57 protein-coding genes (2 of these 57 only partly in view) are annotated in these 57,671 nt (G+C 35.1%); 29 read left to right on the top strand and 28 right to left on the bottom strand.

Annotation, left to right across the window (positions count from 1 at the left end; all coding sequences use genetic code 11):
• Together EW15_RS04185 and EW15_RS04180 are read left to right on the top strand one after the other, a co-directional pair.
• A protein-coding gene (locus EW15_RS04185; RefSeq protein ID WP_038652308.1) for a chlorophyll a/b binding light-harvesting protein crosses the window boundary here: on the top strand, window positions 1-681 show its 3' portion. The gene continues 378 nt to the left of window position 1, outside the view; 681 of the gene's 1,059 nt are visible here — the last part of the coding sequence; its start codon lies beyond the left edge, outside the window; it ends in the stop codon at window positions 679-681.
• Between the two features lie 266 nt (window positions 682-947).
• Window positions 948-1,544: a Crp/Fnr family transcriptional regulator gene (locus EW15_RS04180; protein WP_038652305.1), complete on the top strand. Its 597-nt coding sequence runs from the start codon at window positions 948-950 to the stop codon at window positions 1,542-1,544.
• Window positions 1,545-1,887: 343 nt separating this feature from the next.
• On the opposite strand, the gene EW15_RS04175 is transcribed toward EW15_RS04180, so the two are convergent.
• Both EW15_RS04175 and EW15_RS04170 read right to left on the bottom strand, forming a co-directional pair.
• Window positions 1,888-2,439, bottom strand: coding sequence for a ferritin (locus tag EW15_RS04175; protein WP_038652302.1), 552 nt, complete (start codon window positions 2,437-2,439; stop codon window positions 1,888-1,890).
• A gap of 175 nt (window positions 2,440-2,614) precedes the next feature.
• Window positions 2,615-3,673: an ABC transporter ATP-binding protein gene (locus tag EW15_RS04170; RefSeq protein ID WP_038652299.1), complete on the bottom strand. Its 1,059-nt coding sequence runs from the start codon at window positions 3,671-3,673 to the stop codon at window positions 2,615-2,617.
• A gap of 196 nt (window positions 3,674-3,869) precedes the next feature.
• On the opposite strand from EW15_RS04170, the gene nth reads away from it, so the two are divergent.
• The 3 genes from nth to EW15_RS04155 all read left to right on the top strand — a co-directional run bounded on the left by nth (window position 3,870) and on the right by EW15_RS04155 (window position 5,492).
• On the top strand, window positions 3,870-4,523 hold the full coding sequence (gene nth, locus EW15_RS04165; RefSeq protein ID WP_038652296.1) for an endonuclease III: 654 nt from the start codon (window positions 3,870-3,872) through the stop codon (window positions 4,521-4,523).
• Window positions 4,524-4,600: 77 nt separating this feature from the next.
• Window positions 4,601-5,269 (top strand): SDR family oxidoreductase, encoded by a 669-nt coding sequence (locus EW15_RS04160; RefSeq protein ID WP_038652293.1) that lies wholly within the window; start codon window positions 4,601-4,603, stop codon window positions 5,267-5,269.
• A gap of 19 nt (window positions 5,270-5,288) precedes the next feature.
• Window positions 5,289-5,492 carry a hypothetical protein gene (locus EW15_RS04155; protein WP_038652290.1) on the top strand — a complete coding sequence of 68 codons (204 nt, stop codon included), beginning with the start codon at window positions 5,289-5,291 and terminating at the stop codon, window positions 5,490-5,492.
• Window positions 5,493-5,503: 11 nt separating this feature from the next.
• On the opposite strand, the gene EW15_RS04150 is transcribed toward EW15_RS04155, so the two are convergent.
• A complete protein-coding gene (locus EW15_RS04150) occupies window positions 5,504-6,391 on the bottom strand; it encodes a GNAT family N-acetyltransferase (protein ID WP_038652287.1) in 888 nt (295 codons plus the stop codon).
• Window positions 6,392-7,369: 978 nt separating this feature from the next.
• Here EW15_RS04150 and pgsA point away from each other — a divergent pair.
• Window positions 7,370-7,942: a CDP-diacylglycerol--glycerol-3-phosphate 3-phosphatidyltransferase gene (gene pgsA, locus EW15_RS04145; protein ID WP_038652284.1), complete on the top strand. Its 573-nt coding sequence runs from the start codon at window positions 7,370-7,372 to the stop codon at window positions 7,940-7,942.
• Here the strand turns inward: pgsA and EW15_RS04140 are convergent.
• The gene (locus EW15_RS04140; RefSeq protein WP_038652281.1) at window positions 7,914-8,837 is read right to left on the bottom strand and encodes an NAD-dependent epimerase/dehydratase family protein; all 924 of its coding nucleotides are present in this window, start codon (window positions 8,835-8,837) and stop codon (window positions 7,914-7,916) included. The two genes, pgsA and EW15_RS04140, sit on opposite strands and share 29 nt — an antisense overlap.
• A gap of 87 nt (window positions 8,838-8,924) precedes the next feature.
• On the opposite strand from EW15_RS04140, the gene hisA reads away from it, so the two are divergent.
• From hisA to EW15_RS04060, 17 genes are all read left to right on the top strand, one after another.
• Window positions 8,925-9,695, top strand: coding sequence for a 1-(5-phosphoribosyl)-5-[(5-phosphoribosylamino)methylideneamino]imidazole-4-carboxamide isomerase (hisA, locus tag EW15_RS04135; RefSeq protein WP_038652278.1), 771 nt, complete (start codon window positions 8,925-8,927; stop codon window positions 9,693-9,695).
• Window positions 9,696-9,822: 127 nt separating this feature from the next.
• Window positions 9,823-11,418: a DUF3685 domain-containing protein gene (locus EW15_RS04130; protein ID WP_038655163.1), complete on the top strand. Its 1,596-nt coding sequence runs from the start codon at window positions 9,823-9,825 to the stop codon at window positions 11,416-11,418.
• Window positions 11,419-11,488: 70 nt separating this feature from the next.
• Window positions 11,489-12,043 (top strand): thylakoid membrane photosystem I accumulation factor, encoded by a 555-nt coding sequence (locus EW15_RS04125; RefSeq protein ID WP_038652275.1) that lies wholly within the window; start codon window positions 11,489-11,491, stop codon window positions 12,041-12,043.
• A 240-nt stretch (window positions 12,044-12,283) separates the two neighbouring features.
• Window positions 12,284-13,252 carry a hypothetical protein gene (locus EW15_RS04120; RefSeq protein WP_225866606.1) on the top strand — a complete coding sequence of 323 codons (969 nt, stop codon included), beginning with the start codon at window positions 12,284-12,286 and terminating at the stop codon, window positions 13,250-13,252.
• A 38-nt stretch (window positions 13,253-13,290) separates the two neighbouring features.
• Window positions 13,291-14,328 (top strand): hypothetical protein, encoded by a 1,038-nt coding sequence (locus EW15_RS04115; RefSeq protein ID WP_225866605.1) that lies wholly within the window; start codon window positions 13,291-13,293, stop codon window positions 14,326-14,328.
• A complete protein-coding gene (ruvX, locus tag EW15_RS04110; protein ID WP_038652269.1) occupies window positions 14,325-14,759 on the top strand; it encodes a Holliday junction resolvase RuvX in 435 nt (144 codons plus the stop codon). Before EW15_RS04115 ends, ruvX begins: the two co-directional genes overlap by 4 nt.
• A 64-nt stretch (window positions 14,760-14,823) precedes the next feature.
• On the top strand, window positions 14,824-15,360 hold the full coding sequence (locus tag EW15_RS04105) for a DUF3727 domain-containing protein (RefSeq protein WP_038652266.1): 537 nt from the start codon (window positions 14,824-14,826) through the stop codon (window positions 15,358-15,360).
• Entirely contained in the window at window positions 15,348-15,869 is a 522-nt protein-coding gene (locus tag EW15_RS10470) for a YqeG family HAD IIIA-type phosphatase (protein WP_081930458.1), read from the top strand. The genes EW15_RS04105 and EW15_RS10470 overlap by 13 nt, the downstream gene beginning before the upstream one ends.
• Window positions 15,866-16,948, top strand: a complete 1,083-nt coding sequence (gene proB, locus EW15_RS04095) for a glutamate 5-kinase (protein ID WP_038652263.1) — start codon at window positions 15,866-15,868, stop codon at window positions 16,946-16,948. The genes EW15_RS10470 and proB overlap by 4 nt, the downstream gene beginning before the upstream one ends.
• Before the next feature lie 45 nt (window positions 16,949-16,993).
• Complete coding sequence (gene lpxD / locus EW15_RS04090) at window positions 16,994-18,046, top strand: UDP-3-O-(3-hydroxymyristoyl)glucosamine N-acyltransferase (protein WP_038652260.1); 1,053 nt, start codon at window positions 16,994-16,996, stop codon at window positions 18,044-18,046.
• Window positions 18,047-18,072: 26 nt separating this feature from the next.
• Window positions 18,073-19,152, top strand: coding sequence for a 3-isopropylmalate dehydrogenase (gene leuB, locus EW15_RS04085; RefSeq protein ID WP_038652257.1), 1,080 nt, complete (start codon window positions 18,073-18,075; stop codon window positions 19,150-19,152).
• Window positions 19,153-19,239: 87 nt separating this feature from the next.
• Entirely contained in the window at window positions 19,240-20,142 is a 903-nt protein-coding gene (locus EW15_RS04080; RefSeq protein ID WP_038652254.1) for a phosphoribulokinase, read from the top strand.
• A 61-nt stretch (window positions 20,143-20,203) separates the two neighbouring features.
• Entirely contained in the window at window positions 20,204-20,668 is a 465-nt protein-coding gene (locus EW15_RS10465) for a prepilin peptidase (protein ID WP_225866604.1), read from the top strand.
• 71 nt (window positions 20,669-20,739) lie between these two features.
• Window positions 20,740-21,624: an acetyl-CoA carboxylase, carboxyltransferase subunit beta gene (gene accD / locus EW15_RS04075; protein WP_038652251.1), complete on the top strand. Its 885-nt coding sequence runs from the start codon at window positions 20,740-20,742 to the stop codon at window positions 21,622-21,624.
• Entirely contained in the window at window positions 21,617-22,021 is a 405-nt protein-coding gene (locus tag EW15_RS04070; RefSeq protein ID WP_038652248.1) for a hypothetical protein, read from the top strand. The genes accD and EW15_RS04070 overlap by 8 nt, the downstream gene beginning before the upstream one ends.
• Before the next feature lie 21 nt (window positions 22,022-22,042).
• The gene (locus EW15_RS04065) at window positions 22,043-23,143 is read left to right on the top strand and encodes a Gfo/Idh/MocA family protein (RefSeq protein WP_038652245.1); all 1,101 of its coding nucleotides are present in this window, start codon (window positions 22,043-22,045) and stop codon (window positions 23,141-23,143) included.
• Between the two features lie 140 nt (window positions 23,144-23,283).
• The gene (locus tag EW15_RS04060; protein ID WP_011823524.1) at window positions 23,284-24,351 is read left to right on the top strand and encodes a class I fructose-bisphosphate aldolase; all 1,068 of its coding nucleotides are present in this window, start codon (window positions 23,284-23,286) and stop codon (window positions 24,349-24,351) included.
• A gap of 72 nt (window positions 24,352-24,423) precedes the next feature.
• Here the strand turns inward: EW15_RS04060 and purQ are convergent, their stop codons facing one another.
• From purQ to EW15_RS04040, 4 genes are all read right to left on the bottom strand, one after another.
• On the bottom strand, window positions 24,424-25,077 hold the full coding sequence (gene purQ, locus EW15_RS04055) for a phosphoribosylformylglycinamidine synthase subunit PurQ (protein ID WP_038652242.1): 654 nt from the start codon (window positions 25,075-25,077) through the stop codon (window positions 24,424-24,426).
• A gap of 4 nt (window positions 25,078-25,081) precedes the next feature.
• Window positions 25,082-25,354, bottom strand: coding sequence for a phosphoribosylformylglycinamidine synthase subunit PurS (gene purS, locus EW15_RS04050; RefSeq protein ID WP_011823522.1), 273 nt, complete (start codon window positions 25,352-25,354; stop codon window positions 25,082-25,084).
• A gap of 408 nt (window positions 25,355-25,762) precedes the next feature.
• On the bottom strand, window positions 25,763-26,806 hold the full coding sequence (gene cobW / locus EW15_RS04045; protein WP_038652239.1) for a cobalamin biosynthesis protein CobW: 1,044 nt from the start codon (window positions 26,804-26,806) through the stop codon (window positions 25,763-25,765).
• Between the two features lie 20 nt (window positions 26,807-26,826).
• Window positions 26,827-27,339: a pentapeptide repeat-containing protein gene (locus tag EW15_RS04040; protein ID WP_011293717.1), complete on the bottom strand. Its 513-nt coding sequence runs from the start codon at window positions 27,337-27,339 to the stop codon at window positions 26,827-26,829.
• A gap of 71 nt (window positions 27,340-27,410) precedes the next feature.
• On the opposite strand from EW15_RS04040, the gene EW15_RS04035 reads away from it, so the two are divergent.
• From EW15_RS04035 to ilvD, 3 genes are read left to right on the top strand one after another with little or no spacing between them, the layout of a single operon-like run.
• Window positions 27,411-28,028, top strand: coding sequence for a uracil phosphoribosyltransferase (locus EW15_RS04035; protein WP_038652236.1), 618 nt, complete (start codon window positions 27,411-27,413; stop codon window positions 28,026-28,028).
• A gap of 24 nt (window positions 28,029-28,052) precedes the next feature.
• Window positions 28,053-28,352 carry a membrane protein gene (locus tag EW15_RS04030; protein ID WP_038652233.1) on the top strand — a complete coding sequence of 100 codons (300 nt, stop codon included), beginning with the start codon at window positions 28,053-28,055 and terminating at the stop codon, window positions 28,350-28,352.
• Between the two features lie 33 nt (window positions 28,353-28,385).
• Window positions 28,386-30,056 carry a dihydroxy-acid dehydratase gene (gene ilvD, locus EW15_RS04025; RefSeq protein ID WP_038652231.1) on the top strand — a complete coding sequence of 557 codons (1,671 nt, stop codon included), beginning with the start codon at window positions 28,386-28,388 and terminating at the stop codon, window positions 30,054-30,056.
• A 1-nt stretch (window position 30,057) separates the two neighbouring features.
• Here the strand turns inward: ilvD and EW15_RS04020 are convergent, their stop codons facing one another.
• From EW15_RS04020 to glpX, 7 genes are all read right to left on the bottom strand, one after another.
• A complete protein-coding gene (locus EW15_RS04020; RefSeq protein WP_038652228.1) occupies window positions 30,058-30,453 on the bottom strand; it encodes a hypothetical protein in 396 nt (131 codons plus the stop codon).
• Window positions 30,440-31,015, bottom strand: coding sequence for a CIA30 family protein (locus EW15_RS04015; RefSeq protein WP_081930457.1), 576 nt, complete (start codon window positions 31,013-31,015; stop codon window positions 30,440-30,442). Before EW15_RS04015 ends, EW15_RS04020 begins: the two co-directional genes overlap by 14 nt.
• Before the next feature lie 35 nt (window positions 31,016-31,050).
• The gene (gene pgl / locus EW15_RS04010) at window positions 31,051-31,767 is read right to left on the bottom strand and encodes a 6-phosphogluconolactonase (protein ID WP_038652224.1); all 717 of its coding nucleotides are present in this window, start codon (window positions 31,765-31,767) and stop codon (window positions 31,051-31,053) included.
• 5 nt (window positions 31,768-31,772) lie between these two features.
• Window positions 31,773-33,191: an NADP-dependent phosphogluconate dehydrogenase gene (gene gndA / locus EW15_RS04005; protein ID WP_038652221.1), complete on the bottom strand. Its 1,419-nt coding sequence runs from the start codon at window positions 33,189-33,191 to the stop codon at window positions 31,773-31,775.
• Between the two features lie 158 nt (window positions 33,192-33,349).
• Window positions 33,350-34,645 (bottom strand): glucose-1-phosphate adenylyltransferase, encoded by a 1,296-nt coding sequence (locus tag EW15_RS04000; protein WP_038652218.1) that lies wholly within the window; start codon window positions 34,643-34,645, stop codon window positions 33,350-33,352.
• Window positions 34,646-34,750: 105 nt separating this feature from the next.
• Window positions 34,751-36,076 (bottom strand): glutamyl-tRNA reductase, encoded by a 1,326-nt coding sequence (locus EW15_RS03995; protein WP_038652215.1) that lies wholly within the window; start codon window positions 36,074-36,076, stop codon window positions 34,751-34,753.
• Window positions 36,077-36,106: 30 nt separating this feature from the next.
• The gene (glpX, locus tag EW15_RS03990; RefSeq protein ID WP_038652212.1) at window positions 36,107-37,111 is read right to left on the bottom strand and encodes a class II fructose-bisphosphatase; all 1,005 of its coding nucleotides are present in this window, start codon (window positions 37,109-37,111) and stop codon (window positions 36,107-36,109) included.
• Between the two features lie 200 nt (window positions 37,112-37,311).
• Here glpX and rpe point away from each other — a divergent pair, with 200 nt between their 5' ends.
• Window positions 37,312-38,064 carry a ribulose-phosphate 3-epimerase gene (gene rpe / locus EW15_RS03985; protein ID WP_038652209.1) on the top strand — a complete coding sequence of 251 codons (753 nt, stop codon included), beginning with the start codon at window positions 37,312-37,314 and terminating at the stop codon, window positions 38,062-38,064.
• Window positions 38,065-38,083: 19 nt separating this feature from the next.
• Here the strand turns inward: rpe and ccsB are convergent, their stop codons facing one another.
• From ccsB to EW15_RS03950, 7 genes are all read right to left on the bottom strand, one after another.
• Window positions 38,084-39,031, bottom strand: coding sequence for a c-type cytochrome biogenesis protein CcsB (gene ccsB, locus EW15_RS03980; RefSeq protein WP_038652206.1), 948 nt, complete (start codon window positions 39,029-39,031; stop codon window positions 38,084-38,086).
• Between the two features lie 37 nt (window positions 39,032-39,068).
• A complete protein-coding gene (locus tag EW15_RS03975; protein ID WP_038652203.1) occupies window positions 39,069-40,256 on the bottom strand; it encodes an LptF/LptG family permease in 1,188 nt (395 codons plus the stop codon).
• Between the two features lie 6 nt (window positions 40,257-40,262).
• Window positions 40,263-40,988, bottom strand: a complete 726-nt coding sequence (gene lptB / locus EW15_RS03970; protein ID WP_038652200.1) for an LPS export ABC transporter ATP-binding protein — start codon at window positions 40,986-40,988, stop codon at window positions 40,263-40,265.
• A 75-nt stretch (window positions 40,989-41,063) separates the two neighbouring features.
• Window positions 41,064-42,620, bottom strand: coding sequence for a hypothetical protein (locus EW15_RS03965; protein ID WP_038652197.1), 1,557 nt, complete (start codon window positions 42,618-42,620; stop codon window positions 41,064-41,066).
• A 161-nt stretch (window positions 42,621-42,781) separates the two neighbouring features.
• On the bottom strand, window positions 42,782-43,162 hold the full coding sequence (locus tag EW15_RS03960) for a DUF309 domain-containing protein (RefSeq protein WP_038652194.1): 381 nt from the start codon (window positions 43,160-43,162) through the stop codon (window positions 42,782-42,784).
• 5 nt (window positions 43,163-43,167) lie between these two features.
• Complete coding sequence (gene typA / locus EW15_RS03955; protein WP_038652191.1) at window positions 43,168-44,964, bottom strand: translational GTPase TypA; 1,797 nt, start codon at window positions 44,962-44,964, stop codon at window positions 43,168-43,170.
• A gap of 131 nt (window positions 44,965-45,095) precedes the next feature.
• Window positions 45,096-45,806 (bottom strand): M15 family metallopeptidase, encoded by a 711-nt coding sequence (locus tag EW15_RS03950; RefSeq protein WP_038652188.1) that lies wholly within the window; start codon window positions 45,804-45,806, stop codon window positions 45,096-45,098.
• A gap of 137 nt (window positions 45,807-45,943) precedes the next feature.
• Between EW15_RS03950 and chlP the strand changes: the two genes are divergently transcribed.
• Window positions 45,944-47,275 carry a geranylgeranyl reductase gene (chlP, locus tag EW15_RS03945; RefSeq protein ID WP_011293698.1) on the top strand — a complete coding sequence of 444 codons (1,332 nt, stop codon included), beginning with the start codon at window positions 45,944-45,946 and terminating at the stop codon, window positions 47,273-47,275.
• 24 nt (window positions 47,276-47,299) lie between these two features.
• Here the strand turns inward: chlP and glyS are convergent, their stop codons facing one another.
• On the bottom strand, window positions 47,300-49,462 hold the full coding sequence (gene glyS / locus EW15_RS03940; protein ID WP_038652183.1) for a glycine--tRNA ligase subunit beta: 2,163 nt from the start codon (window positions 49,460-49,462) through the stop codon (window positions 47,300-47,302).
• Window positions 49,463-49,982: 520 nt separating this feature from the next.
• Here glyS and EW15_RS03935 point away from each other — a divergent pair.
• A complete protein-coding gene (locus EW15_RS03935; RefSeq protein ID WP_038655151.1) occupies window positions 49,983-51,788 on the top strand; it encodes an NADPH-dependent assimilatory sulfite reductase hemoprotein subunit in 1,806 nt (601 codons plus the stop codon).
• Here EW15_RS03935 and EW15_RS03930 read toward each other — a convergent pair.
• The 5 genes from EW15_RS03930 to rpsB form a co-directional block, all read right to left on the bottom strand.
• A complete protein-coding gene (locus EW15_RS03930) occupies window positions 51,725-52,483 on the bottom strand; it encodes a M15 family metallopeptidase (RefSeq protein ID WP_038652180.1) in 759 nt (252 codons plus the stop codon). The genes EW15_RS03935 and EW15_RS03930 overlap by 64 nt on opposite strands.
• Window positions 52,484-52,585: 102 nt before the next feature.
• Entirely contained in the window at window positions 52,586-55,126 is a 2,541-nt protein-coding gene (recG, locus tag EW15_RS03925; RefSeq protein ID WP_038652177.1) for an ATP-dependent DNA helicase RecG, read from the bottom strand.
• Window positions 55,099-56,298: a hypothetical protein gene (locus EW15_RS03920; protein ID WP_038652175.1), complete on the bottom strand. Its 1,200-nt coding sequence runs from the start codon at window positions 56,296-56,298 to the stop codon at window positions 55,099-55,101. The genes recG and EW15_RS03920 overlap by 28 nt, the downstream gene beginning before the upstream one ends.
• Before the next feature lie 2 nt (window positions 56,299-56,300).
• A complete protein-coding gene (tsf, locus tag EW15_RS03915; RefSeq protein WP_038652172.1) occupies window positions 56,301-56,957 on the bottom strand; it encodes a translation elongation factor Ts in 657 nt (218 codons plus the stop codon).
• Between the two features lie 57 nt (window positions 56,958-57,014).
• A protein-coding gene (gene rpsB / locus EW15_RS03910; RefSeq protein WP_038655148.1) for a 30S ribosomal protein S2 crosses the window boundary here: on the bottom strand, window positions 57,015-57,671 show its 3' portion. 36 nt of this gene lie beyond the right edge of the window; only the last 657 of its 693 coding nucleotides appear in the window; its start codon lies beyond the right edge, outside the window; it ends in the stop codon at window positions 57,015-57,017.

Raw genomic sequence — 57,671 nt, 5'->3', positions numbered from 1 at the left:
CCTAAAAAGTTTGACTTCGAGTGGGACGATCCAGACAAGCTTACATTTATCCTTGGTCACCACCTTATTTTCCTAGGTTTGGCAAACATTCAATTCGTTGAATGGGCTCAATATCATGGTATTTGGGATACTGCTTTAGGGGCTACTCGTACAGTTTCTTACAACCTAGATTTAGGAATGATTTGGAATCACCAAGCTGATTTCCTTCAAATCAACAGTTTAGAAGATGTTATGGGCGGTCACGCATTCTTAGCATTTTTCCAAATTATTGGTGGAGCATTCCATATCATCACTAAGCAATTTGGTGAGTACACAGAATTTAAAGGTAAAGGACTTCTTTCAGCAGAAGCTGTTCTTTCATACTCATTAGCTGGTGTTGGCTATTGTGCTCTTGTTGCAGCTTTCTGGAGTTCAACAAACACAACTGTTTACTCAACAGAATTCTTTGGAGATGTACTTCAACTCAAGTTTGATTTCGCTCCTTATTTCGTTGACACTGACGCATCACTTGCAACTGGAGCTCATACAGCTAGAGCCTGGTTAGCAAATGTTCACTTCTATCTTGGCTTCTTCTTCATTCAGGGTCATCTCTGGCATGCATTAAGAGCTATGGGATTTGACTTCAGACGCGTAGGTAAAGCGTTCGACAATATGGAAAACGCTAAAATCACTAACGGTTAATTATTAATTTCATTAGTGAACAAAAAGGCCCGCTTGCGGGCCTTTTTTAATGGAATATTTGGCAGGAATACATACAAACCTGCATGCACTAATGTCACAATTAACTAACTCAAATGATAAAAAATGCGTAAATAATAGCCATTTGATGTGTCTTTTTATACTTTGGATAGCAAAAAATCTCAAGAGCTTGTTGCTATTGAGAATCGGTTGCAAAAAGCTATAAATTTTGTGTAAGTTAGAAATCAATCGAGCTCCCTCAAAGTTCAATGAGCTTTAGAAGTTACCCTGAAACTCCCTCATCAGCTGTTCGAATGGCAACGGGTCAATCGGTTCTGATAGATCCCTCCTCCAGGAGAGGAGATACTTGCTTAGAAGTTTTAGATGGCATAGCGCGTGTTTTTTGCCCTTGCGAGGAAACAGAAGGAATGACATTGGCTTTCTTGCAGTCTGGAGATCAATTAAGAACTGACCGTCTATGCAGTGAAGGTGTATGCGTAGAAGCTTTAACATCACTTTGCTTTGTAAGTGATGCTGAAAAACCACTTGAAACAGGCGGATATGATGCTGTCAACGAGTGGACTCTTCAACTACTTAGGATTAGACATTTAGGTAATGCCGAACAAAGACTACAAGCTTTATTTGCTTTATTGGTTAACCGACTTGGAAGAAGATGCGGTGATTGGTGCCAATTACCATTCAGACTTACTCACGAAAGAATTGGAGAGTTAATTGGATCAACAAGGGTTACTTCTACTCGTTTAATTTCAAGACTGAGAACAGCAGATTTACTAAAAGCACCATCAGGTGTTCAAACACTAAGTCTTTCGCCAGAGTTTATTGAGTCATCCCCATTAGCAGCTTAATAAATAATGAATAAAAGTTTATTTTCCTATTCCGAGTCTATTGTTTTGTCACTCTGCAAAGAGATAGAATTTATAAAGATTAGGTCCAAAAACATCAATTTAACGCTTAAGACTTGTCAGAATAAATCTCTGTCAAAAAGATTAAAGCTAGAACTAGATAAACTAAATAAAAATAGACTAAAAATAATAAACATCACTGAAAGTATGTTTAATACAAATTCTCATGATTTGTCGTTAGAATTTCTGTTAGAAATGGCTAAAAGATCTAGTACTTATCAGCAAATATAAGTAGCGAAAATATTAAATTATTATTTATTATTTATTATTTATTATTTATTATTTATTATTTATTATTTAACTCATTATCAATAATCAACAATGCTGAAGGATCATTATCAGCAAATTTGACTTTACCGAGCAAATAAGCCATTTCATCTTCTGATTTAATTTGCTCATCGATAACCGGATCAAGAAATACCGTTGTACGAGTATCATTTGATCTCTCGGCCAATGAATAAATCTGCTGAACAGAGGATGTTACGTCAGCCTCCATTTGGAAAGACAGAGTTAGCAATTCCTGGACTGTCTTCCATTCTTGTATTGGTTTAGTTACTTCTTCAAGTTCAACAGTTTGACCACGAGCTATCAAGTATTTAGCGAAGTTAAATCCATGCTCTTGCTCAGATAAAGACTCATTCTTGAAAAATGAAGAAAAACCTCTTAATTCTCTCTCTAGGAACCAAAGGGACATTGCTAAATATTGTGCACTTGAAACCCTTTCAAGAGAGGTATGTTGATAAAGAGCCTCAAGTAGATCAAGATCCATCGGCTGCGCAACTGCACGACCTGAAGGACCAATATTAAGATCTATCAAACTGGATGGAGCTGACTGCATAACAAAAAAAAGCTAGGTCAAAGAACGCAAAAACTAATTTTTTGTTCAATAAAACCATAACTCATTTTTTATCATTTTGATGCAAAAAATTAAAATATAAAAATTTATTTATTTGATAATGAAACTCAATTGCGTCTAATAGTTTAAATATGATTTTTCAAAGCATTAAAATTAATTAGAAATTAGATTTAATATTTTCAGGTAGAACTAAAAAGTTTTTATCGTGAATTGCAACGACTTTACATTTATCTCCAATAGATAATGATGTATCCAAGCTCATTTCGGATTTCAACTTTAAACTATCACTGATCACGGTATAAACATAATGATTAATACGATATTCTTTTGAGATAACAGTAAAGATATCATTTGAACAAGACTCAATTCGAATAGCATTTTTATCAAACATACAAACAGATTTTGATGAAATTGACATATCGGAAGGCAAACTCAATTTGCCGATACATGTAGAATAGGAATTATCAATATATTGAATAGGCAAAACATTTTTTTGCAAAACAAATTGACCTATGAAATCATTTGATGGGTTTAAAACTATCTCAAAAGGAGTTGAGTATTGTTGAATTTCACCATTTCTTAAGACAGCCACCCGATCACAAATAGCTAATGCTTCATGAGGATCGTGAGTTACTAAAATTGCAGATGCTGAGCAGGATTTTAAAACGGAAGAAAGTTCCGACCTCAATCTCGCTCTCACTTCAACATCTAAAGAGCAAAAAGGTTCGTCAAGTAAAACCAATGAAGTCCCAGGGGCCAGAGCACGAGCTAATGCAACTCTTTGGCTCTGTCCACCTGAAAGTTCGTGAGGATATCTGTTTTTAAACTCATAAATATCCAATAAATTCAATAGCCACTTTGCTCTTTTAATGGATTTCTCTTTTTTATTTATGCCAAAGCAAACATTATCCCAAACGTTCAAATGAGGAAATAAAGCATAGTCTTGAAAAACCATCCCTATTTGCCTTCGCTCTGGGGAAAGAAGATATTTATTATTTGAGATTATTTGCCCATTTTTTTTTATTGATCCACGCTTAGGCTTTTCAAAACCTGCTATCAATCTTAAAAGGGTAGTTTTTCCACAGCCAGAAGGACCAAGCAAACCTATCAATTCTCCAGCTTTTAAAGCAAAATTAATATCTTTTAGAACCCAATTATTATTTTTATTAGACTTAAATTCATGCCATAAGTTGTGGACTTCTAGTTCAGTACTCACAAAACTATTTTTTCTTATTCTATTCTCTAAAAATCAATTAAAAAACTAACTACCTATAAAATAAAAATTCTATAGACAAAAATCACAATCATGTGTATAAAATGTTACCTTTTTATTTTTATTAAAGTCTATTCTATGTCTTCAAGTTAAAAGGTTTTTATTAGGTAGCTTTAGAAGCAATGATAGTCATACTCCAATGAAAAAAGATGAAAGGGTAAAAATAATAATTAAGAGACTTGAAGAAATTTATCCTGAGACACCGATACCCTTAGATCATCAAAATGATTTCACGCTTCTTGTAGCAGTTGTATTAAGTGCGCAATCAACTGATAAGAAAGTCAATGAATTAACTAAAGAACTTTTCAAACTTGCTCCCTCAGCCGAGAAAATGTACAAAATAGGTGAGCATGAAATATATAATTATATAAAACAACTTGGACTTGCAAAAACTAAAGCAAAAAATATTTTTAACTTATCAAAGATTATTCATGAAAAATTCAACAATCGAGTTCCAAATTCTTTTCATGAACTCGAGTCACTCCCTGGAGTAGGTCATAAGACAGCCAGTGTTGTAATGTCTCAAGCATTTGGTGTACCATCATTTCCTGTCGACACGCACATACATAGATTATCTCAGAGATGGGGGTTAACTTCAGGTAAAAATGTTATCCAAACGGAAAAGGATCTAAAAAGATTATTTCCAAAAAACCTTTGGAATAAATTACATCTACAAATTATTTTTTATGGAAGAGAATATTGCTCAGCGAGAGGATGTAACGGTACAGTCTGTAACTTGTGCAAAGAGCTTTACCCTAATCGAAAGAAAGCCATTATTTGTATAAAGGCTTAATAATTATCTATTAATTTTATTTTCGCTACAAAAAGGGCTAATTCTTGCTAGAAACATATCAAAGAAATTCAATTCGAATGAAACTAGCCATAACAGGAGCTTCGGGGAAAACAGGTTTTCGAGTAGCAGAGGAAGCCATAACAGCTGGATATGAAGTGAGATTGATAGTTAGATCACAGTCTGAGATCCCTGAATCAATAAAAGGTTGTGAAAGGTACGTTTTGTCAGACACTAATGGAACCACACTTGATTATGCATTACAAGGTTGTGAGAGCCTAGTCATAGCAACAGGTGCAAGGCCATCTATCGATTTAACTGGCCCAGCAAAAGTAGATTATCTAAATATCAAAAAACAAATTGAAAGCTGTAAGAGACAGAAGTTAAATAGGGTTGTTCTTGTTAGTTCACTTTGCGCAGGAAAATTGATACACCCTCTAAATTTATTTGGTCTAATACTTATATGGAAAAGATTAGGTGAGAGATCTCTGCAAAAAAGTGGTCTAGATTGGACTATCATACGTCCAGGAGGATTGAATGAGAATGAAACTAATTTAAAAAATCAGAACATTTTATTCTCTGGTGAAAAAACTCAAGAAGAAGGCTCGATCCCCAGAAGGCTTGTTGCAAAAGCCTGTATAGAAGCTTTAAAAACAAAAAATTCTATCGAAAGAATTATCGAGATTACTAGTAGCGAAGAGAATCCCAAAACAAATATGAGTAAGGCATTAAACGCGTTTAGTATTTGACCATAAAACTTAAATTACTATGAACACCAACGCAAAAATTGACTCGTTGCAACTAATGCTTACTGATCTAAGAACAAGGAACGAATCAATAAGACATAAAGCTGCCTTCAAAGGATGCCAACCAGAATTCCAATCATTAGTTACGACACTTATTGATCAATTAGAAACTCAATTGAAAGAAGAGAAACAAATTCATAGAGGACAATTAAATTCTAATGGATAAAAAACAAAGTATTAACCCAACTCCAAGCAAGCCAAACCATATACATCATTCATGGAAACAGGAGGTTGAGAACCTCTATACATCCTGAAAGTTTCAGATTCTGATTTGAAACCTAATTTTTCAAAGACTTCAGAAGCTGACTTATTTAAGCCAGGAGAGTCGATAATTATCAACCCAGGATGGCTTTCTATTAATTTCTTCAATAAAATTTGTAAAAGCATTGGATTATCAGCCATTAAAGGACCAATTCTCCATCCATCTCCGTTTTGCAAAAGACATGGTCTTATTCGACCAAAACCATGACAACAATTTTCCTTATCAATTACTGCTATTACCTTTCCAGCTGGATGATTGAGCCAATTAGATAAAAAATGAGGTCTAGGAGTTGTTTCTCTTTGTTCGTCAAATTTTTCTACAGCATCTTGAGGTATTGATGAGCCTTCAACAAAGCTGAAATCATCTATATCCCCATTCTTAGAGTATTGCTCAAGTAATTTCCCATCGCCCAACAATTGCCATCTAGTTGTTTTCGAAGATATCGTAAAGCCCCATTTTGAGTAATCAATAATTCTCTCTGGCGCAGCCTCTAATCCAACACAGGGCAAATCACTTAAATGACTTAAAGCCTTTTTCCAAAGCTGAAGGCCAAAACCTCTACCTCTATACTCCTCAATCACTAAAAACAATCCGAGAAATCCGTAATATTGATTATATCGAACCCCAGCAATACACCCAATAGGATTGTTATCCAACCAACCAACCCAGAGTCCTTGGTTATCTGTATTTTGATAAATTCTTAAATCACCTACTCCCGGTGCAAAACCTTCTTTTCTAGATATTTCAGTAACAAAACCAATATCTTCATCACAAAGAGGTCTAATAGATAGGAGGTTATCCATAAATTATATTTTCTATTAATTACTCTAATAAAAAGGAATTATAAATCCATAAATATGAGCAAAAATAAACATCTAGCCAAAGCATATATATAATATTTATTAATAAAATAATATTCTTTGATATAATATTCGAATAGAACAATGGGATATAAAAAAAATAATCAATTAGTACAATAAAAATACCAATATCAGATAGATTAGAAAGCTTATAGTAATCAGTAGGAAATTATTAATTTAAAAGAATTTGAGGAAAAGTAGAAATAAAAATTTATTACTAGTAAAGACAAAATCTACATCATATGTAATTAAGAAATAACTATATTTTTTAGGAAAGGATAAAGAAGTATAAGATTTTTTATCTTGGGGAAAGCTATCATAACATAAATATAAAAATAAACGCTATCAGGATTATATTTCGATTTGCTGATTGATATCATATTAAGAATAGGAATACCCCAATCAAGACATCTATTGATTTGAGAGATATAGTTTCACAAAGAAAATACAAAAAAATGTCCATTTTCATTTTCACTGGATTCACATATATATGGATGGGACTTGGTTGATAATATATAAACGCATAAAGGTAATATCGATAATTTTTAAATATTTTCGAATAATCCTTTAAAGGACATTTGAATGAGACTTTTGAAAGATCACCATCAACGTTCTTCAAAAATTATACGGAATTATGATCTCTACATAACTCAATTAATCAATTATAAATATCTAATCCTTTGGGAAAAACCAAAAAATAATGTACCGTGAATTAATGTTATTAGTAATTAAAACTTTTAAATTATTCTTGATCTAATTTCCTTACAATAAATGTCATTGCACCTAATGATAAGAAAAACATAAAAATAAGAAAAGTAGTCATGATTTTAACCTGTTAATTCTCATTATAATATAATAGGTTCTTTATAGGCAATGCTTTAGAATTTTTAAACAATTTTACTATATTAGATTTAAGATAAAATGAACAAAAAGATTTTCAAAGAAAAAAGATTTATTACTTGGGCGAGGATTATAAATGGACTCACAATTTCAAGAATATTGCTTGGTTTGCCAATACTTATTTTACTAAGTACTGGTAACAATGAAGCTTTTATTTTGTTAATCCTGATAGCTGGTCTTACTGATTATCTAGACGGTTACTTTGCACGTAAATATGATCATAAATCTGCTTTTGGAGCGAAGCTTGATCCTCTGGCAGACAAGATCCTTCTTATTGGTCCAATGATTTGGTTGGCCCATGAGAATCTAGTTCCCTTATGGTCTATCTGGTTAATAATATCGAGAGAATTTTTAATAACTAGTTGGCGATCTGATAAGACATCAGGTGGTCCAGCCTCGATTCAGGGTAAATATAAAACTACATTTCAGTTTGCAAGTATCATTCTATTATTATGGCCCAAAAGTTGGGCTACGATTTATACCATTAATATTATTAATAAAATAGGCTATATCTCATTCTGGATAGCATTTTTTCTGACTTTAACTTCTGCTATGAAATATATATTCAATCAAAAAGAAACTCATCAGAACTAAAATCAACTTGTTCATGATTAGCTAATAGATAATCATTCTTATAGCTATCAATTAAACCATTTAACAAATCGAATTTGGGCTTCCAAGCTAAATCTTTTTCTATTTTTGAAGTGTCAGTAAAGAAATTAGTTAACCTTAAAGGGAAAAGTTTTCTTGCTTTAGGATCAAGTTTTGATGGATCGAAAGAACGCAAATTAAAATCAGTGACTTTATTTCCAGTAGCTAAAATTGCCGTTTCAATTAAACCTTTAAAAGTTACTGCTTTGCTTCCTGAACAGTTATAAATTTGATTAATAGCTTTATCTGTTTCAAGAGATTTGGCAATAGCCTCGGCCAAATCAGAAACGTGTCCTAATTGAGTGATCGCTTGACCATCAAGAGGAACAGGAATAGATCGACCATTAACTATGCGATCAAAAAACCATTTTTCAATAGGGTTGTAATTGCCTGGGCCATATATATATGTCGGACGAAAACTAGTAAAAGGAATACTTTCAGCCTTGAGCCAAGATTCTGTTTGTGCTTTGCCTATATGACGGCTTTCAAAATCTATTGGACTATCTTCACAAACAGGAAATAATTGAGTGTTGTCATATACGCCTGCAGAACTTATGTATATAAATCTGTAACTAGGAAGACCTGAAAATTTAAGAAGTCTTTGAGTATCCTCCAACTTTCGTCCAGAGCTATCAACAATCAGATCAAATGAATGATCAGATAGTTTTTTTAGATCCTCATCATTTGACCTGTCTCCCTTTAAGTGAGTTATATTTTGTGGTACTGGTAAATTCCCACGAGTAAAAACAAAAACCTCATGTCCTTTTTTTAGCAAGTTCGAGACAAGAGCTTTCCCTACAAACCTTGTTCCGCCGTAAAAAAGAACTTTCAAGATCATTTATTAAAAAAATTATATTAAAGCCTATAGATAATCTCCCAGAGCTACATAGATGATGTTAGATGAATAGTAATAATTTTTTTCTTGATGGAAATCATACCTGCAATAGATCTACTCAATGGTAAATGTGTTCGACTAAATCAGGGAAATTATAATGAAGTTACTAAGTTCAATAGTGATCCTGTAAAACAAGCTCAGATTTGGGAAAGCAAGGGAGCAAAACGATTACATCTTGTAGATCTTGATGGTGCTAAGACAGGTGAGCCCATAAATGATCTAAAAATTAAAGAGATAAAAAAATCTATTACAATACCGATTCAACTTGGAGGTGGAATTAGGAGCATTGATCGTGCAAAAGAATTATTCGACATTGGTATAGACAGAATTATTTTAGGAACAATTGCGATAGAGAACCCCAAATTAGTTAAAGACTTATCCAAAGAATATCCAAAAAGAGTTGCAGTAGGGATTGATGCCAAAGAGGGGATGGTAGCCACTCGAGGTTGGTTAAAACAAAGCGAAATATCTTCTCTAGACCTAGCAAGACAACTTAACGATCTTGAATTAGCAGCAATCATATCAACAGATATTGCAACTGATGGCACTCTAAAAGGACCTAATGTTCAAGCCTTGAGAGAGATAGCTGAAATAAGTATTAATCCAGTAATTGCCTCAGGGGGTATAGGTTCAATAGCTGATTTAATTTCTCTAGCAGATTTCGAGGATGAGGGTATTGAAGGAATAATCGTAGGCAGAGCCCTATATGACGGCTCAATAGATTTAAATGAAGCGATACTAACTCTAAAAAATCTTATTCTGCAAGATTCATTCAATGATAAAGATAAATTTCTTGTCTAACATTTAAAAAAATGTTCGATCCTTTGGATTTATGGGATAGGGCTGGAAGTATTTTTAAATCAAGTTATCTTAAAAAGGATAGGTTCTAGAATTAAAGTTGATCGAAGAAAGAGCAAAACAAATTTTAATGATAGCGCCTTCACTGTTAGGCGAATCATTAGCATTACAGCTGACATCTCAAGATAATAATTTAGAAATAGTTTTAGACAAAAAAGATCTAAATGGGTTGCCTAAACTTATTCTATTTTGCCTTGAAGAAGTAGAACTCTCAAACTCAATTAAACTAGAAATTCATAAGTTAAAAGAAAGATGGGATCAAACTCCAATCCTAATTGTAATACCAAAAAGCATTAAATTATCTTCTGATGATTTAATGACTTTTGGTAGTGAAGGAGTTATTCAAGATCCTACTGTTGAACTTTTAAGAGATACAATCAATATTTTGCTTAGGGGAGGCAGAGTATTTAAAGTTAATAATGAAACAAATTACAAAGCTAACTCAATTCATAATTCATATGGACTAGGACATTGGTTATTAACAAGTGGTTTATCACAAATAAATAAAGATATATACACGATAGATGAAATTATAGCTAAGAAATCAATAAATACATTCTATCTTTTCATTTTAATTGGTAGAAGAAGAGAACTATTAACAGCGAAGAGATTAATCATCTGGTTATGGGGGCCGCTAGAGGTATTAATAGAGTCTCCAATCAAAAATAATGGCAATAAAAATCTAAATAACAAATATAATACTGACATAACAATAAAGAATACCTCAACTAATGAATTATGGAATGTCATTTATAAACGGGTAAAGGAGAGACTTCAAGATGACCTGACAAATTCTACGGACGAGCTGGTAGCTCTTTATTCATTAAATAAAAGCAAACGATGTAATCTCTTAAAAACTCTTCTGAAAGAATTTTCAACTATTATTATCAAACTTGATTCTAAAAATAATCGCAAAAAAGGATTAGAAGAGATTTTACAATCAATTACTCCTGAATTACGAGCTAATACATTGCGAAATTTCATAGATTCATATGATCGTCTAAAAAAGAATGGTGTAGAAGTCTTTATTTCAGACTTTCTAGTACATAATTCAGATCTTGGAATACTTGATGATGAACTACCTTCAATAGCTTTAATAATAGATCCAATATTAAATAATAAGCCGATTCTCCTCGATGGAGACTATTTATCAATAGAAGACCCTCGATCTATTATTCAATTAGAAACATTTATTCTAAATTGGATATTCAGGACTGCTGAAATAGTTAGTGAGGAGATTATATCTTCATGTTCTGAATGGCCAGAATTACGTAAATACTTTCTAAATAAAGAATTAGTTTCAACAAGGGAACTTGAACGTAAACGAAATCATATCAATACAAATAATCAACTTCAAAATCTATTCAAAAAGCCAGTTAGATTATATGAAAGCAAAAGATTATATTATACAGTCAAAAATAATAAGATTGAGAAAATTATCACCCTTGAACCTAGAGATGATGAATTAAAGAAACTTGACTGGGCCCAAAGGCAAATAGCATTCATAATAGAATTAAGAGATGCCTTGGCTCCACAAGTACAGGCAATAATTCAGTACTTGGGCGATTTAATAGTTCTAATCCTCACAAAAGTTGTGGGAAGATCTATTGGATTAATAGGTAGAGGTATCGCTCAAGGTATGGGAAGAAAATTATCCAAAGGATAATTTATTTATTAATAAATATAGCTATATTAGCTTTAAGACTTTAGAATTTAAAAAATAGTATTTTACATTTATTTTGTTAAGAATATTCTATTCACTGCTTATACTTTTTTTTCTATTTGTCAATCCAGTATATTCTGCTAGGGATACTGATAGTTATGATGGAAATATATACCCAATCTATGCTGGCAACGGATCATTAGTTCCACCACAAAGCACATTATCAGAATCATTAAAAAACGAAAGAACAAGTGTTTTAGTTTTCTATCTAGATGATAGTTCTGCTAGTAAACAATTTGCCCCTGTAGTTTCAGGTATTAAGTTATTGTGGAGCTCATCTGTTGATGTAATTCCTCTATCAATTGATGAATTAGACAATGATGACAAAAAATTTATTACCGACCCCGCCTATTACTGGCATGGGAAGATACCTCAGACAGTGATTCTTGACGGAAAAGGTAATGTTCTACTAGACCAAGAAGGTCAAGTATCTTTCGATAGTATTAATGATGCAATAACCAAAGGGACAGGTCTAAAGAAACCTGATTTTGATCTCACAGTAAAAAGCTTTAACGAATACAATAGTGAGCCATCTAAAGATGGTTATAATAAACCTAGAGGCAGCTGAAAATGTAATAAAGGTACTAAAGATTTTTTATTAAATTATCAAATATTCTAACTAAAAATGTTATTAAACTCACTTTTTATCATAATAATCATATTTATTTTTATTGAAATTAATCATTATTTCAGACAAGATTCGCCACTAGTTCTGAAACCCAAAGAATTTAAAAAAATCATACTCGATGCTAAGCACAAATATATTACTCGGGTTGAAATTAAAAATTTACATAAAAGAATGGAAGTTATGATTCCTTCTTTTAATGTTAAACCTCAGATAATAGGTATAGATAAAAACGAAATAATAAGGATTCAAACACAAATCAAACCACTTCATCCAGATGCAGAAGAAGATGAACAAAATATTGACTATTGGACTGCATATATTTTAAAGGGGAGAAAATCAACATTTGTCGAAATTACAATTGAATATGAGATTAAAAGTACAGCGATACATAAGATTAAATGTTTGTGGCTAGATATAGAATGGGGAAATTACGGACCTTTTGGTTCTTTCAAAAGGTTCGATAGTTTTGTATTACCTAATTCTTTAGATATATCCAAAGGAAATTCTTCTAGTACTAATTTAGTAGATCCAATAAAAACTCATATTCTTGGTAGTTTAGATGATCCTATTGGAGTATTAAAATCCTACATGCCACTAGATTACATGCCTACAGATATTCTTACAATTGGAGAGTCACCTCTAGCAGTAATGCAAGGAAGATACATAGATTATAGGAACGTAAAATCAAATCTAATTTCAAAGTTAATTTGCAAAGGATTTCACCCTACTAGTAGTTTAGCTACAGCTTCAGGAATGCAAACCCTAATAAATATTTCTGGTCCAACACGTGTAATAATTTCATGGTTAATTGGAGGAATATTAAAATTATTTGGTGTTAAAGGTGTGTTTTATCGTTTAGCAGGTGAACAAGCAAGACTGATTGATGACATTACTGGTACAACGCCGCCCTATGACAAAAGTATAGTTTTAGGACCTAAAAATACTAAAAATTTTTGTATTAAAGCCGCAAAAAGACTAAATGTTAATGTGGCTGTTGTAGATGTAAATGATTTAGGAAGAGTTAAAATTCTATCAACAAGTAATGTAAATAATGCTGAAATAATTAAAAGAGCTTTAACATCAAATCCAGCAGGTAATGCTAACCAACAAACACCATTAGTATTTATCAGATCAGATGAAGCAAGATAATAGTCACATGAAAGTTAAAAATATAATAAAATAATTAAATGAAAAATAATGAATCATTATCTTCGGATTTAATAATTGAGCCACTTAAGCTCAAGCATTTATCAATGCTTAGAGCTGACAACAATTCAAAATACCTTGGAATATTTCAGATTCTATTATGCAAAAAATGGTTTTCATCATTAGAGTCAAGTTTCACTAATTTAATTCCGACTAGGAGTTCAACATGTTTAGTAGCTGTAGAAAGATATAATATAATTGCATATATTTTAGCAACTCCAATCAATCGTAGAGGTACTTGTTGGTCTATATCAGAGCCATACTTTATAGGAGAATCAATATCCTTCAGCCGTTACAACTTATTGCAGAATTTATTAAGAAAGGTTCTTTACAAAAGCAATATTAATACTCAAAGTTTTTTAATTTCTATAAATACAAATGATATTCAGAATTTATCTGTTATTAGACAATCTGGTTTTCAACCGCTTAGAATAATAAAATATTGGCATATGAAAGAAGATATTAAATATAGAAAGAAAGAGTATAATGATAATTTCATCTGGGAAAAACTAAATAAAGAAAATAGTCAACAAATATGGAGATTTGAACAAGCTAGAGAGTCAATTAACTTTAGATCAATTTTTGATAGGCAGTGGCATGATATTTACGAAAAAAGAAATACATTAACTGGTGTTATTAAATCAAAAGAAAATAATATTATCGCAGGGTTAATCCCATCTGTTTGTCCCCAAAATAATTATTCATTAGAACTAATAAGAGGATTAGCATGGGATGAAAGACTAGATCAATCTATTCCAAATAGAATTAATAACATGAAAGCTGGGAAAAGTAGTTGTTATATAGAAACAACAAGTGAAGACAATAAATTGAATGACATTTTACATAAAAGTGACTGGGAAATTTCAGAGGAGAGAGTTCTTCTAGGAAGAAGTGTTTGGAAAAGACAAAATGGATATAAATTAAAATCTATCGAAACTGAACTATTAACTAATCTTGTAGGCAATTTACAACAACAACCTGAATTACCTTCAACTATTCATATTGAAAATAACAAATGATTCAGCCAAAACCCTGTTCAGTTTTAAGTCTTGATATTGGAGATAAAAGGATTGGTATTGCAGGTTGTGATCCACTTGGAATATCAATAACTCATCTCCCCGCAATTTTTAGAGATAGCTTTGAAAAAGATCTAAAAGAATTCGAGAAAATATGTTTTGACCGAAAAGTTGAAGGGCTCATTTGTGGTAATCCTCTTGATATGAATGGAATGGAAACTAAACAATCTATTCGATGTAAAAAATATGGGATTAAATTAGCTAAATGTTTAAAACTTCCTTTGGCTTTTATCAATGAACATTGTTCAACCGTAGAGGCTAAAGAAAAGTTCTCTTTAAAAAATGACAAGACTGGAAGAATAGATAGTGCAGCTGCCGCTATACTTTTACAACAATGGCTTATTGAGGGACCTGATCTGGATGACTCAAATTAAATTTTGAATATGATGTAAAAACATAATCAAATAAAACTAGACACAGATTAATAAGAACTCAACTATGTCAACAACAAATAAAAACGACGAAGTACCGACTCTTTTAGTTAAAGATTCTCAAGGTTCAGATCTCCTGTGTTTTCTTGAACAAGTAGTACCTCTTGAAGGAAATGAATATGCCCTGTTAACTCCAGTAGATACTCCTGTATCTCTATTTCAATTGATTGACGATCAAGATCCCAAGCTAATAGAAACAATTGAAAAGAATGAGCCAATACTTGAAGTAGCTGATGTTGTTCTTCAAGAACATGATCTTAGACTTGTTCGCTCAGCCATCACACTTACAGTCTCAGGCGAATTAGATGAGCCTGAACCAGAAGAAATTGAGGAAGAAGACATTGATGACGAGTCAGAAACCTACGAGCTACTTGTCAATTTTAGAGTTGAAAGTAATGAGTATGGTCTATACATTCCTCTTGACCCTTTCTTCATAGTCGGAAAGCTAGAAGATGGAGAAGTAAAGCTTGTTGAAGGTGAAGAGTTTGACAAGATACAATCAGGAATTGAAGCTGAACTTGAGGAAAGGGGATTATCAGAATAAACATTAAAGAATTACTTATTCCAAATTGGAAGGTAAACGATAAAATTTCAAAGATCTCTATAAATGATTTATCTTCCAAAAACGTCAAAGCACTAATACTTGATGTAGATGGAACATTAATTTCTGGGAACAAACCAGTACTATCTAGTAATATAAGAAATTGGATTAATACTTCAAAAAAATACTTTTATACTTACCTGTTCAGTAACAATCCATCTAGAAATAGAATAAAATTAATTGCTGATGAATTAGATTTAGAATTTACATACTCTGGCGGCAAACCAAGTAAAAGAAAATTAAAGAAGATCCTAGATAAAATTCCTTATTTATCAAATGAGGTAGCAATGATTGGAGATAGAGTTTTTACAGATATTCTTGTAGGCAATAGATTAGGAATGTATACAATATTGGTAGATTCAGTAGATGATTATGGAAACAAAATTGAAAAGAATAAGTTTCAATCTATAGAAAGATACATAGCAAATATTATAACTGGAGACATTTTATGACAACCTGGGTAATCAAGATTGGCACAAGCCTTTTGAGAGGAAACGATAAATATACAACTTTTGATGTAATTAATGATTATTGTTCTTACATATCAAAAGCTCAAAGGAATGGCGATAAAATTATATTGGTTTCTAGTGGTGCTGTAGGACTTGGATGTCATCAAATGAGATTCAAGACAAGACCTAAAGAAATAATCTCTCTTCAAGCTTCTGCTGCAATAGGTCAACTTCATTTAATGGCTTTGTATGAAAAGGCTATGAGCAGTTTTAGATATAAAGTTGCGCAAATATTATTAACTAGGTCAGAATTAGGATCAAGAAATAGTTATAACTCTGCTTCGCAAACATTAAAAAGATTGCTCGAATGGGATGTTATACCAATCGTAAACGAAAATGATATAACCTCAGATGAAGAGCTAAAGTATGGTGATAATGATACTCTATCTGCATTAGTTGCAACAGCTATATCTGCTGATCAATTAATATTATTAACTGATATCGATCATCTCTACTCTTCTGATCCCAAAATCAATAGTAAAGCTAAGCCAATCAAAGATATTAACAATTCAAAAGAATTAAATAATTTAGAACTAGCAAATGAACAAACTTCATGGGGGACTGGAGGAATAAAAACAAAATTAACTGCTGCAAAGATCGCCACTGAAAGCGGGATAAAAGTTCAATTAGCAGATGGCAGAGATCCGAAAATATTAGGCGAATTACTTGATGGAAAAAAAATAGGAACTGTTTTTCACCCCAATCCAAACCCTATCGGGAATAGAAAAAGTTGGTTGGCACATGCAATTAAACCAGTCGGAGAAATACACTTAGATGATGGTGCTAGTGAAGCTATCAAAAACAAAGGTGCTTCACTATTATTAGTTGGGGTGAAAAAAGTTAGCGGGAATTTTATTGCGAATCAACCTGTAAAAGTTATTAACACGGAAGGAGAGGAAATTGCTAAAGGAATTTGCTCAATGAGCAGTGATGCTATAAAGATAGGAATTAATTCAAGATCCGAAACAACAGGATCTCCTCTAGTTATCCACCGAGATGTTCTGGTTCTAACAAGTGAATAACTCAGATAACAATAGTAATTTTCACTTCCCCAATTAAATCAAATCATGCAATTCATTGAAATTGTCGAAAAACTGAAGAAAGGTCAATCTGGTGTCGTTGACTTTAAAATAAAAAACAATCCAGTTATTTTAACCGCAGCTTCTTTAGAAAAAGCCAAGGTTAATGACATAAGTTTTCTAGACAATAATAGTCCATTAAATCTTAGAAATCTCATAGAGACTTCAAAAGCATCTGCTCTATTATTACCAGCAAATGATACTTATATTATTGAAATAGCAAAGAAAATTTCAGTTGATTGGATAATACTTAAAGAGCCCAAGATTGCTTTTGCTGAAACATTAGAGTTTCTTTATCCATCTGAGATAGAAAGAGAAGGTATACATAAAAGTGCGGTCATCGGTCAGAATGTAAAAATTGGTCTTGGAGTTTCAATCGGAGCTAATGCTTATATTGGAGATAATACAGAAATTGGAGCTGGGACTATCATTCATGCAGGCGTTGTTCTATATAGAAATGTAAGAATTGGTGCCAAAAATTTAATTCACGCAAATAGTGTTATTCATTCTGGATCTAAACTTGGTGACAAATGTGTAATTAATGCCAATGCTGTTATTGGTGGTGAAGGTTTTGGATTCGTGCCCACATCAAATGGATGGAAGAAAATGCCTCAAGTTGGAATAGTTATTTTAAAAAATAAAGTAGAAGTTGGTAGTGGATCAACGATTGATAGGCCTTCAGTAGGAGAGACAATAATTGGTGAAGATACAAAAATTGATAACCTAGTTCAAATTGGTCATGGAGTTACTACCGGAAAAGGATGCGCTATGGCTGCTCAAGTTGGTATTGCTGGAGGAGCACAGATTGGAAACGCAGTTATACTTGCGGGACAAGTGGGCGTGAGCAATAAAATTAAAATTGGAGATGGCGTGATAGCAAGTTCAAAAACAGGAATAATATCAAATATCGAGGCAGGAACTGTTGTTAGCGGCTTCCCAGCTATTCCAAATAAACTTTGGTTGAGATGCTCTGCTAATTTCAAAAAACTACCTGAGATAGCAAAAGCTATCCGTCATTTAGATCGCAGAAACTCCAGGTAAGTTTTTCCCTTGATGAATAAGTACAAATGAAGTCTTACAAAATAACATTATTGCCAGGAGATGGAATTGGTCCAGAGATAACAAACGTCACTCATAAAATCCTTGACCTAGTCTCAAGGAAATTTGGCTTTGAAATCAAATTTAAAGAAATGCCTTTTGGTGGATCAGCAATAGATTCAGATGGTATCCCCTTCCCAGATAGAACTCTTCAAGAATGTAAGAACTCTGATGCTGTTTTGTTAGCGGCAATAGGAGACCCAAAGTATGACGAATTACCTAGAGAGAAAAGGCCTGAAACAGGCCTACTCAATCTCAGATCTTCTTTGGATCTTTTTGCAAATATAAGGCCAGTAAAAATAATTCCATCCTTAACAAAAGCAAGTAGCTTGAAAGAAGACTTTGTTAAAGAAGTTGATTTAGTAGTAGTTAGAGAACTTACCAGCGGTATTTACTTTGGAGAACCAAAAGGAAGGATAAAAACAGATAAAGGAGAAAGAGCATTTAACACGATGACATACACCTCCGAGGAAGTTAAACGAATAGCAGAAATTGCTTTTAAATTATCCAAACAAAGAAATCAAAAAGTTTGCTCAGTTGATAAAGCTAATGTTTTAGATGTAAGTCAACTATGGAGAGAGGAAACAATATTGGTGTCTAACAAATACAAAGATATAGAACTTACGCATCAATATGTAGACAATGCAGCAATGCAACTTGTTAGAAATCCAAGCCAATTTGATGTGATTCTTACAGGTAATTTATTTGGAGATATTCTTAGCGACATTGCAGCCATGCTGACAGGATCAATTGGCATGCTTCCTTCTGCTTCGTTAACCACTGATGGGCCAGGTGTGTTTGAACCTGTTCATGGCTCAGCTCCTGACATCGCAGGAAAAGATATAGCTAATCCAATAGCAATGCTCTTATCTGCTGCAATGATGTTAAAAATTGCCCTTAATGAAAAAGAAGCAGCAACTTTTTTAGAAAATGCAATTAACGAAATTCTTAATGACGGTTATAGAACTTCTGACTTAATGAGCAATCAGACGACTAAACAGGTTGGTTGCTCTCAAATGGGTGAACTATTGGCGGAAAAATTAAAATAATTAGTTCACAAATTAAAAAACTCTGCGAATAGTTTCACTTTGAGGGTCAGTTGACCTGTAAAAATGAAAGTCAATACATAAGCGTCGATGTCAAAGCTTCACCCAGTAGTAGCTGTAACTGGTTCATCCGGAGCAGGAACAAGCACCGTTAAAAGAGCATTTGAGCATATATTTGCTCGAGAAAAGATTGTTCCTGCAGTTGTTGAAGGAGATAGTTATCACCGTTTTGAAAGAATGCCTATGAAAAAGGCAATGTCTGAAGCACTTTCAAGAGGTGAAAACTTTTCTCATTTTGGACCAGAGGCAAATTTATTCGACAAATTAGAAGACCTATTCAATCAATATGGAAAAACTGGCGGAGGTCAGAAAAGATATTATTTACATAGCCCAGAAGAAGCCGAGGAACACAACACTCGTTTAGGAACAAAATTAGATCCAGGTCAATTCACTCCCTGGGAAGATATTCCAACAGGAACCGACCTTTTGTTTTACGAGGGACTACACGGTGGAGTAGTAGGAAAAGATTATGATGTGGCCTCATTCGCTGATTTACTTGTTGGTGTAGTACCAATTACCAATCTCGAATGGATACAAAAAATCCATAGAGATAACGCAGAAAGGGGATACTCAGCCGAAACAATCGTAGATACGATTCTGAGAAGAATGCCTGATTACATTAATCACATATGCCCCCAATTCAGTCGAACAGATATCAACTTCCAGAGAGTACCTACAATTGATACGTCAAACCCATTTATTTGCAGAAATATTCCAACACCTGACGAAAGCTTTGTAATTATTCATTTCAGAAAAGGTTCAAGAGAAAAATGGGGAATTGACTTCCAGTACTTATTAGGAATGATTCACGATTCCTTCATGTCAAGTCCTACAAGTATTGTTGTTAACGGAGGGAAAATGGGATTTGCTATGGAGCTTATTCTTACACCTATTATTCATAAAATGATAGAAGAGAAAAAGGCGGCAGGATAACAAATTCAATCAATCAAAGATAATAATATCTATTATTAATAGATAAAGTAAATAATTAATAGTGATTATCATATCCTTTACTTTTATACTTTTATATATTTTGTTTTCTATATCGATAGAAGATATAAACACAATTCTAATAAGTGAAAGTAAATTAACAATCTTTGCCCTATCAGGTATTATTTACTTGGCATGTCTAGGCTTGTCAAACGACAAAATAGATATTAAAGACTTAATAACAAATAATTCTTTATCGATGATTATTATCTTCATAGTAATGTATTCAATAAGTTATATAAGCTATAAAATCTTTGGAATAAATTCATTAGGCCTGGGTGATATAAAACTCTCTTCCATTAGTACAATATGGCTCGGTATTGAATTCAGCTTTTTGTCATTGTATATTTCATTTTTACTTTCAGCTATATATAGTTTACATGGAAAATTACTAAAAGATTTATACCATTTGAAGAGTATCCCTTTGCGCCTTTTCTATCAATTGGGATATTTTCTTCATGGATTATAGATAAGATTCAAACTTTGTAATCCCTTTAAGGGGACTCAAGGTATTAAATTAATTTCAATTACAAAATAGCAGTGTCATTATTCGACTGGTTTGCTGATAGAAGGAAAGGCCAATTTGTTGGCAAAGTCACTCAGGAATCTGAAGAAAGTGATGGACTATGGGAGAAATGTCCAGAATGCGGACAAGTAGTTTATAGAAAAGATTTAATAGATAATTGCAGTGTTTGTAGTAACTGTGGGCATCACAATCGAATAGATAGTAAAGAGAGAATAAGACTAATTTCTGATCCAAATACATTCAAATCAATCAATACTCATTTAACTCCAGTTGACCCTCTTGGTTTTAAAGATCGACGAGCTTACGCAGACAGGCTAAGAGAAAGTCAAGCTAGCACTGGTCTTAAAGATGGTGTTTTAACAGGGACATGCGAAGTTAATTCTATTCCTATGGCACTAGCTGTAATGGACTTCAGATTCATGGGTGGCTCAATGGGATCTGTTGTAGGAGAGAAGATCACAAGGCTTATCGAACATTCAACCAAACAAAAGCTGCCATTGCTAATTGTTTGCGCTTCGGGTGGTGCGCGAATGCAAGAAGGGATGTTAAGTCTGATGCAAATGGCAAAAATTTCAGGGGCGCTTGAACGACATAGAGAGGCACAGTTGCTCTATATGCCTTTACTTACACATCCCACCACTGGAGGAGTTACTGCTAGTTTTGCAATGCTTGGAGATTTAATACTTGCAGAACCCAAAGCACTTATTGGATTTGCAGGGAGAAGAGTAATTGAACAAACACTAAGAGAAAAACTTCCTGATAATTTTCAAACAGCAGAATATCTTCAAGATCATGGTTTCGTAGATACCATTGTACCAAGAACAGAACTTAAAGAAACTTTGGCAAAGATACTTCGATTACATAAGACACAAGAAGTAAAATTACAAACTAATGCTTAAAATAAATCAAAAAATAAAAAATAATTTTGATTTACTCTTGAATATATTAGTATTAATATTATTAATTTTTTTCAATAGTACAAATATAGTATATGGAGCCAATACTAATTGGGTTGAAGTTAGTCGAACGCCTACGGGAGTTCAATATTTAGATAGAGATAGTATTGATATTGAAGAAAAAGGAATAATAGAACTAACCACAAAATACATAAAAATTACCCCTAGTACTTCAAAGGAAATAGATGAGAATATTTATATAATGAAAATCAATTGTATGACTAATAAATTCAAAGATATTTCAGTTAATGGTAAAAAAAATTTATCCGCAAAATGGGAAGACCCTAATGGAGATAAACTATTAGATGATGTGATTTCAGATAGCTGCGAAAATGTTTAAACTCATAAATTATTTAAAAGAATGATCAATACAGATCATCCGATTCGCATAGCAATTGCAGGACTAGGTTTCGGTGAAAGTGTTCATATTCCTGCATCATTATCTAATAAGAATATTGAGCTTGTGGGATTGTGGCATCCTCGGCCAGAAAGGCTTAAAGAAGCCTGCAATAAGCACAATCTTCGTGCCTACGAGACCTGGGAGGATTTAGTAAATGATTCCAAAGTAGATGGAATAATCATAGCTACTCCGCCAGAACCCAGATACGAGCTTGCACTAGAGGCAATTAAAGGAGGAAAACATCTTTTACTTGAAAAGCCAACTTGTTTAAATGCTTATGAGGTGATGGATCTTCAAAGAAACGCACTCAAAAGAAATTTAAAAATAGCTGTTGATTACGAATATCGGGCTGTTCCGCTATTCATGCAAGCAAAGCGAATAATTACCGAGGAAAAACTAGATGAACCATATTTTGTAAAGCTTGATTGGCTAATGAGTAGCAGGGCTAATCCAGATAGGCCATGGAATTGGTATTCAGATGAAAATTCCGGTGGAGGGGTTCTGGGAGCCTTGGGAACCCATGCTTTTGACATGATTCATTGGCTAATTGGTCCTACTCATTCTTTGAGCGCAATAAATTCAACTTCAATTAAAGAAAGAGAGTGTCCACAATTAAAAACCATTAAAAAAGTGACAAGTGAAGATGTAAGTATTTCTCAACTACAAATAAAAAGCATTAATAACAATTTAATTCCAGCCCAAGTAAATTTATCTGCCGTAACAAAACAAAGTAGGGGTTTTAGTCTGGAAATCTATGGAAGCAATGGAACACTTGTTCTTAGCAGCGAGAACCAGAACGATTATGTTCACGGATTTGGGCTTTGGCACTCAAATAAAGGAGACGTTCTTAAAAATATCCAACCTGACTCTGACCTATCTTTTTCAAAAATATGGACAGATGGTCGAATAGCTCCAGTAGCAAGAATCCAAAACTGGTGGGCTCAAAGCATTGCAGATGGAACCCCAGTAATTCCTGGCTTAGTCGAGGGATTAGCCAGCCAAATAGTTTGCGATAAGGTAAAGGAATCAAACTCAATAGGTATGAAGATAGAAATCAATTGAACAAATCCAATTCAACTCAAGTAAAAATAATTTTTAGAATTAATTATTGGATTAAAAAAAATAAAAAACTTTTTAGGTGTAATAAGCAACAAAAAGGGCCTTTGATATGGAATAATCTTAATGAAATTTTTGTTGCATAAATGGCACTCTCGTACTACGCAGAAGAACTAAAGAAGACCGCAAGTGCCATAGCCCAGCCAGGCAAAGGGATTCTTGCTGTTGATGAGTCAACGAAAACAGTAGGTAAAAGGCTTGCTTCAATAGGTGTTGAGAACACTGAGGACAACAGAAAAGCATATAGAGGTATGCTTTTCACCACAGAAGGTCTTGGAAACTTTATAAGCGGAGCGATTCTTTTTGAAGAAACTCTTTTCCAGAACCATCCAGATGGTGAGCCAATGGTTAAAAAGCTTGAGAAGCTAGGGATAATTCCAGGAATCAAAGTTGACAAAGGTCTAAGACCATTAGCCGGTGGACATGATGTAGAAACTTTTTGTTCAGGTTTAGACGGTCTTGTTGAAAGAGCTGCTGATTATTACGAGCAAGGTGCAAGATTTGCCAAGTGGAGAGCAGTACTTCAAATAACAGACGATGGTTGTCCTTCTAAACTTTCTATTAGAGAAAATGCTTGGGGTTTAGCAAGATACGCTAGATCAGTTCAAGAATCTGGCTTGGTTCCAATTATTGAACCAGAAATCTTAATGGATGGTTCACATTCAATTGAAAAGACAGCAGCAGTTCAAGAAGAAGTAATTAAAGAAGTTTACTTAGCTTGCCAGGTAAACGGAGTACTTCTAGAGGGAACTCTTCTGAAGCCATCAATGACTGTTCAAGGTGCTGACAGCTCAACAAAAGCTGATCCTCAGCAAGTAGCTGAAATGACAATCCGTACAATGGAACGCTGTGTACCTGCAAGTGTCCCTGGTATTACTTTCCTTTCAGGTGGATTGAGCGAGGAAGCTGCATCAGTTTATCTAAATCTGATGAATAAGATCGACAGAAAGGCTAAGTGGAATGTTTCATTCTCATATGGTCGTGCTTTACAACATTCATGTCTAAAAGCATGGAAAGGCTCTAACACTTCTGATGGACAAAAAGCACTCATAGCTAGAGCTCAAGCAAACTCTGAGGCATCAAAAGGATTGTATGTTGCTGGTTCTCAGCCTTCTTCTGATGAGCAATTATTTGTAGCTGGATACAAGTACTAATCTAAAAAAGCTAACAAAAAGCTGCTATCTCTCATTTTGATAGCAGCTTTTTTAATGCCTTGATTTATAAATTCAAGAAAGAAGTGTACTAAGAATTGACTTGCCATCAATATTACCTAATGCATCATCACAAGCTCTTTCAGGATGTGGCATCATCCCCAAAACATTTCCTTTTTTATTTGTAATTCCAGCAATATCATTGATGGATCCATTTGGGTTATGAGCGTATCTTAGAGCAATCGAATCATCATCTTGCAATTTTTTCAAGACGTCATTGCTACATTGATATCTCCCTTCTCCATGAGCGATAGGAAGTGAAATAGAATCATGTTTTTTATAATTTTTCATCCAAGATGATTTTGTGCTTTCAATAGATAAATTTGCACTATCACAAATAAAATGTAGATTATTATTTCTTGTCAAAGCTCCTTGCAAGAGACCAAGTTCAGTAAGTATTTGAAACCCATTACAAATACCAAGAACTTTTCCACCTTTATCAACAAAAGAGATTAAAGAATTTAAAACAGGTGCGAATCTTGCTATTGCTCCACAACGTAAATAATCTCCATAACTAAACCCCCCTGGAATAACAATTGCGTCATAACCACTTAAGTCAGTAGTTTCATGCCATAGAAAGCTTGTAGGAATTCCCAGGCATCCTTCAGTAGCCCACCTGACGTCCCTGTCGCAGTTCGATCCAGGGAAAACAATAATTCCAATTTTCATTTATTTAGTTTGTAAGAGTTTTCTGCTCGTCCTTAAATTCCAAAGACCAGTCCTCAATAACAGGGTTTGCAAGCAATCGATCACTCATTAACTCAATCTTGGATCGAGCTTCCTCCTTATTTGCCGCTTCGATCTCAAGTTCAATAGATTTACCAATTCTTAGTTGAGTAACTCCATCTATTCCCAATCTCTTAGTAGCTGACCTAGTAGCCTCTCCCGCCGGATCCAAAACAGAAGGTCTTAAATGAACAAAAACTCTTGCTTTAAATAAAGACACTTTTAAAAATCAATGGGATTTCCTACTTCCTTCACTTAGTTAACCCAAGAAAGAAGGTTACAAAGTTATTGTAGATAATATTTGATAAATTTCTAATTGATACTTTCACATTGTTCACTTATTAATCCTTTTCCTAGGCATGTCAGACAAGTGTGATAACAATTTGGGCTAGATTTCATATAACCATTACCGCCACATTTATTGCAGGTCTTCAGTTTCAAAGCATTGGCAACACTCTGAACATCATTTTTCTTGGTAGTGGAAACTGCTTGACTCACGAAAAATGTCCGGTTAGAAACTATTAGAAAATTGCTTTAAGAGAATTATCTCCTAACTCACAAAGAATCGCGGATAAAAATAAAAATACAACCTATTTTTAATATAAATATAATAATTTGAACCAATTAATTAAAAGGAAGATTCAAAAGCTTTTTCAACTCCGCCTTTCAGACTCAAAGAGACTAAATCAATTCCAGCCTTAGAAGGTTTCCAAGACTCATCATTCGCACTCTCAAACCATGAATTAAATCTGCATCCAACCATTTGGATCTGAAGAGGCAAAGCCTTACCCTCTATCCAGCATCTCCCTTTTATACGAAGAATTTGATATTCCGGAACTAGATTTACAAGTATTTCTTTCAATAGATCCTTATCAATTGGGAATTCAAATCTTAAATGCTCACTTATTACATCAACATGGTCATGGTCATGGTCATGGTCATGGTCATGGTCATATTGATCTGCTCGAGAAATATTGTTTTGTTCTTTGCAAAGGCCGAGAATTACTGAAGGTTCAATTTTTCCATTAGATATTGGCAGAATATTAGTAATGGAATTACCTTGCTTTTTCACCTCATCCCTAACCAATGAAAAACTTTTTGCAGAAAGCAAATCAGACCTACTAATTAAAACGAGATCAGCAGAAATCAATTGATCTCTAAAAAGCTCATTTATTGGAGTTAAATGATCAATACTTTTGTCAGTTGTTATTTGTTGATTAATACTTTTCAAATCACCCACTGGGCTTCCATTTGAGAGAGCATATCCATCAACTAAAGTGACGACTCCATTAATAAAAACCTTATTTCTTATTGCAGGCCAATTAAGAGCTTGAAGTAAAGGCTTTGGCAAAGCAAGACCACTGGTTTCAATAATGATTCCATCAAGCTGATTTGATCTAAGAAGCAAAGCTTCCATTGCAGGAAGGAAGTCCTCTTGAACAGTGCAACATAAGCAGCCATTATTTAACTCAACTATTCTTTCATCTACTTCATCATCAGGGCAAAGCCCACAGTTTTTAAGAAGGTCTCCATCTAAACCAACTGTTCCAAATTCATTAACAACTACAGCTAGACGTTGATTCCCTTCACGTAAAAGATGCCTTAAGAGTGTTGTTTTACCAGAACCTAAGAATCCTGTAACTACCGTAACTGGTAGACGAATAGCGCTCATTTTTATTTTTGCTTAATAACTCAGCAACCTAGACTGTAACTCGTATCCTCATCAGTCTTTGAATTTGTTCCAGAAGCCATGTTACATAGTTCTTTTTGTTGTATTCGACTTATCACCGCATCTGTAAAATCGGCTCCCTCAATAAGAGCATCTGTGAAGTTACTTTCCATCAATAATGCACCATTGAAGTCGACATCCCTTAAATCAGCTCCTTCAAAATCGCTTGCATATGCCAATGCGTCATTTAGCTGAGCACCATGCAAATCTGCTCCATTCAATTTACTGTTATTAAAAACTGCTCCTGTAAGGTTTGATTCACTAAAATTTATGCCCTTCAGATCTAATTTTACGAAATCATTTCCACTTAAATCTTGGCTAGACATATCTTGGGAAATATTAAGTTCTTCTAGATTGCGAATCTCCGCAGGCGTCCTAGCGAAAACACTTTTAGCAGGGAGTACCAAAACAACTATAAGTAATACAGCAAAAATAATTGCTTTAAAATCCGAGATGAAAGAAGTTTTTTTGTTCATAGGAGCTTAAAAGGACTTTTAACAGGTAATTTACTTATTCACGTTATGGCACATAAGGCCAAGAATGAATCATGTCAATGAGCTTAAGAGTAATAGTTCCTCCACACCCACTCATATCACATTGGTTAACTATTTTAAGGAACCCTACTACCCCAGAAATCCTTTATGCAACTGGCCTTGAGCAACTTGGCACCTGGCTCACTTATGAAGCGCTTAGAGAATGGATCCCAAGTAGAAAAGAGCAGATTACAACTTCAACTGGAACAACTGAATGCTCAGTTATTGATCCAAATATTCCTATATTGGCAATTCCTTATTTGCCTGCAGGGCTTGAGCTTTTTAGAGGTGCTAGAGATTTAATTCCTAATTCAAATTTGTGTATCGGCGGCCTACCAAAAGAAATTGAGGAAAATGCAGGAATTATTTTTTACATAGATCAAATAACAACTGCTAAAAAACTTTTAAAAGATTTAAATCATCTTAAAGATAAAAAAATTGATGCCAGAAGGATAAGAGTGATTACAGCATTAGCCGCTAATCAAGGACTTAAAGAAATCGGCGAAAACATTCAAGATTTGAATATTTATTGTGCTTGTATAGATCCTGAATTAATATCAGAAAGTGAACTATCACCTGGTATCGGTGATCCATCATTACGTATCAAAACCAGAGTCACCTCATCGAACTAGCATTTTAAAAAGTTATTCAAAGTTATGAGCCAATACCGAGATTCAAATTCAGGGAGTTTGGCATCATTAATTAGTGGTGCCGTACTTGGAGCCGCAGGTCTAGCTTGGTGGCTGCTTTCTGAAGCCGAGAAAAGACAAGAAACTAGAAAGCAAAAAGCAATGCTTTATGCACCTAGAATTCAAGATGGCTCTGAGGCAACTGAATTAGCATCGAATTCGCTAGGAAATCAAAGCAATGAGCATCTTGAGCAACGTGTTGAACAGCTTAATTCGGCCATAGCAGATGTGCGGAAACAATTAGAAGACCTAGGATCTTCTAATTAATTCTAATTTTTTAAACAATTAAATAGAAATCAAATGCTTAGATCAAATGCAATAACACAGGGTATTCAACGATCACCAAACAGAGCAATGCTTAGAGCTGTTGGGTTTGATGATAATGATTTTAATAAGCCAATCATTGGAATCGCTAATGGGCACAGCACAATAACCCCATGCAATATGGGATTAATGGATTTGGCAAATAGAGCAGAATCAGCGTTAAAAGAGGCTGGTGCAATGCCTCAAACTTTCGGGACCATAACTGTTAGTGACGGCATTTCCATGGGAACAGAAGGGATGAAATACTCATTAGTTTCAAGAGAAGTTATTGCAGATTCAATCGAGACAGCTTGCAATGCTCAAAGCATGGATGGTGTGTTAGCTATTGGTGGATGCGACAAAAATATGCCTGGAGCAATGTTGTCAATGGCAAGAATGAACATACCCTCTATTTTTGTTTATGGGGGAACAATTAAACCTGGAAAATTAGACGGTTGCGACTTGACCGTAGTGAGTTCATTCGAGGCTGTCGGTCAATTAGCAAGCGGGAAAATCGATAAAGAACGTCTTATAGCGGTAGAAAAAAATGCTATCCCTGGTCCAGGTAGTTGCGGGGGGATGTTTACTGCTAACACCATGTCTGCAGCAATCGAAGCGATGGGTTTTAGTTTGCCATTTAGTTCAACAATGGCTGCTGTAGATGATGAAAAAGCAGAAAGCGCTGCTAAAAGTGCTCAGGTCCTTGTCAATGCAGTAAAGAACAACATCAGACCTTTAGATTTACTCACAAAAGAGGCCTTTGAGAATGCAATCAGTGTAATCATGGCTGTTGGTGGCTCAACAAATTCTGTCCTTCACCTACTTGCCATAGCCAGGACTGCAGGCGTTGATTTAACAATCGATGACTTTGAACGTATAAGGCAAACTGTTCCTGTGATTTGCGACCTCAAACCAAGCGGTAAATACGTAACAGTTGACTTACATCAAGCTGGTGGGATTCCTCAAGTAATGAAATTACTCCTCGATGAAGGAATGCTTCATGGAGAATGCAAAACTATTGAAGGGAAAACAATTAAAGAAGTTTTACGAGATATCCCCTCAAAGCCCAAAGAAAATCAAGACGTTATCAGACCAATATCAAACCCTATTTATAAAAAAGGCCATCTTGCTATTCTCAAAGGAAATTTAGCTAGTGAAGGAAGTGTCGCAAAAATCAGTGGTGTGAAGACTCCTGTTTTAACTGGACCTGCAAGGGTCTTTGAGAGTGAAGAAGAATGCTTAACTGCCATTCTTGACAATAAAGTTAAAGCTGGAGATATAGTAGTCGTTAGATATGAGGGCCCTGTAGGTGGACCAGGGATGAGAGAGATGCTCTCTCCAACTTCAGCGATTGTAGGTCAAGGATTGGGTGAGAAGGTTGCACTAATTACTGACGGTCGATTTAGTGGCGGATCATATGGATTAGTGGTTGGCCACGTTGCTCCAGAAGCAGCCGTCGGGGGAACAATTGGATTGGTAGAGGAAGGAGACAGTATTACCGTTGACGCTAATAAATTGTTAATTCAATTAAATGTCGATGAGAAAGAACTAGCTAGAAGGAAAGAGAAATGGGAGAAGCCAAATCCAAGATATAAGACAGGCATTCTTGGGAAGTATTCAAGACTAGTAAGTTCATCGAGCCAAGGAGCTACAACTGATCAAATATAGCTCAGAACAATAAAGTCTTAAAAACCGTCCTTAGTCTTCTTGCAAGGGACTCAAAATGATTTCCATATGAGGGCCTTTCGCATTGCACACCAGAAGAGCTATCCATCCAAACAGCATGCTTCCCTTGCCATAAAATTGGATTATCAATTAAAGATTTCCAAGAGATAGTCATATTCACCTCATTTCCACTTTTATACACTTCAAGCTCAATATCCATAGATTCTTCTCTTTCGCCGTCTATATTTCTACATTGAATTTTAAAAATCAAGTCATCAAAATCATTATCATCAAATAATTGATTTTCTAAAAAGACAGAATGCACATAGGGCTTCATACAAAGATCTGCAGCCTTGGCGACTTCAGCTATCAAGCTATCTTTTGAGTCAGGAGTATGCACTGATTGACTTAATTAAGACTTTGATAGGGCCAGCAAAAAAACCTGAGTTCATTTTGCCGGGTTGTCCAAATTTCGAATGAAGCAATTGAAATCTGTTGATACAACTAGGGTCAAATCTAAGAGGTAGTCGAACAGGCTTTGCTCGACGGGCAGGTTCTAATTTTCTGAAAGGTATTTTGATCCTAGTAACTCCTTTTTTATTTGTAGGTATTGAGGCAACCCAGCGGATATCACCTTTTAAAAGATTTGATAATGATAAAGGTTTCTTTTCACAAGCGATCGCGAATTTTAATGTTCTCCCTTCTCCTTCAACATCAAGAATTAATCCAGAATATTTGGAGAGATTAAATGGCTTATTAAAAATCGGAGATCGGCAACTAACAAAGCCACCACCTTCTTCAACTAGGTTACCCTCAAGAAATAAACCTTTATCTGAGGAATGACAATTTGCACGACTTGAGCCGCCCATAATTGTGTCATTCAGAGATTTCCAATCTGAAAATTCAGAACCCTTTATAAGAGGAGTTATTGAAATTTCAGTCGGTGGTGGATCAGAAATCAATTAAGAAGTATTTCTCTACTAATACAATAATCTAACTAGAAAGATGGGTAAGCATCTTTATCAGTCAAGACAATAATTTCAGAATCTGGTGCAACTAATTTTGCAGGGGTTCGCTCCCATGATTCTGATGGATCAAGTAGACGTTTAAGAGCCGTTTGTTTAGCAGATCCACTGATTAGGAAGACCACATTATCTGCAGCACTTAATAATTTACTGGTAAAAGTAATTCTTTTGTGACCTTTACCTTCGCCAGCAGTTATTAAGTTATCTCTTTCAAATAATGCATCAGAGCCAGGGAAGAGGGAGGCTGTATGCCCGTCATCTCCCAATCCCAAAAGAATCAAATCAAACCTTGGTGGATCCCCTGCCAGGTTATTTTTCAAGATTGTTTCGTAATTTTCAGCGCTTTCGTCTGGGGATGATAATTCAACAGTTGAAACAGCAAAAAATGATGCATCTAGGGATGGGTAACCTTCTTTAAACAATGAATTATTTAATAGAAAGCAATTACTATCTTTTGATTTATTATCAACCCATCTTTCATCTCCAAGAAACAAATCAACGTTCATCCAATCGATATTTTTCTTACCCAACAAAGAATAAGCAGCATTGGGAGTAGAACCACCACAAAGAGCAATTTTAGCTCTTGTTTTATTTTTCAGTGTTGACTCAATGATCTGAGTTATCAAGTCAGAGGCGGCAAGAGCGAGAGCGCTTTTGTCATCTGAAACTTGAATTTCATATTTAGTCATTGATATCAGTCAATCCACTCAGTATGAAATGATCCAGCCTTGTCTACGCGCTCATATGTATGAGAGCCAAAACAGTCTCTCATTGCTTGAACAAGGTTTTGAGGAAGTCTAGATGTTCTGAAGCTATTCAGATAATCAAGAGTACTACTTAAACATGGAACTGGAATTCCAGCATTAACAGCAGCAGAAACGACTTGTGTCAGGCCCGAGAGACGATTGTTTACCTGATCTGCAAACCATTTATCGATAACTAAATTGATCAGGCTCGGATCTTTCTTAAATGCGTCTTGTATACGACTCAAAAGGGTAGACCTTATTATGCAACCACCTTTCCATATTTGAGCGATGGAGGGCATATCAAGATCGTAATCATATTCTTCTGAAGCGAGTCGTAAAATATCCATACCTTGGGCATAGCTAGCTATTGTAGCCAATACAACGGCATCCATAAGGAGAGGCATGCCATCTGAAGGCTTTCCAAAATCAACAAAAGAAGGTTTGTTCCCATTCAGTATTGTTTCTGCATAATTTCGTTGATCTTTCATTGAACTCATAACCCTTCCGTTTAAAGAGGCATAAATAGTTGGAACAGAAGCTCCAAGCTCTAATGCACTAATGACAGTCCATAAACCAGTACCTTTTTGACCCGCTTTATCCATTATCTTTTCAACCAGATCAGAACTATCATCAGGATCTTTAACGCGTAAACAAGCCTCTGTGATTTCAACGAGATAGGAGGAAAGTTCTTCGGTTTTATTCCAATAGCCCATAACAGATGCCATCTCATCACCACTCATTCCACAAACTCTCTTCATCAAGTCATAGGCCTCAGCCAAAATTTGCTCGATACCATATTCAATTCCATTATGAACGGTCTTAACAAAATGGCCTGACCCCCCTGGGCCGATGTAAGTCACACAAGGTCCATCTTCAACCTGAGCAGCCATTTTGTTTAACAAGCTCTCTATAGCGTCATAAGAAGTCTTTGTGCCACCAGGCATCATACTAGGTCCTTCCAGTGCGCCCTTCGCCCCACCTGATACTCCCATCCCGATATATCCAAAACTCTTGCTCTCAAGTTCTTTTACTCTTCTTTCTGTATCCATAAATTGGGCATTTCCTCCATCTATGAGCAAGTCACCCTCCTCGAGGAAAGGTGAAATTTGATTAATGACAGCATCAGTAGCAGCTCCAGCTTTAACCATCATTAATACTCTTCTTGGACGTTCCAGTTTTGATACAAATTCTTGAAGATCCTTCGCTCCTTGAATTGATTTATTTACACCTCTACCTAATAAAAAGTCTTCTGTTTTTTGATAAGTACGGTTATAGACCACACTAGAAAAACCATTTCGCTCTGCATTAAGTACTAGGTTCTCCCCCATTACTCCAAGACCGACTAATCCAAAATGTGCCTTGGTCATTAAGTTAAGAAATTTCTACTTGAATTAGTGTGACGACTATGGATTAATTTCGCTGCATTAAAGAGCTCAATGTCAGGAATGAAGAATTCTTTGAAAAATATTTGATAATAAAGTCTTAAAAACTACGCTTATAAAATTGCTGAGACATTAAATAAAAATTAAATAATAGTTCCATCTGGAATTGTGGCGTTTTTGACGATAACAACTATTCCATTACGAATATAAAAACCTTGATCTGCTCGATCAGCTTCTTCCACATTGTCTTTATTGACTATCTTCACATTGTCACCAATGCGAGCATTTTTATCGAGAATGGCTCTTTTAACAGTTGTGCCCTGTCCCACGCCCAAGGGAATACCACCGCCATTTCTTAACGCTATTCTCTCTTCGTAAGATTCGTAAAAATCAGATCCCATAACAAGGGTTTCTTTTAGAACAACGTCACTTTCAATACGACTCCTAACTCCCAACACACAATGATGAATACTACATGATTTAAGAATTGATCCCTCGGAAACAATTGAATCAGTTATTTGTGTATCTACAATTTTAGAAGGGGGCAAATATCTAGGCCTGGTATAAATAGGGAACTTCTCATCATAAAAACTAAACGGAGGAGTAGGCTGCTGAGTTAATGCTAAATTTGATTCAAAGAATGCACCAATAGTTCCAATATCCTCCCAATAGTCATTAAAAACATAACTTTTAAGTTTGTCACCTCTACCTAAAGCCTCAGGAATAATTTCTTTTCCAAAATCTGTATAAGAAGGAAATTTATTTAATAAGTCAAAAAGAGTGGAACGACTAAAAACATATATTCCCATAGAAGCCAAATAAGGTTTTTCTTTTGCCTCATTTGCTTCCAATCCAAACCTTGATGTATCTACAGCCATTGCTTTCAATGAATCACCAGTTGGTTTCTCACGAAATTCTTTAATATTGGCTGTTTCATCAGTACGCATTAAACCAAATGCTTCAGCTTGCGCCGAGTCAACGGGCAAAGCTGCAACCGTTAAATCAGCTCCTGTTTTTCTATGCTGCTCAACAAATAAGCTGTAATCCATTCTATAAAGCTGATCTCCAGAGAGAATCAAATATTCATCAACATCCCACTCTTGAAAAAGCCATTGATATTTTCTTACTGCATCAGCAGTACCCTCAAACCAAGAGGGGGTTTCAGGTGTTTGCTGAGCGGCTAAGACCTCAACGAAACCCTGGCCAAAAGGTCCGCTCAGATTATAAGTCTGTGCAATATGCCTGTTAAGAGAAGCGCTATTGAATTGCGTAAGAACATACATTTTACTGATGTCCGAATTTATGCAATTACTTATAGGAATGTCTATTAGTCGATATTTACCCGCTAATGGAACGGCGGGTTTTGCTCTCATTTTTGTTAATGGATATAGGCGTGATCCCTTTCCACCGCCAAGAATGATGGCAAGTACTCTCTTCATGAAGGCACTATTAATCGGCTATTCGGAGCAAACCTACTGGATAGAGTGCTCATTAATCCAGTAAAAAGTGATAAGTAGTAAGAATTTCAAAAGTAAATAACAATATCAGTTGTTTTTGGGCTTGTTTAAAGAACTAGAAACATCAAGATTAAAAAGTTTTTCAATCACATCAAGAGAATCTCTACGATCATTCCTAGATTGAGGCGCTCTTAATTTTGTTACTGGAGTATGAAGTATTTTGTTAATAATTCCCTTACTTAATGCCTCAACAACTTTTCGTTCTCTAGCAGAGAAATCAGGTCCCATTCTGCTTAATGCCTTCTGAAGTTCTTCTTTTCTGATTGACTCCAAACCAGATCTAAGGCAATTAATTGTAGGAACAGCCGCTAAGCTATCCCACCATTCAAGAAAAACACGACACTCTTCCTCTATCAATCCTTCTGCTTCTAGGGCGAGCTTTTGTCTTGCCTCTTGATTTCTTGAAACAACTTCTTGAAGATCATCGACATCATGAGATTCAATTCCGGAAACTGATTTTGCATCAGAAGAAATATTCCTCGGAACTCCAATATCAATAAGTCTAAGTAAAGGCTTCCTGTCGATCTTTATCAATTTTTCGGCATCAATAATTGGCTCATTAGCAGCTGTACTCGTAAATACAAGAGTACTCAGAGAGAGACAACTATCAAGCTCATCTATTAATTGACAGTCAATTTGAATATCGGGAAACGCTGCTGAAAGGTCCTCAGCCCTTTTTTTTGTTCTATTTAGAAGTGTAAGTGAACAACATCCTTTTGATTGGAGATGCTGAAGCAACAAACGACTCATTCGCCCAGCCCCAACAACAGCGACCTTTTCAGTTTCTAAAGTCATCAATTGATCTCTTCCGTGCGCTTGGCCAAGTTTCAATTGAGCTAGTTCTACAGCTGCAGAACTAATAGAAACTGCTCCCGTTCCAAGATTTGTCTCGCTTCTTACGCGCTTGCCTGTACTTACGGCCTGAGTTAATAATCTATTCAAGATTGGACCTAGACTCTGATGATCTTGGCCAAGACGTACCATTTTTTTTACTTGAGAAAGAATCTGTCCCTCTCCTAAGACCAAACTATCCAAACCCGCAGAAACCCTCATGACATGAGAGACTGCTTTCTCTTGGACATAATTAAATATGTGAGGTGAAAGAATCTCATCCTCAAGGCCCGAGAATTCAAGAAGAAAAGATTTAATAGCTTCTATTCCCAATTGCGGGTCTTTAACTAAGCTATAAATTTCAAGTCTGTTACATGTGCTCAATATGGAAACTTCTAATATTTGATCAATTTTCTTTAAATTATTAAACGATCTTTCAACTAGTTCTTCTGGGATACTTAGCTTTTCACGCACTTCGACAGGGGCCGTGCGATGGCTAAGACCGACGACAGCAATATGCATAAATAGCCCCTTACTTCATTTGCTTAACTATCACTTCAAAGAGATGCTTTGAGCACCATCTTTGATGTGAACTGTATTGGTAAATCTTGCTGTTTGATCAAGCGTACTAATCACAAGACTGCTAGTTCTGGTGCAATCTTTTTCAAATTTAACTCCATCGAAAAGTAATCCATCTGTGATTCCACTACCAGCAAAAGCCACATTTTCTCCTGAGGCAAGTTCGTTAGCCTCATAGATCTTGTCAATATCAGTAATGCCCATTTCATTCAATCTTTTTATATTTCCCTCCTTTGTATAGTCTGCCCACTCTGATGTTTGAGCTATTGCAGGATCATAAACAAGTTGTCCTTGGAAATGACCTCCAAGTGCCCTCATAGCCGCTGCCGAAATAACTCCTTCAGGAGCCGCCCCAATGCCCATTAAACAATGAGTACCTGTCCCCTCAAAGCCACATGCAATTGCCGCTTGGACATCTCCATCTGAAATAGGCTGAATCCTGGCACCAGTAGATCTGATTTCGGAAACTAGATTTTTGTGCCTAGCTCTATCCATAACAACAATAGTTAAATCACTAATTGCGATACCAAGACAGTCACTCAAGATTTTTATATTTTCTGTGGGAGTTTTTCTTATATCAACTTGTCCTTTAGCTGCTGGAGGAGCAGCTAATTTATTCATGTAAAAATCTGGAGCGTTAAATAATCCGCCCCTATCTGACGCCGCTAAAACAGCCATCGATCCACGCTGACTGTTAGCACATAAATTTGTCCCCTCACAAGGATCTACAGCAAAATCAACTCCAGGACCTATTCCTGATCCAACTTCTTCTCCTATATAAAGCATTGGAGCTTCATCTCTTTCTCCTTCTCCAATAACGATTCTTCCTTGCATTTGAATCGTTCCCATTCTCTTTCGCATTGCCTCTACGGCTGCGGCATCAGCCTCATCTTTTTGACCCAAACCAGTCAATTGAGCCGAAGCAATTGCAGCCTGCTCAACTACTTCAAGAATTTCTTGGACGAGAGTACGATCCACTTTTTGCAGCTAGGTAAAGAAATTTACGCCTTAAGGCAGATAATATTGTAAGTAATTGAGGGCATTGAAAAATGCTCAGAAAAAAGTACTCACAAAAAACTTATTATCTGTTGATAAGCAATAATTACTGTATCAGTGCAAGGTCACACTAGAACTTGTGACCATGAATTAATAGAATCTCTGCCATAAGACAAAAAACAATGACCCAATCCATTTCATCAGCAATTTTTTCTGAACACCGTCCTGTTCAAATAATCCCTTCAGTATTGCCAGCAGACTGGGCAAACATGGGCCAGTGCGTAAAGGATCTTGAACTAGCGGGTGTAGACAGAATTCAATTTGATGTGATGGATGGGAACTTTGTTCCGAATCTCACTTTTGGTCCAGAAATGATTTCCGCATGCCGAAAGTATTGCAAAGTTCCATTCGAGACTCAGTTAATGGTGAGTCAATACAACTGTGAAACCATGCTTGAGGGATATGTCGAAGCAAGCAAGGGAGCAAACGGAGAGCCAGGTGTTGTAATTGCTCATGCTGAAGCAAATGTTCACCTTCATCGAATTCTTGGCAAGATTCGCCAACTAGGAGGATCTCCCTCGGTTGCCCTTAATCCTCATACTCCAATGGATATGGTCAAAGATGTGCTTGATATGGTTGACCACGTACTAGTAATGACTGTCAATCCTGGCTTTGGTGGTCAAGCTTATATTCCAACAATGTTGAACAAAATCACTCAATTAAGAAAAATAATTTTAGAAAATAGATACAACGTAGACATAGAAGTTGATGGAGGAATAAAAGCAGATTGGTCATTATCTCAATGCTGCGCTGCAGGAGCAAACTGTTTCATAGCAGGAAGTGGAATGTTTGCTTATCCAACACTTAAAGAAGGTTGTGAGGCCCTAAGAAGAGTTGCAAATGACGCACAGAATGGGATAATTATTGAAAAATAATCAACTTAGTTATTAATTACTATGTATCGAAGAACCAACCATAACTGTGTAAACCAACCCCAAGAAGGTTTACTCCGATATAGCAAACAATAATAACAAAAAAGCCTGCGATAGCAAGAATTGCAGGCTTTTTACCTTGCCATCCTCTTGTTAGCCTAGTATGCAAATAAGCCGCGTAAACCAACCAACATATTAAAGCCCATGTTTCTTTAGGATCCCAACTCCACCAACTACCCCAAGCTTCATTAGCCCAAACAGCGCCACTAATAAGACCAACTGTGAGCAACAAAAATCCTGCAGTTATTGACCTATAACTTAAAGAATCAAGTTGCTCAGCATTTGTAAATTCAATTGGTTGTATTGAACTTAAGTTCTCATTTCTATTCTCAAGATAAAGCTCAGAACTTTCCCTAAACGAACCAGACCCAAAAGAGCTATTACGTATATTGAATTGCTTTTTTCCATCAACTATAAAGACACCAAAAGACAAAATTGAACCTATTAGTAATGCAGCGTAAGAGCACATAATTACACTCACATGCATGACTAGCCAACTAGAACGAAGAGCTGGTACTAAAGGAGCAGAAGATTGCAAATTCTCTGGCAAAACAAAACTCGCAAAACCTATTGAAAGCAATGACATAGGCGTCGCAACTGCAGAAACAATTGGAGACCTCCACGCTCTTTCGACAAAAAGTTGAGCTAACGTACACCCCCAAGTCAAAAAACAAAGTGACTCATAGAGATTACTAATTGGAAAATGTCCAGATTGCCACCATCTAAGCATCAATTGACTAGTTAGCAAAAGATTTGAAGTTGCAACTAAAAATCTGGCTTTCGAGGAATCACTGCTACCAGCAACTGACCAAAATGAAATCGGCAGTGCTACTAACAAGAAAAGAAATGCTGCGAACCCAAGGGAAACAACAGGGTCAAAAGAAAAATTATTTAACGAAAAATCAACCATTAATAAAAGCTACTAGAGATTATTTAGAAAGACCAGATCATTTGCTGGCCTGTTTTAACAAAAAACCTCCCCCTAACATAGACAAAAAGACAGGAGACCAAGCAGCAAAGAAAGGATTTATTATTCCTTTGACTCCAAGAGAGCTAAAACTAAAACTCAAAATGTAATAGATAAGTATCAAAATAATACTTAAGCCAAAACTTTGACTTCTCCCTACGCCTCTTTTTTGCATCACACCAAAGCTACAACCAATTAAAGCAAAAACTAAACAAGCGATTGGCAAAGTAAATTTTTCTTGAATTCTTACTTTCATCCTTCTTGCTTCTTTAATATTGCCACTACTTTGGTATAACTTCATAGCAGTATTCGCTTCTCCAAGGTTCATATCATTTGCATCTTTTGGCAGTCGTGCAATATTCGTAAGTTCAGTACCTAATGGATATAAAAAACTAAAGAATTTAGTTCTTGTATTACTTCCATCAGGACTAAGTGTCAAAACATCTCCTTCAAAAAACTCCCAATTGTTTTTGTCACTATTCCAAATACCTTTTTTCGCCTTAAGCATTTGTGTAAAACCTAATTTTGAAAAATCAATTACTGTTACATCCAACATCTGCCCATCAATAAATTTCCAGGCATAAAATAGATGAGTAACTCCGTTTTTTTTATAGCTTGAATATGGATCTAAAATTTCTCCTTTCTTTGAAAATATAATATCTTCGCCCTGTTCATTTGCAAAAGATCTACCTAGAGAATTAGATAAGATAATCTCAGCATTTTTATTTGTAATAGGAACAATATTATTATTAAAAACGAAGGTCATGTATGACATAAATATTGACAATATCAATCCTGGAAAAATAAGCCTATAAACAGATATACCAATGCTTTTCAATGCCTTGATTTCACTGTTATCATTAAGACTTCCATAGGCTAACAAAGTTGAAAGTAACATTGCCATAGGGAAAGAAATAACAATAAAACTTGGCAGCTTTAGCAATAGAATCTTAATAGCCACAGAAAAAGGAAGACCAATCTCAACTATTTTTCTAATCAGATCAAAAATAACTCCTACTGAAAGAGAAACGACGGTAAAAGCCGCTATTGAAAAAAATAAAGGCGGCAATAATTCAAAAAGTATCCATCTATCTAATAATGGAATTATTTTCCATTTACTTTCTACTAATTTTTGAAATCTAGAGAATAATAATAGGTTATTAAACATAGCTAATTAATCGAATGAATTCCCCAGATAGCTATCTTTAACAATTTGATTTTTTGTTAATTGATCAGACGTTCCATCGGCAAGTATTTCCCCTTGATTAAGAATATAAGAACGTTCGGTTATAGCCAAAGTTGCTCTAACATTATGATCAGTAATTAATATGCCTATATTCTTATTTTTTAATTTCCTAATTAAATTCTGTAGATCATTTATAGCAATAGGATCAACTCCTGCAAAAGGCTCGTCTAAGAGTAAAAATTTTGGACCTAAACGTCCCACAGCCAAAGCTCTAGCGACTTCACATCTGCGTCTTTCTCCACCGGAAAGTTGATGGCCAAAGCGATCAAGGAAAGAGACCAAATTAAATTCCTCAATCAATTCTTCACGTTTTTTCCTAAACAAAGAAATTGATAACTTAGCTTGAGAAAGAGCAATATCCAAATTCTCAATAACTGTAAGATTTCTAAAGACACTTGGTTCTTGAGGTAAATAACCTATCCCTAATTGAACTCTTTTTGTCATCGAAAATTTTTTTATGCTATTCCCCTCCAAGTAGATATTGCCTTTGTTTGGCTTAATCAAGCCCATGATCAAATTAAAAGTACTAGTTTTACCCGCACCATTTGGTCCTAAAAGACCAACCACTTCCCCAGGTTTAACATTTAAATCAACGTTTTTTACAATTGTTTTATTGGATAAGGTTAAATCCAAACTCTCAATAAGTAGAGTCATTTCAATAGAACATAAGTGGGAGAAGCTTATACATGAAAAATATCTGAAAATAGATCACACTTAAACTATAGAAGATTAATCAACAATCCTCTCAACCCAATATATGTAGAACTTCTCTGAATCATGAAAAGAATTCTCAAATTTAGAATCAGCAATAACTCTAATTTTATCAACATAAAGTGATTCACCTGGCTGCAAATTCTTAATAGATGATCGATTACTTAAAAGTAGTAATAATTTATTAACTTTAGGAAATTTATCTAAATAAACCTGGACTTCATCGAGTGTTTTAGTTCTGTCTAACGTAACCCTATTAGCCCATTGAGCATAACTACCAAATCCTTTCAATTCAGGTACGTAGAATTCCCTATTGAGGTACCCAGATACTGTCGCAACCTCAACATCTCTAGTCGCAAATATTGGCGAGTCCTGCCATCCCTTAGTCTGTATATACTGAGCAGTTTCCTTTCCACTTGAATACGGTAACCTAAAATCATTTATGACCATATGAATCCCAACAACCATATGTATGGTCAAACAAATAGTAAGTAATCTAGGGAAATAAAATAAATTACCTTTAGTGAATAAATTTTGATTATCAGAGGACCTAATTTGTTGGTCTCGATTTGATAAGGCTAACCATGATGAGGAAATAATCAATAGAAAATAATATCCATAATGTCTTGATCCATCTCCCAAAAATAAAAAATAGTTAAACAGAAATAAAAATAGAATCCCACTTAGAAAATAAATTAATGCTTGCCTATAAGATCTAATGAATGTGATTGTACTTACTATCAAAATCAAAGTAATTAACGCACATAAAATCAAGTCAAAAAACCTACTTGAATTAGGGATAACAAGCATATATCCTCCAAAAACCTGTCCTATTACTCGAAGAAAGTGACGTATATCTATAAAAGAGGAAAGCAACTTAACTGAATCTCTTACTTGGAGAAGACTAAAGGCTCCAAAACACAATAATGTTGAGGAAATAGCAATGCTAGAAGAAAAATCAAGAATCCACCTTTTATTTCTTTTATAATTTTTTCTTTGATTTGGGTTCAAAAACCAATCCAATACAAGAGTCATTCCAATAGCAAATGACAATGACCAAGACAAAGCTTGTGTATTAGCCAAAAGACCAATACATAAAGAAAATGGTATGTAAGTTTTTTCTTTTAAATGATAAATAGAACAAAAAATAAATATTATTAATTCTGCAATCACATAATGACGGCACACAAAGAAATATTCCCAAAAAGGAAAATATCCAAAAGTAAATAAAGCTTTAGTTATTAGATTAAAAGGACTAAATCTCCAAAAAATTGCAATCGCAGAGCTGCCTAAAAACCAATGCATAAGCTGCATACTTATGGGTGTTCCAGTAATATTTTTCGATAAGTAAATTAGAAATGACCATAGGACTGGATGTCCAGATGGAGCGTTATTTTTCCATAAATCTATTAAGTTATCACTTTGCCAAGCCACCAGCCATCCTTGCATTTCATCTCTCCAAAGAGCATGATTAAATGCACCAAATAAACCTATAATTATAAATAAAGTAGGTAAAAATATCTCATAAAAACGATGATTCGATAACTGTATTTGATTGATTCTTCTAAATTCCATTGTGATTTATCCAGAATGTCGATTTATATAATTTGAATTAATCTAAATTTTACTTTTATTCTGTACTTAAAATTGAAGAAAATCAAAAAAGTATAACAAGAAAAATAATATGAAATCATCTTTCTTTCAACCAAAAACCTGTGTGAGGCTTAACAAAGTTTTCAAAGGAAATTGAGAACGGGAATGGAGGAACAAGCTAGGTCCTTACCAACTTGTAGCAATTCCAATCTCTTTGAAACACATTTAGAAAGTCCTTCAATATCTAATCCTAAATTAGATAATTGAAATTTTTTCAATCTACCTAATGCCTCTCCGTAAAGAATGGTCGCCCCATTTATATTACTATTTTCTAAATGAACTTGTGCAACAGCCACTTGCAATATTCCCTGTAACAACTGCCTTTCAGCACCACCAGTCTCATGCCATATCTCTTCAAAAACATCATGGGATTTGTACCACTGACAAGAATTAAATAATTTCATTCCTATTTCAAAACGAGGATCATTTATAAATAAATCATCTTCATTATCCATAGTGTTCATTCTCTTTACAAATTTTTCTTTGCTTTAATTTTTCTAAGCCTTATAGATTCAGGAGTAACTTCCAACATCTCTCCTGGTCCAATGTATTCAAGAGCTCTTTCTAATGTCATTTCGATTGGGGATTGCAATTGATCTAGCTCCTCTGCACCAGCTGATCGCATGTTGGTAAGTTGTTTAGCCCTACAGATATTTAATTCAAGATCTTGTGGTCGTTTGTTTTCTCCAATAATCATTCCTTTATAAACCTTGGCTCCAGGAGTAATAAAAAATTGTCCACGGTCTTCTGCATTCTTTAGGGAATAGAAGGTAGCTACACCCTCTTCAAATGAAATAAGAACTCCATTTCTCCTTTGCTCAAAATCTCCTACAGATGGCCTGTATTCAAAAAATGAATGACTCATAATCCCTTCTCCTCTTGTTGCACGAATAAATTCACCCCTAAATCCAATCAAGCCTCTTGAGGGAATAACAAACTCAAGTTGAGTTCGATGATCAGTACCAGTTTCCATATTTTGCATTTCACCTTTTCTTACCCCAAGGCTCTCAATACAAGCACCAATAGAAGCTTCAGGGACGTCAAGGACAAGCGTTTCAACAGGTTCACATTTAATTTCATCTATTGTCCTGAAAATTACTTGTGGTTGAGAAACTTGAAATTCATACCCCTCTCTTCTCATTGTCTCTATAAGAATTCCTAGATGTAACTCTCCCCTTCCACTAACAGAAAAACGGTCAGGAGAATCCGTATCTTCAACTCTTAAAGCAACATTCGTTAGAAGTTCTTTATTTAAACGATCCTTCAACTGCCGACTGGTTACGAACTTGCCCTCTTTTCCTGCAAAAGGAGAATCATTAACAACAAAAGTCATCTGCAAGGTTGGCTCATCTACCTTAATTAGGGGTAAAGGTTTCGGTTCATCAGGGCAGGCTACAGTTTCACCAATAGAAACTTCATCAAAGCCAGCCAAGGCAACTATATCTCCAGCATTTGCTTCTTCAATTTCAATTCTTTTTAATCCCTTAAATCCTAATAATTTATTAATCCTTCCTTTTTTTAAACTGCCGTCTTCCTTTATCAAACATGTCCTTTGGCCGTTTTTAATTACACCATTATGTACTCTTCCAATAATAATTGTTCCTAAGAAATCTGAGTAATCTAGGGTCGTGACTTGTAATTGTAAAGGCTTACTCACATCGCCAACTGGAGGAGGAACTTGTCTAATAATTGCCTCAAATAAAGGTTTCATATTATCGTTTTCACTTTTCACTTCAGTCTTGGCAAACCCTCCTAATCCACTCCCAAATAAATAAGGAAAATCACATTGATCATCATCAGCGCCTAACTCCAAAAACAGATCTAAAACTTTGTCTACCGCGGTTTCTGGTTCTACCCTTGCACGATCAATTTTATTCACAAAAACAATAGGTCTTAAGCCTTGCTCTAAAGCTTTCTTCAGAACGAATCGAGTTTGTGGCATTGGTCCCTCGTTAGCATCAACTACTAGAAGACAGCCATCCACCATTCCCAAAACCCTTTCGACTTCTCCTCCAAAATCAGCATGACCTGGTGTATCAACAATGTTTATCCGAGTATCGTTATAAGTAACAGCTGTGTTTTTCGAAAGAATTGTTATCCCTCTTTCACGTTCCAATTCATTGGAATCCAACGCACAAGTTGGGACGTCCTCGTTATCTCGAAAAGTGCCAGATTGATTTAAAAGAGCATCAACCAAAGTTGTCTTACCGTGATCAACGTGAGCAATTATTGCGATATTCCTTATAGCTTGTATATCAAAACTCATAATTTAAGAAAATTAAAATTCTTTTGGTTAATAGAAACATAAAGAATATCTCACGATGACTTCATTTAGCTTTTTTAAATGCCAATCAAAATATCGAATATAAAATTCGAAGTAAAAAAATTAAGTCATGATTATTTGAATTTTATAATTTTATTAGCAGCGTCAAATTCCCTCAAAGCATTAACAGTCCCCTCAAATCTCCAATGCCAAGGCTCATAAGTTACTCCCTGCTTGTTGTTGGGTGGAAAAGAAAGAACGAAATGATATTTAGAGGCAAACCTCTTCATCCATTTAAAAGCTGGCGTTTGTTCAAATTCAACCTCAAAATGAGTATCTGGATAATTTCCATCACCAACATCGATTGCATACCCTGTGCTGTGTTCAGAATAACCAGGAGGAGCTGAGTCCCTTGAGCGCTCAACAGCAGTTTGATTTCTAATAGATTTATTTTCATAAAAAATATCCCTTTGCAAATTTATTGATCTATAACCACTTAATAGTTGAAGAGAAACCCCTCTTTGGGCAGCCATAAATTGCATTTCCTTAAAATTTTCATAGATATCTTTATGAACATAAATACCCGGAGAAAAAAGAATTAAATCTTTTTTAGAAGCCTCTTTATAGGGGAGATGGCCTAACAAGCTTTTATTCTGACTTGTCTCAATGGAATTAATCGAATCATCTAAGGATTTTCTTTGGCTTAAAAATGATTTATTAGCTAAAAACGTAACAGTTATACCAAGGCCAAGAAATAGAAGTCCTACAAGCAAAAAAGACTTGTTAGTAATGGTTTTTATGGATTTAATCCTTCTTGCCAGCGGGATGTCATCTTGATAATTCATACGATCTGCTTATGGTCAAAACAATTGGAATTCGCAAAAATGATGTTTCGATAGTAACGAGTATCTTTAATCTTTATACTTTCTATTAGATAACGATGTAAGTTTTATATATAAAGAACTAAATTTTTCATCCAAAGATGTTAAGAGTTGCTGTTATTGGCGGTGGACCAAGTGGATCATGCGCTGCAGAAATTTTAGCTAAGGCAGGAATTAAAACTTGGATTTTCGAGAGAAAGCTTGATAACGCAAAACCATGTGGAGGAGCGATTCCATTGTGTATGGTTTCTGAATTTGATCTTCCGGAATCAATTATTGATAGGAAAGTCAGGAACATGAAAATGATATCCCCATCAAACAGAGAAGTTGATATTATTTTGGATGATATCTATCCAGGAAGCGATAAAGAATATATAGGTATGTTGAGGCGTGAGGTGATGGATTCATTCATGAGAAATCGCGCCGCTGAACTTGGCGCAACATTAGTAAATGGATTGGTATCAAAAATAGAAACTGGTACTAACAAACAAGGTCCCTATACACTTCATTACACCGAAATCCTTAACGACAAATCTGAAGAGAAAGGTAAGCAACTTGAAGTGGATTTAATTGTTGGAGCCGATGGCGCAACAAGCAGAGTTGCAAAAGCAATGGATGCTGGTGATTACAACTATGCAGTAGCAATTCAAGAAAGGATAAAGCTTCCTAAAGAGGAAATGAAGTATTACGAAGATAGGGCCGAAATGTATGTCGGAACAGACGTATCACCAGATTTCTATGGTTGGGTCTTTCCAAAATATGACCATGTTGCAGCTGGAACAGGAACAATGAAACAAAATGGTGGTTTAATAAAAAGCCTCCAAATTGGCGTCAGAGAAAGAGCCAAGAAGAGACTAGTAAATGGAGAAGTAATCAAAGTAGAAGCTCATCCAATTCCTGAACATCCCAGACCAAGGAGAGTTGTTGGAAGAATGGCTCTAGTCGGAGATGCGGCAGGTTATGTAACCAAAAGTTCAGGAGAAGGAATTTATTTTGCGGCCAAAAGTGGAAGGATGTGTGCCGAGCAGATTGTCGAATCAAGTCAAAATGGAAAAATAATACCTACGGAAAATGATTTAAAAAAATATCTAAAAAAATGGGATAAAAAGTATGGAATTACATATACAGTTTTAGATATTCTCCAAAGAATTTTCTACACCAGTGATGGAGCAAGAGAAGCCTTTGTAGAGATGTGTGGTGACATGGATGTTCAAAGACTTACATTTGATAGTTATCTCTACAAAACTGTAGTTGCAATGAAGCCGCTTCAACAATTAAAACTTACCTTACTGACAATTGGTTCTGTTTTAAGAGGGAAAGCACTAGCACCGAGCACATATAAGCCAGTACCTAGTGCAGTCAGAGATGATAAAGAAGTTAATAAAATGTTAGCAGTAAGTTCAATCAAAGGTGGTATTAAAGCCAGTAAATAATAATACCAATATTAATCTAAGTAATTAACCAAGCTTGCTGAAATCAGCAAGCTTGAAAGATTGATTCCTAAGTATCGTCAATAGATTAAGTCTGTTATTTCGTAGATTAAGATTCTCCGTCATTACCATTACACTTCCTTCTCCATCAAAAAAGTTTGATAAAGTTTCAGTACTTGAGACTAGACCATCAGCTAACAACTTATATTTATCACGATCACAATTTACAGCTAGAGGTTTTAATTTCTCCAACACCTCAAACATTTCTCTTTCACAATCCTTTTCAAATAGAGACTTATCAACAAAATCTAAAGGATCAATGATATCTTTGGAGATAGTACTTTTAGCTGCCAACTTAGAGGCTCGAGTCACTACAGCTTGCAACAAATTAAGTGTATTATTTTTTCTCATTTCCATCAATAGTGAAGTTCGAAAATAGACGTCTGTAGGATCATCCAATAATTTTGATGTTGAAGTAGTATCTCCTGCAACTGCCTGAATAATATCAAAGTCAACATCTTTCTCTTCTAATAAACTAATAATTCTTTGACGAAAGAATTCCTTCAACTCGGACAGAATAGTACTTATGTCAAGAGAGAGAGAAGGGAAAAGATTCTGCCAATAAATAAGTGAATCATTTAGTATATTATTTATATTTAATTGCCAATCTTTATTCCATAAAATCAATAAAATTCCATTAGCAGCCCTTCTCAAGGCATATGGATCAGATGAGCCAGAAGGCCTTTCGCCCTTAGCATAAATGCTGATAAGCAATTCAAAACGTTCCGCTAATGAAACCGCATTACCAAGTTTATTTGAAGGAAGCGAATCAGAAGTTCCTTTAGGTTTATAATGTTCCAAAACACCAAGGCATACATCTCTTAATTCTCCTTCGTGAAGTAAGTATTTAGATCCAATAATTCCTTGCAACTCTGGAAATTCATCAACCATATTACTAACTAAATCATGTTTAGAAAAATGTGCAACTTTTACAGATTTTTGAATATCCTCTTGATCAAATTCAAGTTTTAAAGTTAATAATTTAACAAGCCATTCAATTCGATTTACACGCTCATATAAAGAACCTAACCCTTCAGCAAAAGTTACATTTTTCAACTTATCAATACGTGAAGAGCTACTGATTAATAAATCTGACTTTATAAAAAATGAGGCGTCAGCAAATCTTGCCTTTAACACTTTTTCATTTCCTTTAATAATTTTCTCTTTTGCTGAAGGTAATCCATTACTAATACACAAAAAAACAGGAAGCAAAGTATTTCTAGAGTCAAGTGATAATGGATCAAACTCAACATTCACTTTGTATAAGGGGATGTATCTTTGATGAACCTTCATCACAGTGGACAAAACTTCAGGGGGTAAATCGAGAAAAGATTCATCAAAACACCCAGTCACAAGTAAAGGAGACTCAACTAAATCTGTCAGTTCATTTAAAAGGGGATCAGTCAAATCTGACTTAACTTTTTTATCTATTTCGTGTTTAAGAACTAAATCATTTATACAGGAAAGGCGACGATTCCTATCAACTGTGACTCCAACCTCTTGCAATTGATCAAAATAAGTTTTCGCATTATTTATTTCTAATTTTGCTCCATGCAACCTATGAGGTCTTGAGATATTACCTATTTTTATTTCTGGATCACACCCTGAAATTTTAAAAGGTAGAACTTCTGAATCAAGCAAAGAAACAATCCAACGAATAGGTCTCGAAAAGCGAAAATCACCTTTGCCCCATCTCATAAACCTCCTTCCTTGAATCTTGCTGATCCATCTAGGTAAATAGTCAGACAATAAAGTAGTAACGGGCTTGCCTTTCTCAATTGATTTAGCAAAAACGAATGAACCCTTTGACGTTTGACGAATCTCTAATTCATCAGGAGATAGATCATATCTTTTAGCAAAACCAATAGCTGCTTTTGTAGGTTTTCCATCATGAAAAGCTTGAGAAACAGAAGGACCTTTTCGTTCTGCAATATTGTCTTCAGAAAAAGGAGCAATCCCTTTAATCGTTAATGCAATTCTTCTGGGTGTAGTAGTTACTCTTATTTCACTAAATTTTATTTGAGAAGAATTCAAGTCATTATTTACATTTAGCTCAAGCTGGGAAATAACAGATTCAGCCAAATCAGCTGGTAGTTCCTCAGTGCCGATTTCTAAAAGGTAGGTAGACAAAAAAATTTCCTTGCGTTGCTAATAAGAGTAGGTCTAAATTTGAATTAGTTCTACACTCTGTGTCCTAGAAAAAATTTAATCTTCAATGGATGGATCTTTTAATAACCCAAAGCTTTATTTAAACAAATAAGCACTAAACAACACGAAAAATGATACAGTGTAGGTACCGTTGTAGGTACCATTGCCTAAGATCATAGAAATACCTGGAAGATCGGGTTTTTACCTCAGGGTTGCTGTACCAAGAGGAAAATTAAGGGATGCTTTTGGAACATGTGATGTAGTAAAAAAAATAGGTAACACTAAAGAAGAAGCAGAAGAGAACATAAGCTCAGCAGAAATAGCTATTCAACAAAAATTCGATGAAAAGCTCAGGGAAGAAGAGGCAAAACATATCAACAAGTCTTTGCCCAAGGGAATAAGACTAGAGGCAATTAAAAATAGTAATTCAAAAGAATCTCCAAAAAACATAGAAAAAGACTTAAAAGATGCTGGATTTAGTAATGCAGCTATTGAAGCTTTGATGAACTTTGATGAAAATGAAAGTACCAATATTGAACAGACAGAACAAACTGTTCCATCACCTTGCATAGCTAATAATTCACCTCGGGCAAAATTTGAACAATTTAAAGCCGATAGTAATTATTTAAATGAACCCCTAAACAGTGAGTTATTAAATGACAGCGATCACTTTACAAACGACGCAGTACAACTTTTAAAATTTCACGGTAGTTATCAACAAGACGATCGAGAGCATAGAAAAAGAGGGGGCACAGGTAAAGATTGGCAAATGATGCTGAGGCTAAGAAATCCAGCTGGTTATGTGCCTGGTCCACTCTTTGTTGCATTAGACGAGCTATCTGATCGACTAGGGAATCAAACGCTTAGAGCGACCACTCGCCAATGCTTCCAAATGCATGGAATAAAAAAAGTAAATATTAAAGAAGTAATAGGAACAATAGTCAAATCGATGGGATCTACACTTGCAGCCTGTGGAGACGTCAACAGAAATGTAATGGCTCCTGCAGCCCCCTACGAAAAAGGCTCCTATCCTGCCGCGAGAAAATTAGCTAATGATATTGCCGATGTTTTATCGCCCAAAAAAGCAGAAAAAACATACATTGATTTATGGGTTGATGGCGAGATCAAATATGCTATCAAGCCTTCTTCTGAAGTTAAAAGAAATAGAAAGCTCCAACTAAAGCCTGGTGTTTTTAGTGGGGATGAAAAAGAGCCTTTATATGGTGCAACCTATCTACCAAGAAAATTCAAATGTGCAACGACAGTCCCGGGAGACAACTCAGTGGACATTCTTACTCATGACATAGGTTTAGTGACGTTCACAAACAAAAAAGGAGTTCTAGAAGGATGTAATGTCTATGTAGGAGGAGGCATGGGTAGAACACACAACTTGGACACTACATTTGCGAGGATAGCAGATCCAATTGGCTATGTAGAAGGAGAATATATCTTAGAACTTGTTCAATCTATACTCGCTCTTCAAAGAGATTATGGAGACAGAAAAACAAGAAGACATTCAAGACTAAAATACGTTTTGCACGACATGGGCGTGGATTGGTTTAAGAAACAGTTAACAACTAAATATTTTACGAGACAAATTGAAAACCTTAAGCACGAAGGGGATACAATACTTGAAGATTATTTAGGTTGGCATCAACAATCTGAGAAGCTATGGTTTGTTGGTCTACCTTTGTTGTCAGGTAGACTTACAGGAAGAGTAAAGAAAGAGCTTAGAAATATAGTTGAAAAATATGCATTAGATGTGCGTTTAACTCCCAACCAAGATCTTTTATTGTGCAATATCGGTAATTATCAAAAAGCCAGTGTAAAGAAGGCACTCATTGATATTGGTTTTATACATCCGGAGACTCCTGACCGATTGGCCAGACATGCCATGGCTTGTCCAGCTCTTCCATTATGTGGACTAGCAATGACAGAAGCAGAAAGATTCTTACCTGAGCTCTTGGAGAGAATAAACAATCAATTAAAAATTCTAGACATCAATAAATCAGTCCTAATTAGAGTAACAGGTTGTCCGAATGGATGTGCTCGCCCTTATATGGCCGAATTAGCTCTTGTTGGTAGTGGTTTAAATCAATACCAACTTTGGCTTGGAGGCAGCACTAATTTAAAAAGGTTGGCGACTCCATATCTACAAAAAATGCCTATAGATGACTTAGAAAAGACATTAGAGCCTTTATTCCTTAGCTGGAAAGATACTGGAACCTCATCAAGTCTTGGGGATCATGTGACTAAACTTGGCTCTGAAAGTGTAATGTCTTTACTTACTTCAAGTGCAGCTCCATAGATAGGATTACCTTGATTGCTTAGCCAAGACCATAATTGATCTCCATAGCTAAAATGCCACCATTCGTTTGGGTGTTGAACGAATCCAGCCTGTTCCATAATTGAAAACAAAAGAGATCTTCTTTTATGAAAAACTTGATATTTTGAACAAGGCATCCTTAAATTGGCTTTCTTATAAAAGTCAGGACTAGATTCAGCACCAATAAAATCTATTTTCCCGCCAAGATCTAATGGATTTCCGCTCATATCAGCAAGAGTCAAATCTATTGCAGCACCAGTACTATGAGGAGGAGGTGTAAGAGGATTAGATGAAGGTTTTGCCCAGAAACGTCCAACCTCCTCAATCACATCAATGATGTCTCCATTATTTGAGATATCATCATCAATATGTATCCCCTTAGATCTACAAGTTTTTTGAATAGTGTAATTGAACATGAATTTCTGGACAGAGATAGGTCTCCATGCATCAAACAAAGCCAACTGTAAATGAGGACTACTATCAAAAAGATATTGTTGTGCTCGTATCAATCTTTTTAAAACACTGGGTCGTAAAACCCATGGATCTACTCCAGTTGAATATGGTGCACCTAACGACATATAGGGATGAGGTGTTAGTCGAAAAATGGATTGAGGGATAGAAACTAAAGGCTCATTACATTCATTTATTTTTATATTATTCCAAGGTCGCAAATTCATGATTTGTATTGAATATTAGGGTAAAATTTCATTCGCACAAAAATCTATTCTTAAGTCTACCTTCAAAAGGATTGAGATCAATAGTAATAACCAATCAAAAGGTTAATTTAATTTATTACCAATTTTTAGTCTCTCCCACTGCTCTTTGATTAACAAACGAAGCATTGAGTTATTTGAAAGCAAAGGATCGGAATCTAAAATACTTCGAGCTTCATTCCGGGCGATTTCTAGGACATCAGCATCATCAGCTAATGATGCCAGAGCAAAGTCAGGTAAGCCTGATTGTTTAGTACCTAAGACTTGTCCAGGTCCACGAAAACGCAAATCAATTTCAGAAATTTCAAATCCGTCATTAGAGTTCACAAGAACGTCCAATCTTTGTCTAGATAGTTTATTTTTGTTTTGATGACTCAAGAGACAGTATGACTTGGATGCTCCCCTTCCTACTCGACCCCTTAGTTGATGCAATTGAGCCAAACCAAAACGATCAGAATCTTCTATCAACATTACACTAGCATTTGGAACATCAACACCTACTTCGATGACCGTAGTAGATACCAAAATATCGCTTTTTTTATTTATAAAATTCTGAATAACCTTCTGCTTTTCTATACTTTTCATTTTGCCATGAAGTAATTCAACTTTAAATTCTGAAAATATTTCAGTAGACAATTGATGATGTACGTCAATAGCTGCACTAAGTTCTAGTTTCTCAGATTCTTCAATTAAAGGTAAAACAACATAAATTTGACGTCCTTTATTAATTTCATTCCTGATCAAATCATATGCATAATTTTTATCTTTTGGTGATATAAGCTGAGTATTAATAGGAGTTCGACCAGGTGGAAGCTCATCTAATTGACTAACATCCAGATCGCCATACAAAGTAAGTGACAAGGTTCTAGGAATGGGTGTAGCCGTCATCGTTAGCAAGTGAGGTTGTAAGCCTTTGTTCAATAATTTGTTCCTCTGCTTAACTCCGAAACGATGTTGCTCATCGACAACTACAAGGCCAAGTCGTTCGAAGACAACTGGGTCTTCAAATAAGGCATGAGTTCCAACAAGAATTTTTGTAGAGCCATTTGCTAAATCAGTAAGTATTTGTTTACGACGAGATTTTGGCGTAGAACCAGTTAAAAGATCAACATTTAACTCAAGTTGAGGAATCAATTTACTTAGTGTTTGAAAGTGTTGTGATGCGAGCACCTCAGTTGGCGCCATAAAAGCACCCTGCCATCCTGATTGAACTGCAGTGAGAAGTGCTGCAATAGCGATAACAGTTTTACCACTACCAACATCGCCTTGTAATAGTCGAGACATTGGCTCTGTTTTAACTATGTCTGATTCAATTTCCTTTAAAACCCTTCTTTGAGCATTAGTCAGAGAGAAGGGTAGAATACTCAGGAATTTCCCAACAAGGCTATTAATATTTGGCTCAATACTTAGTTGAGGAGAATTAGATTTCTTATGTAAATCACGTCTTAAAAGAAGACTAAGCTGCAATAGTAAAAACTCATCAAATACAATTCTTCTTTTTGCTTTAGCTAAAGTTTTTGAATCCTCAGGCTTATGAATATGAAAAAATGCTTTTTTCCTAGTAGGTAAATCAAGTCTATTTAATACCTCTTTAGGCAATGGATCTTTAATATTAGTTGTCAAATAAAGTATCGATTGTATTAGATCTCTGAATTTATCAGCGGTAATACCTTCAGTTAAAGAATACACAGGCAATATCTGACCAATAGTTCTAGATTTCAAATAACCATTGGGGCTATCAATAATTTCAATTAAAGGATCATTTAACGATTTGCCATATTTACTTTCCTTAACTAACCCACTTACCGCAACAGTTGCACCAACTTGATACAAACTTTGTTGAGATTTTACATACGCAATACTGCTACTCCGACGACCTGCAAAAAATCTAGTAACTTTCATTCCTCCTGTCTTATCTTTTATGAACAACTCAAGAATGGAAAGATTTGGATTTTTAGGACTTTTAAATGAACTGCATCGTCTAACTTTTGCCACAATCGTTACATTCTGACCTGCTTGAGTTCTATCTATCGTTTTCAATGAAGAGTAATCAACATAATCGCGAGGAAAATAATTAATGAGATCACGAATTAAAATAAGACCTAATGCAGACAATCTCTCAGCTTGTTTAACGCCAACCCCTTTTACAGCAGAAATCGCACTCCCTAAACTTAGTGAGTCTTCCGAAGAACGCCTCTTAAGCAAAATAGAGTCTTGAGATCTTCTTATTTTTAATTTTTTCGACTCTATTTTCTCTTCGGCTTCCTTATATTTACAAAGGTTATGAAGAGCCTGTCTGGTCTGAACTATTAATTTACGTCTATCGTCTGTAGACATAGTTGGATATTTTTTATAATCTAAAGCGAGCTCTTGTAATCTAGAAAAATCAAACTCCCTAACAGCTTTAGAAGGAGCACTTAATAAATATCCACTTACAAAATAAGAAAATTTATTTGTTCTCCCTTGAATATTAGTAAAACCGTGATCCACCTCAACTGTTAAAGCTTGCTGCATAGATCGAATCCAAGTCGTTAGTTCACTTGATTTGCTTTCAGGAGTAGATTCGGAATCAGTGCTGGTTATATTTTTGTTGTATCCTTCCACCATTTTTTATTAATCTCTTCTGCTACGGAGCGACCTTGCCAGTAACGTTGTTGTTTAATCATACCTAAGAGTACATTTTGATAATGTTTCATATTTGTTCTATTTTTTCTAAGTCTTGGATTATCAAATTCCATATCCTCAGGGGTAATTAGCAAACAATCAATTTCTAAACCACCAGTAGCTAATGGATTATTCGTAGGTAATTTAAAAGTAAGAATGTTGGATATAGATTTAGAAGAAATCAATTGGCCTGATAAAGCAGCATCTAAAATATTAATGGGGACAAGTGTATTTACCAAGCCAGATTTTAAAAGCTCAGTATTAATGGAATGAGAAAGGTCACGCAATCTTCTAGCCAACGCTGTCTCTATAGAAATCATCCACTCATATAATCCAATTGGTGATTGCGGTAATAGCCGATTATTTTCCGAATCTTCGCAAGAGTTAGTATCATTATATGAATCTGCTATTTTTGAATCTAAGTCGCTTAAATTAGATTCATCAGTCAATGAAAAAATTGATTGTAAAATTTCAATATCTTTACTTCTCAACTTAAAACTATCAGAATTCTTAACATCATCTTTTAATGAATTATTTTCATTATTTATATTGTTAAAAGGATCATCATTTTCTGATATTTTACTTTGCATATAAGGTTCTTTATCATCAATTGTATATGGAGCTTTTAATTCGCCATTCCATCCTTCAGTAATTGATAATTGCTCCAATGGGGGAGTAGAACTTATATTTATTGAATTAGCACCTTTAAATGATTCTGATCTTTCAGAATCATTTTTCATATTTGATGAATTAGAAATCTCGTCTTTAGCATTATTTAATTTAAGAATATTTTCTTCATCAATTTTCTTAGCCAATTCATTTAAATGTTCAATTGTAATGAGTGAGATATTATCTGATACTAATTTATCAATTTCCAACTGAAATCTTTTTCTTGAACTAACTGTTGACAAGCCAAAATCGTCTCCAATCTTATCAGTAATTAGAGAAAATAATGACGTTTTTATAGTTTGAGGAAGGGAGTTTCTTATCTCCTCGAGATAAAGAGAATTTACCCTATATAAATGAGGAGATATATTATTACATTTTTCTTTAAGAAGACTTATTTGATCTAAAGGATCAAAATTAGAATCAAATAAATGCTTTTTTTTTGACAAGATCAAATTGAAGTCATAGAAGCGACCTCTTCTGCAAAGTCAGGTCCTTTAACCTCAATCCCCTCTCCAAGTATATATCTAGTAAATCTACGAACTCTTATATTTTCTCCAATTTTCCCAGCAACTTGTTTTACCAACTCTTCAACATTTATTGAACTATCTTTTATGAAAGGCTGTTCTAAGAGAGCCATTTCTTTTAATCTCTTTCCTATTCTTCCTTCAACGATTTTAGCTTTTATTTGATCAGGCTTACCAGAGAGGTCATCTCTTCCCATTTCTATTTCTTTCTCTTTGTTGGCAATTGATTCTGGAATTTGATCGACACTTACATATTCAACACTTGGACAAGCGGCTACTTGCATAGATAAGTCTCTTAAAAGGCCTTGGAATAAATCACCTCTAGCAACAAAATCAGTCTCGCAGTTCAATTCCAGAAGAACACCTACACGAGAACCTGTATGAATATAACTACCTACAGCACCCTCAGCGGCAACTCTACTTGATTTCTTTTCAGCGCTGGCAATGCCTTTTTGTCTTAACCACTCAATAGACTTATCCATATCTCCCTTATTTTCGATAAGGGCTTTTTTACAGTCCATCATTCCTGCGGATGTCTTATCTCGCAGTTCTTTAACAAGTTTAGCTGTTATTTCCGCCATTTTATTTTGGGGTAGTGAGAAAAAGGTAAATAAGAATTTATTAAAAAAATATACTAACTACTCATTGGGTCCATGTCTCCCTTCATTGATAGCATCAGCTAATCTCCCCAAAACGAGTTGAACAGATCGAACTGCATCGTCATTACATGGTATTGGAATCTCACAAAGATCTGGATCACAATTAGTATCAAGCATTGACACCAATGGGATATCGAGTTTCCTGGCCTCTAAAACGGCGTTTGTTTCGCGCCTTTGATCAACTAAAATCACAACATCAGGCAGACGTCTCATTCCTTTAAGTCCACCAAGGTATTTTTGCAATCTTTCTAATTCTCTACGTAATACCGCTCCTTCCTTTTTGGGGCGCATTGCAATAGCACCACTCGATTCCATACGTTCAAGATCTTTTAGCCTATCAATTCTTGCTTTCATTGTTGTCCAATTTGTAAGCATACCTCCTAGCCATCTTTGATTCACGTAAGAAGCTCCGCACCTAATAGCCTCTTGAGCAACTACTTCGGAAGCTTGTTTTTTAGTACCTACAAAAAGGAATCTTTTTCCACTTCTTGCAGCTCCTCTTGTCCACTTATAGGCGCTGTTCATACAAACAGCAGTTTTAACTAGATCAATGATGTGCACCCCATTACGAGCTGAAAAGATGTAACGGGACATCTTGGGATTCCATCTTCTTGTCTGATGCCCGAAGTGAGCACC

Source organism: Prochlorococcus sp. MIT 0801 (genome assembly GCF_000757865.1).
Classification (GTDB): Bacteria; Cyanobacteriota; Cyanobacteriia; order PCC-6307; family Cyanobiaceae; genus Prochlorococcus_B.
Note: the sequence above shows the minus strand (reverse complement) of the source record. Positions and strands in the feature narration are given on the sequence as shown.

Coding starts and splice junctions, on each gene's coding strand:
- EW15_RS04180 (WP_038652305.1), top strand. CDS start 948: ATGAGCTTTAGAAGTTACCCTGAAACTCCCTCATCAGCTGTTCGAATG.
- EW15_RS04175 (WP_038652302.1), bottom strand. CDS start 2,439: ATGCAGTCAGCTCCATCCAGTTTGATAGATCTTAATATTGGTCCTTCA.
- nth (WP_038652296.1), top strand. CDS start 3,870: ATGAAAAAAGATGAAAGGGTAAAAATAATAATTAAGAGACTTGAAGAA.
- EW15_RS04160 (WP_038652293.1), top strand. CDS start 4,601: ATGAAACTAGCCATAACAGGAGCTTCGGGGAAAACAGGTTTTCGAGTA.
- EW15_RS04155 (WP_038652290.1), top strand. CDS start 5,289: ATGAACACCAACGCAAAAATTGACTCGTTGCAACTAATGCTTACTGAT.
- EW15_RS04150 (WP_038652287.1), bottom strand. CDS start 6,391: ATGGATAACCTCCTATCTATTAGACCTCTTTGTGATGAAGATATTGGT.
- pgsA (WP_038652284.1), top strand. CDS start 7,370: ATGAACAAAAAGATTTTCAAAGAAAAAAGATTTATTACTTGGGCGAGG.
- EW15_RS04140 (WP_038652281.1), bottom strand. CDS start 8,837: ATGATCTTGAAAGTTCTTTTTTACGGCGGAACAAGGTTTGTAGGGAAA.
- hisA (WP_038652278.1), top strand. CDS start 8,925: ATGGAAATCATACCTGCAATAGATCTACTCAATGGTAAATGTGTTCGA.
- EW15_RS04130 (WP_038655163.1), top strand. CDS start 9,823: ATGATAGCGCCTTCACTGTTAGGCGAATCATTAGCATTACAGCTGACA.
- EW15_RS04120 (WP_225866606.1), top strand. CDS start 12,284: ATGATTCCTTCTTTTAATGTTAAACCTCAGATAATAGGTATAGATAAA.
- EW15_RS04115 (WP_225866605.1), top strand. CDS start 13,291: ATGAAAAATAATGAATCATTATCTTCGGATTTAATAATTGAGCCACTT.
- ruvX (WP_038652269.1), top strand. CDS start 14,325: ATGATTCAGCCAAAACCCTGTTCAGTTTTAAGTCTTGATATTGGAGAT.
- EW15_RS04105 (WP_038652266.1), top strand. CDS start 14,824: ATGTCAACAACAAATAAAAACGACGAAGTACCGACTCTTTTAGTTAAA.
- proB (WP_038652263.1), top strand. CDS start 15,866: ATGACAACCTGGGTAATCAAGATTGGCACAAGCCTTTTGAGAGGAAAC.
- lpxD (WP_038652260.1), top strand. CDS start 16,994: ATGCAATTCATTGAAATTGTCGAAAAACTGAAGAAAGGTCAATCTGGT.
- leuB (WP_038652257.1), top strand. CDS start 18,073: ATGAAGTCTTACAAAATAACATTATTGCCAGGAGATGGAATTGGTCCA.
- EW15_RS04080 (WP_038652254.1), top strand. CDS start 19,240: ATGTCAAAGCTTCACCCAGTAGTAGCTGTAACTGGTTCATCCGGAGCA.
- EW15_RS04070 (WP_038652248.1), top strand. CDS start 21,617: ATGCTTAAAATAAATCAAAAAATAAAAAATAATTTTGATTTACTCTTG.
- EW15_RS04065 (WP_038652245.1), top strand. CDS start 22,043: ATGATCAATACAGATCATCCGATTCGCATAGCAATTGCAGGACTAGGT.
- EW15_RS04060 (WP_011823524.1), top strand. CDS start 23,284: ATGGCACTCTCGTACTACGCAGAAGAACTAAAGAAGACCGCAAGTGCC.
- purQ (WP_038652242.1), bottom strand. CDS start 25,077: ATGAAAATTGGAATTATTGTTTTCCCTGGATCGAACTGCGACAGGGAC.
- cobW (WP_038652239.1), bottom strand. CDS start 26,806: ATGAGCGCTATTCGTCTACCAGTTACGGTAGTTACAGGATTCTTAGGT.
- EW15_RS04040 (WP_011293717.1), bottom strand. CDS start 27,339: ATGAACAAAAAAACTTCTTTCATCTCGGATTTTAAAGCAATTATTTTT.
- EW15_RS04035 (WP_038652236.1), top strand. CDS start 27,411: ATGTCAATGAGCTTAAGAGTAATAGTTCCTCCACACCCACTCATATCA.
- EW15_RS04030 (WP_038652233.1), top strand. CDS start 28,053: ATGAGCCAATACCGAGATTCAAATTCAGGGAGTTTGGCATCATTAATT.
- ilvD (WP_038652231.1), top strand. CDS start 28,386: ATGCTTAGATCAAATGCAATAACACAGGGTATTCAACGATCACCAAAC.
- pgl (WP_038652224.1), bottom strand. CDS start 31,767: ATGACTAAATATGAAATTCAAGTTTCAGATGACAAAAGCGCTCTCGCT.
- gndA (WP_038652221.1), bottom strand. CDS start 33,191: ATGACCAAGGCACATTTTGGATTAGTCGGTCTTGGAGTAATGGGGGAG.
- EW15_RS04000 (WP_038652218.1), bottom strand. CDS start 34,645: ATGAAGAGAGTACTTGCCATCATTCTTGGCGGTGGAAAGGGATCACGC.
- EW15_RS03995 (WP_038652215.1), bottom strand. CDS start 36,076: ATGCATATTGCTGTCGTCGGTCTTAGCCATCGCACGGCCCCTGTCGAA.
- rpe (WP_038652209.1), top strand. CDS start 37,312: ATGACCCAATCCATTTCATCAGCAATTTTTTCTGAACACCGTCCTGTT.
- ccsB (WP_038652206.1), bottom strand. CDS start 39,031: ATGGTTGATTTTTCGTTAAATAATTTTTCTTTTGACCCTGTTGTTTCC.
- EW15_RS03975 (WP_038652203.1), bottom strand. CDS start 40,256: ATGTTTAATAACCTATTATTATTCTCTAGATTTCAAAAATTAGTAGAA.
- lptB (WP_038652200.1), bottom strand. CDS start 40,988: ATGACTCTACTTATTGAGAGTTTGGATTTAACCTTATCCAATAAAACA.
- EW15_RS03965 (WP_038652197.1), bottom strand. CDS start 42,620: ATGGAATTTAGAAGAATCAATCAAATACAGTTATCGAATCATCGTTTT.
- EW15_RS03960 (WP_038652194.1), bottom strand. CDS start 43,162: ATGAACACTATGGATAATGAAGATGATTTATTTATAAATGATCCTCGT.
- typA (WP_038652191.1), bottom strand. CDS start 44,964: ATGAGTTTTGATATACAAGCTATAAGGAATATCGCAATAATTGCTCAC.
- EW15_RS03950 (WP_038652188.1), bottom strand. CDS start 45,806: ATGAATTATCAAGATGACATCCCGCTGGCAAGAAGGATTAAATCCATA.
- chlP (WP_011293698.1), top strand. CDS start 45,944: ATGTTAAGAGTTGCTGTTATTGGCGGTGGACCAAGTGGATCATGCGCT.
- EW15_RS03935 (WP_038655151.1), top strand. CDS start 49,983: ATGAACTTTGATGAAAATGAAAGTACCAATATTGAACAGACAGAACAA.
- EW15_RS03930 (WP_038652180.1), bottom strand. CDS start 52,483: ATGAATTTGCGACCTTGGAATAATATAAAAATAAATGAATGTAATGAG.
- recG (WP_038652177.1), bottom strand. CDS start 55,126: ATGGTGGAAGGATACAACAAAAATATAACCAGCACTGATTCCGAATCT.
- tsf (WP_038652172.1), bottom strand. CDS start 56,957: ATGGCGGAAATAACAGCTAAACTTGTTAAAGAACTGCGAGATAAGACA.